55 protein-coding genes, 1 tRNA gene and 1 pseudogene (2 of these 57 running past the window's edge) are annotated in these 55,597 nt (G+C 59.8%); 32 read left to right on the plus strand and 25 right to left on the minus strand.

The features are described from left to right. Both KVY02_RS08455 and ubiG read right to left on the minus strand, forming a co-directional pair. A protein-coding gene (locus KVY02_RS08455; protein ID WP_218314966.1) for an HAD family hydrolase crosses the window boundary here: on the minus strand, positions 1 to 87 show its beginning. The gene continues 585 nt to the left of window position 1, outside the view; 87 of the gene's 672 nt are visible here — the first part of the coding sequence; the start codon lies at positions 85 to 87; the stop codon falls past the left edge of the window. After that, a complete protein-coding gene (ubiG, locus tag KVY02_RS08460) occupies positions 88 to 831 on the minus strand; it encodes a bifunctional 2-polyprenyl-6-hydroxyphenol methylase/3-demethylubiquinol 3-O-methyltransferase UbiG (protein ID WP_218314967.1) in 744 nt (247 codons plus the stop codon). A gap of 181 nt (positions 832 to 1,012) precedes the next feature. Here ubiG and KVY02_RS08465 point away from each other — a divergent pair, with 181 nt between their 5' ends. From KVY02_RS08465 to KVY02_RS08490, 6 genes are read left to right on the plus strand one after another with little or no spacing between them, the layout of a single operon-like run. Beyond that, positions 1,013 to 2,305, plus strand: a complete 1,293-nt coding sequence (locus tag KVY02_RS08465; protein ID WP_100730665.1) for a nucleotide sugar dehydrogenase — start codon at positions 1,013 to 1,015, stop codon at positions 2,303 to 2,305. A gap of 9 nt (positions 2,306 to 2,314) precedes the next feature. After that, a complete protein-coding gene (locus KVY02_RS08470) occupies positions 2,315 to 3,142 on the plus strand; it encodes a hypothetical protein (protein WP_016913827.1) in 828 nt (275 codons plus the stop codon). A 41-nt stretch (positions 3,143 to 3,183) separates the two neighbouring features. After that, positions 3,184 to 5,028 carry an autotransporter assembly complex protein TamA gene (locus KVY02_RS08475; RefSeq protein ID WP_218314968.1) on the plus strand — a complete coding sequence of 615 codons (1,845 nt, stop codon included), beginning with the start codon at positions 3,184 to 3,186 and terminating at the stop codon, positions 5,026 to 5,028. Positions 5,029 to 5,076: 48 nt separating this feature from the next. After that, positions 5,077 to 9,036 (plus strand): autotransporter assembly complex protein TamB, encoded by a 3,960-nt coding sequence (locus KVY02_RS08480; protein WP_218315070.1) that lies wholly within the window; start codon positions 5,077 to 5,079, stop codon positions 9,034 to 9,036. 10 nt (positions 9,037 to 9,046) lie between these two features. After that, positions 9,047 to 9,667, plus strand: a complete 621-nt coding sequence (gene msrA / locus KVY02_RS08485; RefSeq protein WP_016913830.1) for a peptide-methionine (S)-S-oxide reductase MsrA — start codon at positions 9,047 to 9,049, stop codon at positions 9,665 to 9,667. Positions 9,668 to 9,698: 31 nt separating this feature from the next. Next, on the plus strand, positions 9,699 to 10,205 hold the full coding sequence (locus KVY02_RS08490; RefSeq protein WP_100730667.1) for a c-type cytochrome: 507 nt from the start codon (positions 9,699 to 9,701) through the stop codon (positions 10,203 to 10,205). Between the two features lie 15 nt (positions 10,206 to 10,220). Here KVY02_RS08490 and can read toward each other — a convergent pair whose 3' ends face one another. After that, positions 10,221 to 10,868, minus strand: a complete 648-nt coding sequence (can, locus tag KVY02_RS08495) for a carbonate dehydratase (RefSeq protein ID WP_100730668.1) — start codon at positions 10,866 to 10,868, stop codon at positions 10,221 to 10,223. 156 nt (positions 10,869 to 11,024) lie between these two features. Here can and gorA point away from each other — a divergent pair, with 156 nt between their 5' ends. The 10 genes from gorA to yidD all read left to right on the plus strand — a co-directional run bounded on the left by gorA (position 11,025) and on the right by yidD (position 19,970). Beyond that, positions 11,025 to 12,434, plus strand: coding sequence for a glutathione-disulfide reductase (gorA, locus tag KVY02_RS08500; RefSeq protein ID WP_371317409.1), 1,410 nt, complete (start codon positions 11,025 to 11,027; stop codon positions 12,432 to 12,434). Between the two features lie 251 nt (positions 12,435 to 12,685). Further along, positions 12,686 to 13,264: a diaminobutyrate acetyltransferase gene (gene ectA, locus KVY02_RS08505; protein WP_039177953.1), complete on the plus strand. Its 579-nt coding sequence runs from the start codon at positions 12,686 to 12,688 to the stop codon at positions 13,262 to 13,264. Positions 13,265 to 13,360: 96 nt separating this feature from the next. Next, positions 13,361 to 14,629: a diaminobutyrate--2-oxoglutarate transaminase gene (gene ectB / locus KVY02_RS08510; protein WP_218314969.1), complete on the plus strand. Its 1,269-nt coding sequence runs from the start codon at positions 13,361 to 13,363 to the stop codon at positions 14,627 to 14,629. Positions 14,630 to 14,672: 43 nt separating this feature from the next. Beyond that, the gene (locus KVY02_RS08515; RefSeq protein WP_016913836.1) at positions 14,673 to 15,065 is read left to right on the plus strand and encodes an ectoine synthase; all 393 of its coding nucleotides are present in this window, start codon (positions 14,673 to 14,675) and stop codon (positions 15,063 to 15,065) included. 223 nt (positions 15,066 to 15,288) lie between these two features. Further along, complete coding sequence (locus KVY02_RS08520; protein ID WP_218314970.1) at positions 15,289 to 16,125, plus strand: ATP-dependent zinc protease family protein; 837 nt, start codon at positions 15,289 to 15,291, stop codon at positions 16,123 to 16,125. A 38-nt stretch (positions 16,126 to 16,163) separates the two neighbouring features. Further along, the gene (locus KVY02_RS08525; protein WP_218314971.1) at positions 16,164 to 17,687 is read left to right on the plus strand and encodes an inactive transglutaminase family protein; all 1,524 of its coding nucleotides are present in this window, start codon (positions 16,164 to 16,166) and stop codon (positions 17,685 to 17,687) included. Then, positions 17,684 to 18,682, plus strand: a complete 999-nt coding sequence (locus tag KVY02_RS08530) for an alpha-L-glutamate ligase-like protein (protein WP_218314972.1) — start codon at positions 17,684 to 17,686, stop codon at positions 18,680 to 18,682. Before KVY02_RS08525 ends, KVY02_RS08530 begins: the two co-directional genes overlap by 4 nt. 31 nt (positions 18,683 to 18,713) lie before the next feature. Then, positions 18,714 to 19,163 (plus strand): transcriptional repressor, encoded by a 450-nt coding sequence (locus KVY02_RS08535; protein ID WP_016913840.1) that lies wholly within the window; start codon positions 18,714 to 18,716, stop codon positions 19,161 to 19,163. Beyond that, a complete protein-coding gene (gene hisI, locus KVY02_RS08540; RefSeq protein WP_016913841.1) occupies positions 19,163 to 19,633 on the plus strand; it encodes a phosphoribosyl-AMP cyclohydrolase in 471 nt (156 codons plus the stop codon). The genes KVY02_RS08535 and hisI overlap by 1 nt, the downstream gene beginning before the upstream one ends. Positions 19,634 to 19,697: 64 nt before the next feature. Next, on the plus strand, positions 19,698 to 19,970 hold the full coding sequence (gene yidD / locus KVY02_RS08545; RefSeq protein ID WP_237718584.1) for a membrane protein insertion efficiency factor YidD: 273 nt from the start codon (positions 19,698 to 19,700) through the stop codon (positions 19,968 to 19,970). A 12-nt stretch (positions 19,971 to 19,982) separates the two neighbouring features. Here the strand turns inward: yidD and KVY02_RS08550 are convergent, their stop codons facing one another. Together KVY02_RS08550 and KVY02_RS08555 are read right to left on the minus strand one after the other, a co-directional pair. Next, complete coding sequence (locus KVY02_RS08550) at positions 19,983 to 20,399, minus strand: SufE family protein (RefSeq protein ID WP_016913843.1); 417 nt, start codon at positions 20,397 to 20,399, stop codon at positions 19,983 to 19,985. Positions 20,400 to 20,448: 49 nt separating this feature from the next. Continuing rightward, complete coding sequence (locus tag KVY02_RS08555) at positions 20,449 to 21,663, minus strand: tyrosine-type recombinase/integrase (RefSeq protein ID WP_100730679.1); 1,215 nt, start codon at positions 21,661 to 21,663, stop codon at positions 20,449 to 20,451. A gap of 221 nt (positions 21,664 to 21,884) precedes the next feature. Here KVY02_RS08555 and KVY02_RS08560 point away from each other — a divergent pair, with 221 nt between their 5' ends. After that, positions 21,885 to 22,901, plus strand: a complete 1,017-nt coding sequence (locus KVY02_RS08560) for a DNA-binding protein (protein ID WP_218314973.1) — start codon at positions 21,885 to 21,887, stop codon at positions 22,899 to 22,901. 89 nt (positions 22,902 to 22,990) lie between these two features. On the opposite strand, the gene nfuA is transcribed toward KVY02_RS08560, so the two are convergent. Then, positions 22,991 to 23,596 carry a Fe-S biogenesis protein NfuA gene (nfuA, locus tag KVY02_RS08565; RefSeq protein WP_016913846.1) on the minus strand — a complete coding sequence of 202 codons (606 nt, stop codon included), beginning with the start codon at positions 23,594 to 23,596 and terminating at the stop codon, positions 22,991 to 22,993. A gap of 235 nt (positions 23,597 to 23,831) precedes the next feature. Between nfuA and metH the strand changes: the two genes are divergently transcribed. The 4 genes from metH to KVY02_RS08585 all read left to right on the plus strand — a co-directional run bounded on the left by metH (position 23,832) and on the right by KVY02_RS08585 (position 31,172). Continuing rightward, positions 23,832 to 27,527 (plus strand): methionine synthase, encoded by a 3,696-nt coding sequence (metH, locus tag KVY02_RS08570; protein ID WP_218314974.1) that lies wholly within the window; start codon positions 23,832 to 23,834, stop codon positions 27,525 to 27,527. Between the two features lie 29 nt (positions 27,528 to 27,556). After that, the gene (locus KVY02_RS08575) at positions 27,557 to 28,846 is read left to right on the plus strand and encodes an MATE family efflux transporter (protein ID WP_256357596.1); all 1,290 of its coding nucleotides are present in this window, start codon (positions 27,557 to 27,559) and stop codon (positions 28,844 to 28,846) included. A gap of 138 nt (positions 28,847 to 28,984) precedes the next feature. Continuing rightward, on the plus strand, positions 28,985 to 30,643 hold the full coding sequence (locus KVY02_RS08580; RefSeq protein WP_100730683.1) for a nitrite/sulfite reductase: 1,659 nt from the start codon (positions 28,985 to 28,987) through the stop codon (positions 30,641 to 30,643). After that, positions 30,630 to 31,172, plus strand: coding sequence for a DUF934 domain-containing protein (locus tag KVY02_RS08585; RefSeq protein WP_218314976.1), 543 nt, complete (start codon positions 30,630 to 30,632; stop codon positions 31,170 to 31,172). The genes KVY02_RS08580 and KVY02_RS08585 overlap by 14 nt, the downstream gene beginning before the upstream one ends. Before the next feature lie 59 nt (positions 31,173 to 31,231). Here the strand turns inward: KVY02_RS08585 and smrA are convergent, their stop codons facing one another. Beyond that, on the minus strand, positions 31,232 to 31,822 hold the full coding sequence (gene smrA, locus KVY02_RS08590) for a DNA endonuclease SmrA (RefSeq protein WP_016913852.1): 591 nt from the start codon (positions 31,820 to 31,822) through the stop codon (positions 31,232 to 31,234). A 137-nt stretch (positions 31,823 to 31,959) separates the two neighbouring features. On the opposite strand from smrA, the gene KVY02_RS08595 reads away from it, so the two are divergent. From KVY02_RS08595 to KVY02_RS08605, 3 genes are read left to right on the plus strand one after another with little or no spacing between them, the layout of a single operon-like run. Beyond that, the gene (locus KVY02_RS08595) at positions 31,960 to 32,505 is read left to right on the plus strand and encodes a gamma-glutamylcyclotransferase family protein (RefSeq protein ID WP_218314977.1); all 546 of its coding nucleotides are present in this window, start codon (positions 31,960 to 31,962) and stop codon (positions 32,503 to 32,505) included. After that, positions 32,502 to 33,131, plus strand: coding sequence for an NAD(P)H:quinone oxidoreductase (gene wrbA / locus KVY02_RS08600; RefSeq protein ID WP_016913854.1), 630 nt, complete (start codon positions 32,502 to 32,504; stop codon positions 33,129 to 33,131). The genes KVY02_RS08595 and wrbA overlap by 4 nt, the downstream gene beginning before the upstream one ends. Then, positions 33,128 to 33,523 carry a DUF2069 domain-containing protein gene (locus KVY02_RS08605; protein WP_016913855.1) on the plus strand — a complete coding sequence of 132 codons (396 nt, stop codon included), beginning with the start codon at positions 33,128 to 33,130 and terminating at the stop codon, positions 33,521 to 33,523. The genes wrbA and KVY02_RS08605 overlap by 4 nt, the downstream gene beginning before the upstream one ends. Positions 33,524 to 33,525: 2 nt before the next feature. Here KVY02_RS08605 and KVY02_RS08610 read toward each other — a convergent pair whose 3' ends face one another. Then, positions 33,526 to 34,218, minus strand: a complete 693-nt coding sequence (locus KVY02_RS08610; protein ID WP_100730684.1) for a cytochrome b/b6 domain-containing protein — start codon at positions 34,216 to 34,218, stop codon at positions 33,526 to 33,528. 165 nt (positions 34,219 to 34,383) lie between these two features. Here KVY02_RS08610 and pdxH point away from each other — a divergent pair, with 165 nt between their 5' ends. Then, complete coding sequence (gene pdxH, locus KVY02_RS08615) at positions 34,384 to 35,028, plus strand: pyridoxamine 5'-phosphate oxidase (RefSeq protein ID WP_100730726.1); 645 nt, start codon at positions 34,384 to 34,386, stop codon at positions 35,026 to 35,028. Positions 35,029 to 35,084: 56 nt separating this feature from the next. Here the strand turns inward: pdxH and KVY02_RS08620 are convergent, their stop codons facing one another. Beyond that, on the minus strand, positions 35,085 to 37,832 hold the full coding sequence (locus KVY02_RS08620; protein WP_218314978.1) for a bifunctional acetate--CoA ligase family protein/GNAT family N-acetyltransferase: 2,748 nt from the start codon (positions 37,830 to 37,832) through the stop codon (positions 35,085 to 35,087). 107 nt (positions 37,833 to 37,939) lie between these two features. On the opposite strand from KVY02_RS08620, the gene KVY02_RS08625 reads away from it, so the two are divergent. Beyond that, positions 37,940 to 38,881 carry a histone deacetylase family protein gene (locus tag KVY02_RS08625; RefSeq protein ID WP_218314979.1) on the plus strand — a complete coding sequence of 314 codons (942 nt, stop codon included), beginning with the start codon at positions 37,940 to 37,942 and terminating at the stop codon, positions 38,879 to 38,881. Positions 38,882 to 38,966: 85 nt separating this feature from the next. Beyond that, positions 38,967 to 39,599 (plus strand): helix-turn-helix domain-containing protein, encoded by a 633-nt coding sequence (locus tag KVY02_RS08630; protein WP_016913860.1) that lies wholly within the window; start codon positions 38,967 to 38,969, stop codon positions 39,597 to 39,599. Between the two features lie 27 nt (positions 39,600 to 39,626). Here KVY02_RS08630 and KVY02_RS08635 read toward each other — a convergent pair whose 3' ends face one another. From KVY02_RS08635 to KVY02_RS08655, 5 genes are all read right to left on the minus strand, one after another. After that, positions 39,627 to 39,977 carry a TusE/DsrC/DsvC family sulfur relay protein gene (locus KVY02_RS08635; RefSeq protein WP_096922980.1) on the minus strand — a complete coding sequence of 117 codons (351 nt, stop codon included), beginning with the start codon at positions 39,975 to 39,977 and terminating at the stop codon, positions 39,627 to 39,629. Between the two features lies 1 nt (position 39,978). Beyond that, positions 39,979 to 40,260 carry a sulfurtransferase complex subunit TusB gene (gene tusB / locus KVY02_RS08640; protein ID WP_218314980.1) on the minus strand — a complete coding sequence of 94 codons (282 nt, stop codon included), beginning with the start codon at positions 40,258 to 40,260 and terminating at the stop codon, positions 39,979 to 39,981. Between the two features lie 13 nt (positions 40,261 to 40,273). Next, positions 40,274 to 40,636, minus strand: a complete 363-nt coding sequence (gene tusC / locus KVY02_RS08645; protein ID WP_218314981.1) for a sulfurtransferase complex subunit TusC — start codon at positions 40,634 to 40,636, stop codon at positions 40,274 to 40,276. 9 nt (positions 40,637 to 40,645) lie between these two features. Further along, positions 40,646 to 41,035 (minus strand): sulfurtransferase complex subunit TusD, encoded by a 390-nt coding sequence (gene tusD / locus KVY02_RS08650; protein ID WP_218314982.1) that lies wholly within the window; start codon positions 41,033 to 41,035, stop codon positions 40,646 to 40,648. Between the two features lie 101 nt (positions 41,036 to 41,136). Continuing rightward, on the minus strand, positions 41,137 to 41,814 hold the full coding sequence (locus KVY02_RS08655; protein WP_039177898.1) for a Bax inhibitor-1/YccA family protein: 678 nt from the start codon (positions 41,812 to 41,814) through the stop codon (positions 41,137 to 41,139). Between the two features lie 161 nt (positions 41,815 to 41,975). Between KVY02_RS08655 and KVY02_RS18325 the strand changes: the two genes are divergently transcribed. Further along, a complete protein-coding gene (locus KVY02_RS18325) occupies positions 41,976 to 42,149 on the plus strand; it encodes a hypothetical protein (protein WP_249273152.1) in 174 nt (57 codons plus the stop codon). Positions 42,150 to 42,190: 41 nt separating this feature from the next. On the opposite strand, the gene KVY02_RS08665 is transcribed toward KVY02_RS18325, so the two are convergent. The 3 genes from KVY02_RS08665 to KVY02_RS08675 form a co-directional block, all read right to left on the minus strand. Further along, positions 42,191 to 42,355: a hypothetical protein gene (locus KVY02_RS08665; protein ID WP_170919415.1), complete on the minus strand. Its 165-nt coding sequence runs from the start codon at positions 42,353 to 42,355 to the stop codon at positions 42,191 to 42,193. A 103-nt stretch (positions 42,356 to 42,458) separates the two neighbouring features. Beyond that, positions 42,459 to 43,457, minus strand: coding sequence for an aldo/keto reductase (locus tag KVY02_RS08670; RefSeq protein WP_218314983.1), 999 nt, complete (start codon positions 43,455 to 43,457; stop codon positions 42,459 to 42,461). 29 nt (positions 43,458 to 43,486) lie between these two features. Beyond that, positions 43,487 to 44,482, minus strand: coding sequence for a hydrolase (locus KVY02_RS08675; RefSeq protein WP_100730693.1), 996 nt, complete (start codon positions 44,480 to 44,482; stop codon positions 43,487 to 43,489). A 111-nt stretch (positions 44,483 to 44,593) separates the two neighbouring features. Between KVY02_RS08675 and KVY02_RS08680 the strand changes: the two genes are divergently transcribed. Next, entirely contained in the window at positions 44,594 to 44,788 is a 195-nt protein-coding gene (locus KVY02_RS08680; protein ID WP_016913870.1) for a hypothetical protein, read from the plus strand. 2 nt (positions 44,789 to 44,790) lie between these two features. On the opposite strand, the gene KVY02_RS08685 is transcribed toward KVY02_RS08680, so the two are convergent. The 5 genes from KVY02_RS08685 to KVY02_RS08705 all read right to left on the minus strand — a co-directional run bounded on the left by KVY02_RS08685 (position 44,791) and on the right by KVY02_RS08705 (position 48,958). After that, the gene (locus KVY02_RS08685) at positions 44,791 to 44,973 is read right to left on the minus strand and encodes a hypothetical protein (RefSeq protein ID WP_081135673.1); all 183 of its coding nucleotides are present in this window, start codon (positions 44,971 to 44,973) and stop codon (positions 44,791 to 44,793) included. A 76-nt stretch (positions 44,974 to 45,049) separates the two neighbouring features. Further along, on the minus strand, positions 45,050 to 45,769 hold the full coding sequence (locus tag KVY02_RS08690) for a DUF6694 family lipoprotein (RefSeq protein ID WP_157808938.1): 720 nt from the start codon (positions 45,767 to 45,769) through the stop codon (positions 45,050 to 45,052). Between the two features lie 81 nt (positions 45,770 to 45,850). Beyond that, positions 45,851 to 46,786: an Abi family protein gene (locus KVY02_RS08695; protein ID WP_157808939.1), complete on the minus strand. Its 936-nt coding sequence runs from the start codon at positions 46,784 to 46,786 to the stop codon at positions 45,851 to 45,853. A gap of 316 nt (positions 46,787 to 47,102) precedes the next feature. Next, positions 47,103 to 47,193: transfer RNA gene (locus KVY02_RS08700), tRNA-Ser, on the minus strand. A 58-nt stretch (positions 47,194 to 47,251) separates the two neighbouring features. Next, a complete protein-coding gene (locus KVY02_RS08705) occupies positions 47,252 to 48,958 on the minus strand; it encodes a potassium/proton antiporter (RefSeq protein ID WP_100730696.1) in 1,707 nt (568 codons plus the stop codon). A gap of 268 nt (positions 48,959 to 49,226) precedes the next feature. Here KVY02_RS08705 and KVY02_RS08710 point away from each other — a divergent pair, with 268 nt between their 5' ends. After that, positions 49,227 to 50,312 carry an ABC transporter substrate-binding protein gene (locus tag KVY02_RS08710; protein ID WP_371317410.1) on the plus strand — a complete coding sequence of 362 codons (1,086 nt, stop codon included), beginning with the start codon at positions 49,227 to 49,229 and terminating at the stop codon, positions 50,310 to 50,312. A gap of 21 nt (positions 50,313 to 50,333) precedes the next feature. Continuing rightward, a complete protein-coding gene (locus KVY02_RS08715; protein WP_218314985.1) occupies positions 50,334 to 51,722 on the plus strand; it encodes a 3'-5' exonuclease family protein in 1,389 nt (462 codons plus the stop codon). A 36-nt stretch (positions 51,723 to 51,758) separates the two neighbouring features. On the opposite strand, the gene KVY02_RS08720 is transcribed toward KVY02_RS08715, so the two are convergent. From KVY02_RS08720 to KVY02_RS08730, 3 genes and pseudogenes are all read right to left on the minus strand, one after another. Beyond that, positions 51,759 to 52,565 carry an alpha/beta fold hydrolase gene (locus KVY02_RS08720; RefSeq protein ID WP_081135707.1) on the minus strand — a complete coding sequence of 269 codons (807 nt, stop codon included), beginning with the start codon at positions 52,563 to 52,565 and terminating at the stop codon, positions 51,759 to 51,761. A gap of 16 nt (positions 52,566 to 52,581) precedes the next feature. Beyond that, a complete protein-coding gene (locus tag KVY02_RS08725; RefSeq protein ID WP_016913879.1) occupies positions 52,582 to 53,250 on the minus strand; it encodes a 7-cyano-7-deazaguanine/7-aminomethyl-7-deazaguanine transporter in 669 nt (222 codons plus the stop codon). A gap of 138 nt (positions 53,251 to 53,388) precedes the next feature. Then, a pseudogene (locus KVY02_RS08730) lies at positions 53,389 to 55,326 on the minus strand (propionyl-CoA synthetase); the annotation flags it as partial. A gap of 255 nt (positions 55,327 to 55,581) precedes the next feature. Between KVY02_RS08730 and KVY02_RS08735 the strand changes: the two are divergent. Next, positions 55,582 to 55,597, plus strand: partial view of an ArsR/SmtB family transcription factor gene (locus KVY02_RS08735; RefSeq protein ID WP_016913881.1) — the start only. 305 nt of this gene lie beyond the right edge of the window; only the first 16 of its 321 coding nucleotides appear in the window; it begins with the start codon at positions 55,582 to 55,584; its stop codon lies off the right edge, out of view.

Genomic DNA, 55,597 nt, shown 5'->3' on the forward strand with positions numbered 1-55,597 from the left:
ATTAGTGGCGGCGGCCAGGTCCGGCGCTGTGTCCACCAGCGTGCCATCCAGATCGAAGATAACGGCATGGGGGGCTGAACGGCACATCTATTCGCTCACCTTGCGGCAGTGCATCATATAGTTGACCGATACGTCGTGGGCCACCAGGCGGTAGTGGCGTGTCAGCGGGCTATAGGTCAAGCCGCTCTGCTCACGCACTTCCAGCGAGGCGCTACGCGCCCAGTGGGCCATTTCAGACGGGCGAATGAATTTTGCGTAATCGTGGGTGCCGCGGGGAAGCAGCTTGAGCAGATATTCGGCACCGACGATAGCGAAGGCGTAGGATTTGGGCGTGCGATTCAGCGTAGAGAAGAAAACGTGGCCGCCTGGCCGCACCAGTTGGCTACAGGCATGAATGATCGAAGCCGGATCAGGCACGTGCTCCAGCATTTCCATGCAGGTGACCACATCGAACGTCCCCGGCTGTTGGACGGCCAGGGCTTCGACGCTGATGTGTTGGTAGTCGATCTCGACGCCGCTCTCCTCGGCGTGCAACCGGGCCACCCCCAGTGGGGCCTTGCCCATGTCGATGCCGGTCACGCGGGCGCCTCGGTGGGCCATGGCTTCGCTCAGAATGCCCCCACCACAGCCCACGTCCAACACCTGTTTGCCTGCCAGGCCAGAACGGGCATCAATGAAGTCCAGCCGTAACGGGTTGATGTCATGCAGTGGCTTGAACTCACTGTGAGGGTCCCACCAGCGGCTGGCAAGTGCTTCAAATTTGGCAACTTCTGCCGCATCAACGTTGCCCTGTAGGCGGTCAGTGGTGCTATCCTGAAGAGTCGATGGCATGGTATGGCTCCCTGAGCAAGTCGGCAATAAAGCGGGGAGGGCAATGCCTTGCCCATCACCCCTCTATCGTTGAGTATGGACGTATTCTAACCACTCCCGGAGCGGAACGCATGAAAAGGAGCAAGGCATGATGCCCAACCCCCTATTTTATCGACGGTTGTTTGCCATGGAGAGCCTTTGAATGCGGGTATTACTGCACGGCAGTGAACTGAGTGCTGCCACGGCGGCTGCCGCACTCGCTTGGGTAGGACACCAGGTGGACTGGCTGTTGCATGAAAACATGCCATGGTTATCGTTGGCCCAGGTCGACTGGCTGCGCCGCGAGCCTTCGCTCATGGCGCAGTTGGAACAGGCCCTGGCGTCGGGCCAACTGCGTGTCATCGAAACACTTGACACATCTCATACCCCCGATGTGGTCTGGTTGGCACTGTCTCCCAGCCAGCGTGATTCTGCGCGCCAACTGCTCAGTAGCCCGCTGTTTGCCGGTTATCATGGGGGAGTGCTGATCAATAACTCGACCTTCCCTGTGGGTGAAACGGAGCGCCTGCATGCGCTAATGGGCCGTCAACATAGCCGTGTGGCACTGCCTGATACCCTGGAGGAGGGGCGGGCGTGGGCCGCTTTTACACGGCCGATGCGTTGGTTGCTGGGCTGTGACGATGCCCACGGTGAGCAGGTCACCCGTGAGCTATTGCGCGCCTTCAACCGCCGTAGTGAAGTGTTCCAGCGCATGCCCTGTCGAGCGGCTGAACTGACCAAACTGGCGATCAATGGTATGTTGGCGACACGTATCAGCTACATGAACGAAATTGCTGGCCTGGCGGATACGCTAGGCGTGGATGTGGAGCATGTGCGACAGGGGATGGGGGCGGATAGCCGGATCGGTTTCGAGTATCTTTATCCTGGCTGTGGCTTTGGTGGGCCCAATTTTTCCCGTGACCTGATGGGGCTGGCCGATATTCAATCGGCGCATGGTCGTTACTCCGCTTTGCTGGAGCAGGTCATGGATATCAACGAGCAGAAAAAAGAGACCCTGTTCAGAAAGCTATGGACGTTTTTCGACGGCAACCTGGCGGGTAAAACGATTGCCGTGTGGGGGGCCGCCTTCAAGCCGGGAACGGCACGCATCGACCACGCCCCGGTACTCACGCTGTTAGAGGCCCTGTGGGCGCAGGGCGTGACGGTCAAGCTGCATGACCCTGCCGCGTTGCCAGCTTTGCATGAAGTAGTGGGCCAGCGGGATGATCTGATCCCTGTTCAGGGAGACCCTTACCTTGCGTGCCAAGGGGCAGATGCCTTGATGCTGGTGACTGAATGGAAGACTTACTGGAACCCGGATTGGCATCGCCTGGCGACGCTACTGGGAGAAAAGCTGGTACTGGATGGCCGCAATATCTACGACCCTGCTTTTGTCGCCAGCTGTGGCCTACACTACCGGGGAATTGGACGCCGCGCCGACCCGATATTGCCCTAAGGAAAAACCATGTCTGACGCCATCTCATCACCTCGTATCGTGCCGGATGTCGACCAGAGCTTTACTGCTCAGCACTTGCGACATCGCAAGGGGCCCAGGCTCTGGCCTTTATGGTTTTTCTTGATGTTGCTCTTCCTGGCCCTGGCCGGGGCGTCGGTGTTGCTGTGGTACGAGCGCGAAGAGCTACTCCGCCAGGTTAGTCGTGTCAGTGGCGAAGTCTCTAATCTGCATGCGCGATTGGACTCGGGTGACACTGATGCGCAGGATGAGATAACCTTTGTACAAGCTCAGATGGCCACGCTTTTCCAGGAGCAAGAGCAGCTTGCCATCGCGCTCACCACCACTCGTGAAGAGCTGTATGGGCTACTTACGGACCATGAGGCCAGCGCTTCCAGCGATGCGCTGGATTCTGTGTCGCAGCAGTTCGAACGCCTGCAGGAGCAAGCTGCCATGCGAGACAGTCAGCTTGCTGCGATTCGTGCGTCGCTGAATGCGCTGGAACAGGTAGGAACTTCCGGTAGACAAAATTTGCTGGAAGAGGTCTCTTACCTGGAACAGACCTTTGGCCAACGACTCGAGGAACTGGAACGGCAATTGGCCAGTGAGCAAGCCGCACTGGCAGAGCAGCAGCAGTGGCGTGTTACCATGGAGCAGCAGTTGGGCCAGCTGTCTGAAGCGCTGGAGGATGATACCTCTGCCACGTTTGCCAGCCAGTCCGAGCTGGCGTCACTGGAGGCCGAGTGGTCGCAGCGGTTGGCCACCCTCGAAAGCGATGTGCGGCAAGTGCGTCAAGCCCAGCTGGCCTTCAGCGCACAAATGGAGATGCTGCGTAACTAGCATGCCGCAAGCCGATAATTTGGGGTTAGGGATAAAAGCGTATGGGAAGACAACGGCGATGGTCCGGCATGGCGCGCGTGGTTTGCGCACTACCGCTATGGGCGGCTTCGGTATCGGTATGGGGGCTCGAGGCCAATATTAGCGGCGTCAACCAGCAGGTGCGCAACAATATCAGTGCTTACCTCGAAAATATCGATGCAGAGCAGTACACCGATGTACGCTTGGAGGGGGAAATTCGTCAGCGCACCCAGGAAGCCATGCGGGTGTATGGCTATTACCAGCCCGAGGTGCGTGTCTCTCTCGAAGAGACGCCGGTCGCCGTGCGTATCGAGCCGGGGCCACGCGTTACCATTGAAGTCCTGGAGATCAACGTCACTGGCGATGCGGCAGACGATCCGCCTTTTCAGGAAGCCCTGGACGATTTTCCCCTCAACGTCGGCGACCCTTTGCGCCACGCACCCTGGGATCGGCTGCGCAATCAGTTTTCCGGGCTGGCCATCGAGCGCGGCTATTTCGACTGGGGGTTTTCGGACCGGCGTATGGAAGTGCGCCCCTACCTGGAAAGCGCGAGGCTCTACATGGGCTTCGATAGTGGGCCTCGCTACCAGTTCGGCAACACGCTTATCACCGGAAGCCATATCGAGCCTGACCGTCTTCGGCAGATGCAGACGTTCGAAGCAGGCGACCCCTACCTTGCCGAGTCCCTGGCACTCTACAATCAGCGGCTGGCTGAAACCGGTTGGTTCAGCTCGGTCTCCGTGCGTCCCCGCCTGGAAACCGCCCGTGAATTGATCATAGCGCCCCCCAGCGGGGGAGATCCCTGGTGGAGCGAAGTCGCTGCCACTCAGCCAGAGCGGCCACGGATTAGCAGTGCGGCGCTGACCAGTGCATTGAGCCTTCATCGTCGCGACGACACGCGTCTTCCCATTGATGTCAATGTTGAACCCGCCGACCGCCATCAGTACGAGGTGGGGATAGGCTTTGCCACCGATGTGGGCCCCAGGCTGCGCTTTGGCTGGCGTCAGCCGTGGATCAATCAGCTGGGGCATAGCCTGGATCATAATCTTTACCTGTCGGCGCCCGAGCAGCGCTTCACCGGGGTGTATAACATCCCCCTTGAAGACCCGATCCGCGATAACTATCGCCTCCAGTACGGCGTGCGCAATATCGATGACAGCGATACCCGCTCACTGCAAGGCACGGTCGAGATAGCGCGGCGCTGGGAGTTCGAGAACCGCTGGGTGCAAACGCTGTACTTCAGAACTACCTACGAGGACTTTACCCAAGGGGGCCAGGCCGACCAGGTATGGCTTTTCTATCCCGGCATTCAATGGTCGCGCACACGCACTCGCCCCCAGCGCTTTCCCCTCTGGGGGGATCGCCAGCAGCTGTCACTGGAATACTCCGATAGTACCTGGGGCTCGGATGCCGACTTTGCCCGACTCACCGGCGACACCGAATGGATACGCATGCTGGGCAGCGACAACCGCTTCGTGGCGCGCCTGAGCGTTGGCGCCATCGAAACCGACGATTTCGATAAACTACCGCCATCATTGCGCTTTTTTGCCGGTGGGGATCGCAGTGTACGCGGGTACTCCTACGAAAGCCTCTCGCCGCGTAACGAGCAGGGTCGTTTGCGCGGTGGCCAGCAAATGCTGACCTCCACGCTGGAGTATCAGCGCCGCGTGACGGGCGACTGGTGGGGCGCTGCCTTCGTCGACAGCGGTGATGCATTCGATAACTGGGGCCCCGAAGATCTGAAGACCGGGGCGGGGGTAGGTGTGCGTTGGGTATCGCCGGTGGGCCCAATACGCTTCGACGTGGCGCACCCGTTCGACAACGACGATGACTACCGCGTGCACTTTTCGATCGGACCAGAATTCTAGGAGAGCTCTTTGGCCAAGGTTGATGTAACGACACCCCCAAACCGCGAGATGCTCTCTAGTCGGCGTCGCCTATGGCTGACGCTGTGGAGTCTGCTGCGTTTGATGATTCTGTTGCCCCTTTGGGTGCTGGGCCTGGCCGCCCTGTTGCTGGGCGTGGCGCTGTCCCCCTGGGGCACGGCACAGCTGTTCTCACAAGGTGAACAGCGCGGCTGGTTCAGCTATGAACAGCAGGAAGGGGCGCTGCTGGAGAGCTTTCGGCTTCAGGGCTTTCACTTGGCCATGGGCGGCACGCAGGTGACCCTGGATGAGGTGGAGCTTGCCTGGGCCGACGATTGTCTGCTCTCAGGTAGGCTGTGCCTGGAAAGATTGCACCTCTCGGGCGCCGATATCCGCCTGGCTGCCAGCGATGCACCTGAAGAGCCCGACAGCGAATCCACGCCCCTTTCGCGCATTCACCTGCCATTCCCTATCGAGCTGCGTGATATCGATATCAGCGACGTTCAGCTGCACCTGGCCGATGGCACTCATGTGGCCTGGGAGCGCTTTTCTACCTCCCTCTCTGGCGCACAGCAGCAGATCATCATCGAGCCGACGCGCCTTGAACGTCTTGCCGTTCATCTACCGCTTTCACCGGGTGGGCAGCTCACAGAGGATATCGACACGCCGCTCACCGCCGTCGGTATCGATAGTGCCATCCAAGTGAATCAGCCCCACGATGAGGAGCCAATAGCGGGTTCCCCGGCACCGCGTGAACGACTGTCGCTGCCAGCCATCGAGCTACCCATCGATGTGGCGATCACGTCGCTGTTGGTCACCGATGTCAGCGTGGCCGGTGCGTTCACCTATGACGTGGAGCGAGTACTGCTGGCCGGACATGCTGAGCGTGACAACGTGGTGCTTTCTACGCTTGAGGTGGATACCCAGGATGCCACGGCGCGGTTGATGGCGGATGTGACGCTGGCAGACGATTACCCGTTGGAAGCCGAGCTGCACAGCGTGCTTCTGCTGCCGGAACTCTTCCCGGCCTTGAGCGGAGAAACGCTGACGCTTCGGCTTTCTGGCTCGCTGGCGGACCTGTCGGCGGAGCTGGATGTTTCGGGGCAGATCAACGCGACCCTGGCGGCCGACGTCGATGTCCTGGCGCCTGATGTGCCCTTCACCGCGCGGCTGCAGAGCGAACGCGTCGAGTGGCCGCTGGAAAGCATGGAGCGTGACCCCGACACCACCTACGTGGCACAAGATGTGGATTTGACCGTCAACGGTAGCCTGGACGCCTACGCCGTGCGGCTGTTGGTCGACGCGCAGGCGCCTCAGGTACCGGATACGTCGATAGACCTGACCGGCGATGGTGACATGACCTCCTTCCGCTGGGCGCCCCTCAATCTGCGTATCGAAGAGAGCCGCTTGACCAGCGAAGGGCAAGTGAACTGGGCCGAGGCGCTGCGCATCGATGCCAGTGTGCAATTGAGCAGTGTCGACCCCTCGCTATTCGTCGACCAGTTGGAAGGCAACCTGAATGGGCGCCTGACTGCCAACGTTCAGCAGCAGGGAGAGCGTTGGGACATTGCGCTCCCTGAGCTGGCCATCGACGGTGAGTTGCAAGAGTATCCTCTGACGCTGGAGGCCGCGCTGGAGGCCAACAGCGATTTGGAAGTCGCTATCGAACGACTGCTGTTCACGCAGGGGAACAACCGCCTGACGGCTTCCGGCCAGGTGAGTGAACAAGCCATGTCGCTGCAGGCGGATATCGCGCTCACCGAACTGCAAACGCTGCACCCGGAGCTGGCCGGCCGCCTCAGCGGCGACCTCCGCGCTACCGGGAGCTTTAGTGCCCCCGAGTTGGTCGCACGCTTGACCGGCAATCAACTGAGGTTTGCCGAAAACCGTATTGAAACCCTTGGCCTGGCGGCCAATGTTCAGGGGGTCGATGATCCGGTTCTGCGTGTCGAACTCGATGCCCAAAGTGTCAATGCCGGTGGGCAGGCGCTATCCAGCCTGGCCGTCAATCTGAGCGGGCGCTTGTCTCAACACACTCTGAGCGTCAATGTCGACGGTGCGCCAGGCAATGTGCTCAGCGCTGCCTCGTTGGCTTTGGATGGCCGCTTCAATCAGGCTACGGAGCAGTATCAAGCCCGGCTGATGCCGCTGGAGCTGGACAGCGAGGCGGGCAGTATTCGCCTCGAAGCGCCGCTGGATATCGGCTACAACCTGGCCAATGGCCAGGTGAGACTGTCGCCATTCTGCTTGCGGCGACTGGAAGGCGGCCTGGTCTGTTCGGATGAGCCCATGACGGCATCGGCAGAGCAGGGGCAAGCCAGCCTGCGAGTCAGCGAAGTCCCCATGGAGATGCTCGAACCGTTCTTGCCCGAAGAGTGGAGTTTCGAGGGTGCCACGACCGCTGAGCTGGCGGCCAACTGGCGTCAGGGAGGCGCGCGCTGGCAAGCCAACGTGCAAGTACTCAGTGAGCTGGCGATCACCGCCATCAACGATTACGGCCAGCCGGTGGCCCTGCCGGTGTTGAGTCTGGATACCCAAATCGAGGCCAATCAATCACAGGCCGATGCCAACCTGCTGCTCTCGCTGTCCGAAGCCGGAGAAATAACCCTCGATCTTTCCGTCAACGACCCCTTGGGTCAAGGAGCCTTGGCAGGCGAACTGCGTGCCAACAATGTCTCCCTGGAACCCTATCGTCCGATGATGCTGGGCATGGACCGCCTCGAGGGGGCGCTGAACGGCAGCGTCCAAATTGGTGGCAGCACACAGCAGCCCGACCTGCAGGGGCAACTCGCCTTGCGTGGCCTGCGAGTACATGGCCCGGACATCCCGGTGGACGTTCAGGACGGTGAATTCGGCATCATCTTCGATGGTGAGCGGGGGGATATCGACGGCTTCGTCGCTGCCGAAAGAGGCCGATTGAACATCAGCGGCGAAGCTTATTGGCCAGCCAGCGATGCCTGGCGGATCGGGATAGATCTCAATGCCACTCAGGAGCCCCTGCTGGTGGTACTGCCCCAGTTCGGCCGCATGGAAGCCGCACCAGACATTCGTGTACGCATTACTCCAGAGCGTTTGCAGGTCAGGGGCAATGTCGACTTGCCCTGGGCGCGGCTGGAAATAGGCGATCTGCCCTCGTCGGCCACCTCGCCCAGCCCCGATGAGATCATCATTACCGAGCGTGATGATCGAGAAGCCGAACAGGCGCGCCAGCGCGCCATCGCAGCGGGCGAAGACCCCAGCGCTGCCGAGGAACTGACGGCCACGGGAATGGCCATCGATGTCCTGATTACCTTGACCCTGGGTCGCGACATGCAGATTTCCGCCTACGGCCTCGAGTCTGGTTTAGGGGGTAGCCTGGAAATACGCCAGGAGAGCGGGGTGCTGCAGCTGTTTGGTGACGTAAACCTGGTGGATGGCCGCTTCCAGGCCTTTGGGCAGGACTTGCTGATTCGGCGTGGCCAACTGCTGTTCAGCGGTCCGCCCGGCTTGCCAGTGCTGGATTTCGAAGCGATTCGTAATCCGGACATTACCGAAGACGAAGTCATTGCCGGGCTGCGGGTCTCGGGCAACGCCGAAGAGCCGAACGTCATGATCTTTTCCGAACCCTCCATGGACGAGACCCGCGCGCTTTCGTATCTGTTACGTGGTCGTGCCCCTGACGCTTCGGGTGGCGGCATCGATAGTGCCCTGACCACGGCACTGATCGGCATGTCATTGGGTCGTACCGGAGGGGCCGTCGGCTCGCTGGGACAAGCCTTCGGGATCGATGACCTGACGCTGGATACCACCGGTGCGGGCGATGAAAGTCAGGTGGCGGTGAGTGGCCAGCTGACCGATGACTTGCGCATCAGCTACGGGGTGGGCATTTTCTCGCCCATCGCTGAGCTGACGCTGCGCTACACCCTGTGGCGGAACTTGTACCTCCAGGCGGTGTCTGGTGCGAATCAAGCGGTTGACCTGATTTACACCTTTACCCGCTCGGGCGATCCTTACGTCTATCCGCAGCAATAGGAGAACATCGATGTCGTTTTTTACATCTCGCCAGACGGCACCCGAAGGCCGCAGCACGCCTATCGAGACCAGTGAGGTGCATACCGTGACAGGGGCGTCGCTGCATCCGCCATTTCCGGCTGGCTGCGAGGAAATCGTGCTGGGGATGGGCTGCTTCTGGGGCGTGGAGCGCCTTTTCTGGCGTCAGCCCGGTGTGGTCGTCACAGCTGCCGGTTATGCGGGCGGTACCACTCCCAACCCTACTTATCAGGAGACCTGTACCGGGCTTACCGGGCACACGGAAGTCGTGCGGGTCGTTTATGATCCGAGTGTGATTGGTCTGGAAAAGCTGCTGCAGATTTTCTGGGAAGAGCACGACCCTACTCAGGGAGACCGTCAGGGCAACGATATCGGCAGCCAGTACCGTTCAGCGATCTTCACCACCACGGCGCAGCAGTTGGCGCGTGCCCAGCAGAGTGCCGCTGAGTTTCAACAAGCGCTGGAAGCGGCGGGCAAAGGGCGTATCACCACGGAAATCAAACCGCTGGACACGTTCTACTATGCCGAGGCGTACCACCAGCAGTACCTCGATAAAAATCCCGGTGGCTATTGCGGGTTGAAGGGCACGGGCGTGACCTGTGCGATTGGCTAACAACGATGACCGTTTGAACAGGATAACAACGATGTGGCGACGTGGACGTGACTATCCATGGCTGATTAACATGGCGGGGTGTGCGCTGTTGACGCTGGGGTCGACGACTCAGGCCAGCACGCCGGACATGCCGACAACGGTAGAAGATACGCCGTTTGCCAGTGAACGAGAAGCCGTGATATGGCGCCAGGATGAGTTGAAAGACCTGGAGCGGCTGCTGCGCCAGCTGCGTTTCGACCTGGTCAATAATCGGGATGCTCGTGGTGCCGAGCCGCGGCTGGAAGCGCTGCAGCAAAAGGCCACTCAAGCACATTTTTTGCCTGCCTTCATCGAAGGCACCCATGGGCGTGGTTCCGATGCTCGGCCGGAAATATGGCAGGAGTGGGAAGACTTCTCGGCGGGTTTCGTTGACCTGGAAGAAAAAGTAGCCGACCTGGTGGAGGCCGCACAGCAGGAGGATTACCGTGCCGCTACGCGGGCCTTTTCGGACGTGAGTCTCAGCTGCCGGAGCTGCCACCGCGCTTATCGCTACAACTAGCGCGATGGCCTATGCTCAATCGCCCGGCTGAACGCGGTCGATACGGTAGAGGGTCTCGACCTGTTCGAGCCCACTGATGGTGCAATCGAGGTCCTTCACTCGGCCATCGTCCAGGCCATATACCCAACCATGCACCGAGATCTTCTGGCCACGCTGCCAGGCGCGCTGGAGGATCTTGGTGCGACACAGGCTGTTCACTTGCGCCTGTACGTTGAGTTCACACATTCGATCGATTTGCGCGTCGAGAGGCAGGGCTTCCAGCGTTTGGCGGTGCTGGTTGTACTGCTCACGCACCGAGTGCAGCCAGTAGTCCACGACGCCGCACTCGCCTCCGGTGACGGCGGCCTTGATGCCCCCGCAGCCGTAGTGGCCAACGATCATGATATGACTGACCTTGAGGACGTCGACGGCATACTGCACCACCGACAGGGCGTTCATGTCGGTATGGTGCAGCAGATTCGCGACGTTGCGGTGAACGAACACTTCGCCAGGCGGCAACGCGATGATCTGATTGGCCGGTACGCGGCTATCGGAGCAGCCAATCCACAAGTAGTCTGGCTTTTGTTGGCTCGAGAGGCGCTTGAAATAATCAGGGTCTTCCTGACACATCCGCTCGGCCCAGGCGCGGTTGTTTTCCAGCAGCGTGGCAATTTTATCGGACAATTGAGTCTCCCAGGAGCACGAGTTCCATCGTAGAAGCAGCATGCCAATGCTGCCGAGGGCGTACAGAGTAACGAGTTTTATGCGTCTCGTCAGTTCCAGATCAATCGGGGGCTGCCTATCAAGTGCGGCAGCTTCAAGCAAGGAGTAGAAGCAACCATGTCAGAAACGATGTCAGACATTAGGCCAGCCAACACGGCGCATGATTACGATTTACTGGTGATTGGGGCGGGGTCGGGAGGCGTGCGTGCCGCGCGTATGGCCGCCGCGACGGGCGCTCGGGTAGCGGTGGCTGAGGATCGTTACCTGGGTGGCACCTGCGTCAATGTAGGCTGTGTGCCCAAGAAGCTATACTCCTATGCCGCGCATTTTCATGACAGCTTCGACGATGCGGCCGGTTTTGGCTGGCAAATGAGTGTGCCGCCAACCTTTGACTGGTCTACCTTGCGCGACAACAAGACCAGCGAAATCAAGCGCCTCAATGGCATTTACCAGCGTATGCTGGAAGGTGCGGGCGTCACGCTGCTCAATGGCCGTGCACGGTTGGAAGGGCCGCACCAGGTTGTGTTGACCCAAGAGGGTCAGGAAACCACTTACAGTGCCGAGAAGATCCTGCTGGCGACGGGTGGCTGGCCATGGGTGCCCGAGTTCCCGGGCAGCGAACTGGCGCTCACCTCCAATCAGGTATTTGATCTCGAGCGCTTCCCTGAGCGTTTCCTGGTGCTGGGGGGCGGCTATATCGCGGTGGAGTTTGCCAGCATCTTCAATGGACTGGGGAGCGACACCCACCTCATTTATCGCGGTGAGATGTTCCTGAAAGGGTTCGATCAGGAAGTTCGGGAGTTCACCCGCGCGGAAATGGCCAAGAAAGGCGTCAATCTTCATTTTGGTGTCAATATCGCGCGTATCGATACGTTGGAGAGCGGTGCACTCAAGGTCGAGCTGACCAACGGAGACGTATTGGAAGTCGATGCCGTGTTGGCAGCCACGGGTCGGAAAGCCAATACGGCAGGACTAGGGCTCGAGGCGCTGCAGATCGAGCTTGATGCGGACGGCAAGGTGCCGGTAGACGCTCGATTCCAGACCCGCGTGCCCTCCGTTCTGGCGCTGGGAGATTTGACCGCGGGCCCAGAACTGACGCCTGTCGCGCTGGCAGAGGCCATGCAGCTGGTCGACATCCACTTTCATCAGCGGCCCCCGCGGCCACTGGATTACCACACGATACCGACCGCCGTGTTCTGTCATCCCAATATCGGCACGGTAGGGCTCTCCGAAGAAGCCGCCAGAGAGCAGTTCGACGGCATTCGGGTCTATCGCACCGACTTCAAGCCCATGAAGCACACGCTCTCGGGGAGCGATGAGCGTGTATTGATGAAGCTGATCGTCGACGATGCCACTGATGTCGTGGTGGGGGCTCATATGGTAGGCGAAGAAGCGGGGGAGCTGATCCAGGGCATTGCCATTGCCGTGCGCGCAGGGCTGACCAAGGAAGACTTCGATCGTACCGTGGGCATTCACCCCACGGCGGCAGAAGAGTTCGTCACGCTAAGGACTCCATCACGCTACTGAGCGTCGGCTCGGCCAGAGGCATTAGTGTCAAACAGAGAGGCGAGCGGAAGCTTGCCTCTTTTTTGTCTCGCGCATACGCGTGGGTGTTCTAGACTCAGTGAATCATGGTCGTGCAGTGGATCCCAGCGCGCCGGGCAGGCGTTTTGATAATCCTGAATTATGGAAAAGCCACGGATAAATAATATGATTTTTGAATTGCTCATAATCAGCTGTTATAATGAAACTCAAATTCGCTACAGCGAAGCATAACCATGAGTACGCCTATCAAGCCTTTTACGCCCTCTGCGGAACTCGCCAGACCCACCGTGGCCGATGCCGTCGTGGGCCATGCCGAAGCGCCGCTGTTCATTCGCAAGCCCAACGCCGACGACGGTTGGGGCATTTACGAGCTGGTCAAGGCGTGTCCACCGCTAGACGTCAACTCCGCGTATGCCTACCTGCTGTTGGCAACCCAGTTTCGCGATACCTGCGCAGTGGCCACGAACGAAGAGGGCGAAATCGTTGGCTTCGTCTCAGGTTATGTGAAAGACAATGCCCCTGATACCTACTTCCTATGGCAAGTCGCCGTAGGTGAGAAAGCCCGCGGTACAGGGCTTGCACGGCGGCTGGTAGAGGCGATCATGTCGCGCCCTGAACTGGATGACGTGCATCACCTCGAAACCACCATTACGCCAGACAACCAGGCATCCTGGGGGCTGTTTCGCCGCTTGGCTGCCCGCTGGCAGGCCCCGCTGAATAGCCGAGAATACTTTTCGACCGAACAGCTCGGTGGAGAGCACGATCCGGAAAACCTGGTAAGAATCGGCCCGTTTCAAACTGGCAGTCTCTGACAGCTTTCAAGGTTAACGGTTTTCCCGCTTGTGTTGCCCCGGCTGCCACTTTTTGCCGATCAGGCCAACCAGACCCGACTGATAAGGAGGTCGCTTATGCAGACCCAGACGCTCGAACGCATGGAATCCAATGTTCGTACCTATTCACGTTCTTTTCCTGTCGTCTTCAAAAAGGCCCAGAACGCACGCCTGACCGATGAGAATGGGCGTGAGTACATCGATTTTCTTGCCGGTGCAGGCACGCTCAACTACGGCCACAACAACCCCCATCTGAAGCAAGCGATGATCGACTATCTGGCCACGGATGGTGTCGTACATGGCCTGGACATGTGGACCAGCGCCAAGCGTGACTATCTTGAAACGTTGGAAAACGTAATCCTCAAACCACGGGGTCTGGATTACAAGGTGCATCTGCCTGGGCCTACCGGCACCAACGCAGTGGAAGCGGCCATTCGCCTGGCCCGTGTTGCTAAAGGTCGCCATAACATTGTGACCTTCACCAACGGCTTCCACGGTGTCACCATGGGCGCACTGGCCACCACCGGTAATCGCAAGTTCCGCGAAGCCACCGGCGGTATTCCCACTCAGGGTGCCAGCTTCCTGCCGTTCGATGGCTACATGGGCGAGCACGCCGATACGCTGGATTACTTCGAGAAGCTGCTCAACGACAAGTCGGGTGGTCTCGATGTTCCGGCCGGCGTCATCGTCGAGACCGTGCAGGGGGAGGGCGGTATCAACGTGGCGGGCCTGGAGTGGCTCAAGCGCCTGGAACAGATTTGCCGTGCCCATGACATTCTGCTCATCGTGGACGACATTCAGGCAGGCTGTGGCCGTACCGGCAAATTCTTCAGCTTCGAGCATGCAGGCATCACGCCAGACATCGTGACCAACTCCAAGTCGCTGTCAGGTTTTGGCTTGCCGTTCGCCCACGTATTGATGCGCCCGGAGCTGGACAAGTGGAAGCCAGGCCAATACAACGGTACGTTCCGTGGTTTCAATCTCGCCATGGTGACTGCCACGGCGGCGCTGAAAAAATACTGGTCCAACGATACCTTCGAACGCGACGTTCAGCGTAAAGCGTGTATCGTCGAAGAACGTTTCAAGGCCCTGGCAGCGCTGCTCAGCGAGAACGGCATACCTGCTACAGAGCGCGGTCGTGGCCTGATGCGTGGTATCGATGTGGTCTCGGGTGAGATTGCCGACAAGATCACCAGCACGGCTTTCGAGGAGGGTCTGATCATCGAAACCAGTGGCCAGGATGGCGAAGTGGTCAAATGTCTGTGTCCGCTGACCATTCCGGATGCCGACCTGCTCGAAGCGCTGGATATTCTGGAAGCGTCGGTCAAGAAAGTCATCAACGCTTAATGGAACGGCAGCCGCCTTGGCTGCCACGTTATGGAGTACGCCCATGATCGTTCGTAATATCGAAGAAGCTCGCAAGACCGACCGTCTCGTCACGGCCGAAAACGGCAACTGGGATAGCACGCGCCTGGTATTGGCCAATGACGGCGGCAATTTCTCGTTCCATATCACGCGCATCTTTGAAGGGACCGAGACTCATATTCACTACAAGCACCACTACGAATCCGTCTACTGCATCGAAGGCGAAGGTGAAGTGGAAACCCTGGCGGATGGCAAGATCTGGCCCATCAAGCCGGGCGACATCTACATTCTCGACCAGCACGATGAGCACCTGCTGCGTGCCCACAAGACCATGCACTTGGCCTGTGTGTTCACGCCGCCGATTACCGGCAACGAAGTGCACCGTGAAGATGGATCCTACGCACCCGCTGACGACTGATCGTCGGATGCAGGTGTCGGATGCAGGTGTTTGCGGCCTGGCCTGGTGCCAGGCCGCTTTGCGTCAGTCGTCGGCTGGTGCAGATTAGTTCGCATAATATATATTATGTTAAATCGGATGGCGCAATCGCTTCATGCACTCGTGAAAAGCCGCCGTGGCGTTGGACAAGCAGATACCCTCTCCTTATCATTCGTGCTCTTATTGTTTAAGGATATCCCTCGTTATGCGCTCAGGTGTTCTATGGCTAATGGCCGGTTTGTCGATGTCGCTTGCAGGCTGTGCAGTGACGCAGCCCGAATCGAATGAACCCCCGCCACTAAGCGAGGCGTCGTTCAACACGCGTATCCTTGAACTCGAATCCAGCTTGCAGCAACAGTGTCAGGCCTCTTCGGCGCTCAATGAGCAGCAGCTTGCCCAGCAGCGCACGCTGACCGCCGACGTCCGCGAGGTGGGTAGTCTACTGCGCCTGCTGCGTGACGATGTCGCCAATCTCGAAGCGCGTGGCGATGAACCCGTGATCATTCGCGAAGAGTGTCAGGCGGAGGCCGTTGAGGACGGCAAGACGCTGCTTGGGCGCAGCGAATGGGTCGGCTTTCCCAGTATCGGCACGTACCTCAAGGCCCGGGTGGATTCTGGTGCCAATACTTCCTCGCTGTCTGCTTCGGATATCACGCGTTTCGAGCGCGACGGTGAGAACTGGGTGCGTTTCAAGCTGGCACTTAATGAAGACGATGTGGTCGTAGATCGCGTTCGGGACGAATGGATCGAGGCGCCTATTCAGCGTCGCGTCAGAATCGTCCAGGCCTCCGGCGAAGAGTCGCGCCCAGTAATCTCGCTGCTGATGACCCTGGGGCCGATCCGCGAAAACGTCGAGTTCACCCTGAACGATCGTACTCATCTGGATTTTCCGGTGCTGCTGGGCCGTCGCTTCATGATGGATATCGCCACCATCGACGTGGCAGAAACCTATCTTCATGAGCGTCCCGAATTTCCAGGCGGTGAGCCTTCTGAGCAGGCGGCTGACGATGAAGCGGCCGATCAAGACGATACCGAAGAGTAATATCACTCCCCTGCCGCTTTACGCTGAAAGGAATCATCATGTCCCGGTTGCCATTTTATTTTATCGTTGGGTTGCTGCTGCTGGCGGGTATTGCCACCAGCGTGCACAGGCATTTGCAGTTCGAAATACCCTGGTTCCCGGGTGAACAGCGGCAAGTGTGGGAAATCGAAGCTGTCATCAATTTCAATGCCCAGAACGGGCCGGTGCAGGTGGACTTCGCGCTGCCTTCGCATCAGGCGGGTTTTCGCGTATTGACTGAAAATACGGCCTCTTCCGGCTATGGTCTGGCGTACCAGGCCGATGAGCTGGGTCGTCAGGCGCAATGGACCATTCGCAATGCAGCCGGTAGTCAGCAGCTCTACTACTCCGTGCAGATGCTGGTATCGCCGGACGCCCGCTCGCCCATTCAAACGCCGCCAGGAATCCCCAGCATTACCCCTTGGGAAAGCCCCTATGACACGGCCGCCAGCCAGCTCATCGAGCGTGCCTGGGCGCGTAGCGCCAATAACGCGACCTTTGCCCGCGAGCTGATCCTCGATATCACTGGGGATCGCCAGGGGGAAAATGCTCGCTTACTGCTGACCCAGATGCAGCCTTCGGCGCTGATCGTGCGTCTACTCAACCAGGCGGGTGTTCAGGCCCGTGAAGTGAGCGGCCTGCTGCTCGAAGATGGGCGGCGTCGCCAAAACCTGAGTAGCTGGATCCAGGTCTTTGACCAGGCTGCCGAAGAGTGGGCGTTGTTCAACCCCGCCACCGGCGAGCGCGGTCGTCCTGAGAATCTGCTGCTCTGGGAAACCGGCGGACGTGCCGTACTCGAAGTACAGGGCGGTAGCAACTCGCGGGTATCATTCTCCATGCTGACCCACAATCAGCCCGCGTCAGCGGCGGTTCGCAACCACTACTCTGATGATACGCTGCTCAACTTCTCGATTCACAGCCTGCCGCTTGAAGAGCAGGCGCTGTTCCAGACGATTCTGCTGATCCCGATTGGCGCGCTGGTGGTGGTCTTCTTGCGCGTGTTGGTGGGCGTGAAAACGTCGGGCACCTTCATGCCCGTACTGATTGCTCTGGCCTTTATCCAGACCACCCTGCTCACCGGTCTGATCGGTTTCCTGCTGATCGTCAGCGTTGGTCTGATCATCCGCAACTACCTTTCCTACCTCAACCTGCTGCTGGTGGCGAGGGTGTCGGCGGTGATCATCACGGTCATCGCGATCATCTCCATCTTTACGGTACTCGCCTACCGCATGGGCCTGAGTGCGGGTCTGACGGTGACCTTCTTCCCGATGATCATTCTTGCCTGGACCATCGAACGCATGTCGATCCTCTGGGAAGAGGAAGGCCCCAAGCAAGTACTGATTCAGGGCGGCGGCAGCCTGCTCACAGCGGTGCTGGCTTACCTGGCCATGAACAACCCCTGGGTGCGTCACATCACCTTCAACTTCCTTGGCGTACAGCTGATCCTGATGGCGTTCATTCTGCTGCTGGGCAACTACACCGGTTATCGCCTGCTGGAACTGCGTCGCTTCAAACCCATCACCGATGACGAGAAGCCCTCATGAGTTGGTTCGATAACTGGGCCTGGCCGACCAGGCTGAGGGATAAAGGCATCATTGGCATGAACCGGCGCAATATTCGCTATATTGGCCGGTACAATGCGCGCCATCTTTACCCGCTGGTGGATGACAAGCTCAAGACCAAGCTGCTGGCCGAGCAGTACGGCATTACCACGCCCAAACTGATCGGCACCGTGGCCACGCAATTCGGCGTCAAGCACATGAGCGAGATGTTGGAAGGCCACCACGGCTTCGTCATCAAGCCCGCCAAGGGCAGTGGCGGCAAGGGAATCCTGGTGATCGAACGGGTCGAGGATGGCCTGTTCTTCAAGCCTAGTGGGGCTTCCTTGACCATGGAAGATATCGAGCGGCATGTCTCGAACCTGCTCTCTGGGCTCTATTCGCTGGGGGGTTCCCCTGATGTCGCGGTCATCGAAACGCTGATCAACTTCGACGAGAGCCTGCTGGAGTATACCTACGAAGGCGTGCCGGACATTCGCGTCATCGTGTTCAAGGGGTATCCGGTCATGGCCATGATGCGCCTGTCCACGGCGGCATCGGATGGCAAGGCCAACCTCCACCAGGGAGCAGTGGGGGTAGGGCTGAACATCGCCACGGGAGCCGCGCTGCGCGGTGTGCAGTTCGACCGCCCCTGCTTCAGCCACCCGGACACCGGGCATGATCTGGCCAGCCTGGTGGTACCTCAGTGGGAAACGCTGCTGCACCTCGCAGCGGGCTGCTATGAAATGACCGGGCTGGGTTACCTCGGCACCGATATGGTACTGGATCGGGAACATGGCCCGATGCTTCTGGAGCTGAACGCGCGCCCCGGTTTGGCCATCCAGATGACCAATGGTGAAGGCCTGCGCCGCCGTCTGGACCTGATCGAACGGCAGCCAGAGAATGTTCCCGTAGCCAAGCGCGTTGCGTTTGCTCAGCATCACTTTGCGCGGCGAAGCGAGCTGGTGGAAACCCCTGACACCTCTTCGGCAACCGCGTAGACTAGGCCCATGATGTTCAACGAGCTGTCCAATGACTGAAGCCAACACGTTACTGCAACAAGCCGAGTCTCAATGCCACACTCGCGGCGTACGCTTTACCCCTATCCGCCGCCGGGTGCTGGAGCTGATCGCCGAAAATGGCGGCGGTCTGAAAGCCTATGACCTGCTGGATCAGCTCTCCACGGAGCATGCCGCTGCTCGGCCGCCGACGGTGTATCGGGCGCTGGAGTTCCTGATCGACCAAGGCCTGGTGCATCGCATCGAGTCGCAGAACGCATACGTTGCCTGCGCCTGCCCGGAGCATGTCCACGGCTTTCAGCTGTTGATTTGCCGCCAGTGTGGCTATGTGGAAGAGCTTCATCTGGACGAAATCAGCGACCAGCTGGCTGCGCTGGCCAAGCGTCAGGGCTTTCATGTAGAGCGCCAAACCATCGAGCTTCAGGGCTTGTGTCAGGCGTGCCGACCTGCGAGTGATACGTGATGTCCACAGTCAACCAATACGACGGCGACCTGTTCAAGTCGCTGGAGTCCGCCTCCCCTTCAGACACGCTGCCCGATGTGGCGACCATCCTGGCCTCGGTGCGCTTCAATTCGGATGGCCTGCTGCCTGCCATAGCACAGCAGCACGACAGCGGCGAAGTGCTTATGATGGCCTGGATGAACCGTGAAGCGCTGGAAGAAACGCTCACTACCCAGCGAGTATGCTACTACTCTCGCTCTCGTCAGGCGCTCTGGCGCAAGGGCGAGACGTCCGGCCAGCAGCAGCATCTGAAAAGCGCTGCGCTGGATTGCGATGGCGATACGCTGCTGCTGCAGGTAGACCAGACGGGGCCCGCGTGTCACACCGGCAGGCGCAGCTGCTTTTACGTGGCGGTGGATGCCCACAAGGCCGCCATCACCAGCGAACCACTGATCGACCCCGCCACCCTGTATGGCAAAAAAAGTCCTTGAAGGCACCCTCTTGAAAGCGTTGAAGGCGGTAAAAAACGCGCTGATCAAGGGAGTGTCACTATTGATGGTCGGCCTGGTTCGGCTTTATCAATATACGATCAGTCCGCTCCTGGGCCCCCGCTGTCGCTACTGGCCCAGCTGCTCTTCCTATGCCATCGAGGCCATCCAGGTGCACGGGCCTTTCAAAGGGGGCTGGATGGCACTCAAGCGCATCCTGCGCTGCCACCCCGGCAGCGCGGGGGGTATGGATCCGGTACCTGGCGGCCGCAGCGAGCAGCTCTGCAAGGAAGATGATGGCTGCTGCTCAGGCCCCTCCTCCAAACCTTCAGAGCATTAGCAAATTGCTTATCTAATGCTGCTTAGCCACCTGATAGATGCGCTCCAGCATGGCATGCAGGCCGTTGCTCCGGGTGGGTGACAGGTGCTTGTCCAATCCCAGATCCGCCAGAAAATGCGGTTCCGTCTGCTGGATTTCCTCTGCCGTGCGCTCGCTGTAAATGCGCAGCAGCACTGCGATAAGCCCCGAGACGATGGCAGCGTCGGACTTGGCCTTGAAGATCAAGCGGCCGCCCTGCTCTTCATGGCACATCCACACGTTTGACTGGCAGCCTTGAATCTTGAATTCGTCGGTGATTTTGTCAGCGGGAAACGCCGGGAGCTGCTTCCCCATATCGATGATGTACTGGTAGCGATCCATCCAGTTATCGAACATTTCAAACTCTTCGACCAGCTCTTGTTGGGCGAGCTCGGCACCGGAAGTGGTCATGGTGGTTCCTTTTCAGGGTAAGTGCGTTGAGGGCCAACATTATAACGGCTCAAGGCTGCTCTGGGGGTGCTGTTTTCAAGCGATGCCGCTGCTGCTGCTCATGCCACTCATGGGCTTCGGTGTGCAGGTAGCGGCTGGTGGTGTCCAGTCTTGAGTGGCGGGCATTTTCTGCCAGGTAGCGCAGGCTGACACCCGCCTGGGCTTGATGGGTAATCGAAGTGTGGCGTAGCCAGTGGGGGGTGGCCTTGCGTAGCGCATCGATATACTCCCTCTTGCCCCCTTCTGCTTCAAGGGCCAGGGCCGCATGGCCGAAGGTCTCCTTGATCAAACGATAGAGCTGGTTGTCGCTGATCCCGCGCTGCTTGTCCAGCGCGCGGATCAGCGGACCATGTTCGCTAACACCGGGCAGGCCCCCTAAACCCAGCACCTTGCGCCACTGCTGCAGGCACGCCTGCATGTCCTCAGGCAGCGGTATGCGCGCTTGCTTGCCGCCCTTGCCAATCACATGCCACCACCAGCGCCCTTCACTGACCCGAAAATCGTCCATGGTGGCGTTGGCCATCTCATGGATACGCGGCGCCAATAGGTAGGCAAAGCCGAAAATGAAGCGATGCCGCGCATGTTCATAGCGGCCGCGTGCATCCTCGGGCACGGGGCGTGTGTTCAGCCACGTCCATAGCCAGTCCCATAGCGGTCGCTCCAGATAGCGTTCGATACGTTGGGTCTGATTATTGAGGCGGCGCGATTTGTCGCGCATCAGCACGAATGGGTTGTGGCCTACCCACCCTGCTTCCACAAGCCAGCCAAACAGCCCTTGCAGGATGACGAGGGTTTGACGTCGGCTGGCCGGTGACAGTCCGCCGCGAAACGGCCGCCACGCCGGGTGGTGGCGTGGTTTGGAAGGCCCTATCCACATCTCCCTGGGCTGCGGGTTTTCCAGGAATGCCTCGAAGCTCCGCAGCGTTTCACGGTTCACCTCCCTTAGCCCGCGCCCCTGACTGCCCAACCAGAGCAACAGCCGCTCCGCTTCACGGCGATAGCTCTTCAGGGTTTGCGGGCTGTCCTGGTACTCCGCCAGCCATTGCGCAACGGCCTGATAGTCGGTGTCGGCCGCCACATGGGGCGTTGCTGAATCGGTGGTTGTTAGTCTGCTCCCAATATCGGGAAACACGTCGCCACTGCCCTTCCGCTCGGCCATCTCCAGCCCGTTGGCGAAGGTCGCAAGGTGCGTTGAGTCGTAAAGCGGCGCAGGTGGCTGGGTCATGAGGGTGTCTCGCGCTATCAGAGGGCTCAGCATCGCCTTTTTGGCGTATAAATTCAAGATAATATGGGTAATCTTGAATTTATGTTCTTTTAAATAAATAATATTACGTTTTATGTAATACGTAATAATTGAGTTGAATCCGTTTTTACATGACAATGGCGCACAGCAACTATCCATCCTGATCATTTCAGGCGCGGCTTACTTCAAGGATTCAAACAGGCATGGCTCGGAACGGCATTCAGTACGGTGATGTACAGCAGGCAATCGATACCTTGCTGTCACGTGGCGACACGCCAAGCGTGCAGCGCATACGCGATGTGCTGGGGACCGGCAGCTTCACCACCATCAGCGAACACTTCCGCACCTGGCGGGCGGCACGTGAGCAGAATCGTGACGTTCCCCCACCCAAGGGCGTCCCGGAAGTGGTGGTCAATGTGGCCAGTGAGCTATGGCGCGAAGCGCAGGAGCTGGCCAACGAGGCGCTGTCGCACTATCGCGAAGAGGCCAACAGGCAAGTAGAAAGTGCTCAGCAGGCCGCCGCCGAAGCACGCCAGCAGGCCGCCAATGCCGAGCAGCGAGAAAGCGCCCTGGCGGAGCACCTGCGCCACACCGAGCAGCGCCTGGAGCAGCTGCATCGTGAACTGGCAGAGTGTCAGGCCCGCGAGCGGCACTGGCAGCAGCAGACTCAGCAGGCCACAGAGCATGCCGAGCAGCATCTGGCAGACCTGCAAGAAGCCCAGCGGGCGCTGACGGCCGCTCAGCAAGAGTGCGCTGCGCAGCTGGAGGCTCGTCAGCAGGCATGGGAGGAGCGCCTCGCACAGGAAGAGCAGCGTAACGAAGCCGCCGAGGCGCGTTTGATGGCGCTACTGGACACTCTGCGCCAGGAGCGTGCCAACGAAGAGAAAGCGCTGCAGAAACGCCTGCAGCAGCGGGAAAAGCGTAGCCAAACGCTGGAGCAGGAGTTGCGCAATAAAAACGATACGGTCAGCCGTTTGCAGGTGGACAACGGCAAGCTCGAGCAACAGCTGCAAACGCATCAGGCGCATCAGGAAACACTAGAAGTAGCACTGGAAACCGCTCAGCGCAATCTCGATCAGGCAAGGCAGGCGTTAACGGTCGAGCAGCAGCAATCGGCAAGGCGTGAAGAGTGGCAACAACAATTGTGGCAGCGAATGGAGGCTATGCAGGCACAGCTGGCAGCACTGCCGGAGACCATGGCTCCTAAATCGCAGGAGTGAGCAGATACAACAACGCCAAGCAGCATGGCTGCCTGGCGTTGTTCGTGGAAAGTGCTAAATGACAGCGTTGCTGTCAAGCATGGCCGCCATTAGCGATAGTAGGCGTTGCTGGTGTCGGTGTGGTCGGTGACGTCACGAATACCCGCCAGTTCGGGGATGCGCTCCAGCAGCGTTTTTTCGACGCCATCCTTGAGGGTCAGGTCGACCGCGGCACAGCCTTGGCAACCGCCACCAAAGGCCAGGATGGCCATTTTATCTTCGGTCAGCTCGACCAGCTTGATCTCACCGCCATGGGCCGCCAGCCCGGGGTTGATCTCGCTGTACAGGATATAGTTGATGCGGTCTTCCAGCGGACTGTCCGCATTGACCTTGGGCATCTTGGCGTTGGGTGCCTTGATGGTCAGCTGCCCACCCATACGGTCGGCATTGAAGTCCACCACGGCCTCTTCAAGAAACGCCAGGCTGTTCTTGTCGAGAAACACGTTGATCTTGTCAAGCTCGAGCTTGACGTCGGTGGGCTCTTCTTCACCCGGGCGACAGTAGGCCAGGCAGGTTTCTGCATAAGGCGTGCCTGGCTGGGTAATGAAAATACGCACGGCAATGCCTTCGACGTTCTGCTTTTCCAGCAGCTCGGCGAGGTAGCCCTGTGCGCTATCCGTGATGTCAATGCCCGGCGCTTCGATAGTCGTGGTCATAAGGGATGTTATCCTCCCGTGGTAGTGGCGTTGCCACTTCACATGTCATTTGTGCCTATGGTAAGCAAAACCACGTTGCGACACAATCCCGACCGTTTTAGTCGGCTATTGGGCGAGCGGCATGGCTTACTTGCTGCCCTTGCGAGCACCCTTTGGTATGATAAGCGCCGCTCACCCATGACGACGACAACAAGAATATCCTTTTCGACCGAGACGCTGGAGAACTTCCCCTGCCATGGCCGCTAGTGATTTGACTGCATCCCTTACCCAACGCCTGACCCAACGCATCCTGATTCTGGATGGCGGTATGGGTACCATGCTGCAGAATGCCCAGCTCAGTGAAGAGGATTTTCGTGGCGAGCGTTTTCACGACTGGCCTTCCGATCTCAAGGGCAACAACGACCTGCTGGCCCTGACCTGCCCCGACGTGGTGGCGCGTATCCACCGCGACTACCTGCTGGCAGGCGCCGACATTCTCGAAACCAATACCTTCAACAGCACACGACTTTCCCAGGCCGATTATGGCATGGAAGACCTGGTGCCCGAGCTAAACAGAGAGTCTGCCCGGCTGGCCAGAGAAGTGTGTGATGCCGTGGCCGCGGAAACCGACATCCCCCGCTACGTGGCAGGCGTGCTGGGGCCTACCTCGCGTACCGCATCGCTGTCGCCGGACGTCAACGATCCCGCCAAGCGCAACGTGACCTTCGACGAGCTGCGCGAGAATTATTACGAAGCCGCCAACGCGCTGATCGAGGGTGGTGCCGATCTGATCATGATTGAGACCATTTTCGACACGCTCAATGCCAAGGCCGCCATTTACGCCCTTGAAGAGCTTTACGAAGATCTGGGCCGTCGTTTGCCGATCATGATTTCGGGGACCATCACCGATGCCTCCGGGCGCACCCTGTCAGGGCAGACCACCGAAGCCTTCTGGAACTCCATTCGCCATGCCCAGCCCCTCTCGGTGGGTCTCAACTGTGCGCTGGGCGCCGAAGAGCTGCGCCCTTACCTGGAAGAGCTGGCCACCAAGGCCGATACCTTCGTGTCGGCACACCCCAATGCGGGCTTGCCGAACGAGTTCGGCGAGTACGACCAGACGCCAGAAGAGATGGCGGCCATCGTGGGCGAGTTTGCCCAGAGCGGTCTGGTCAACATCATTGGCGGCTGCTGTGGCTCGACGCCGGAACATATCCGCGCCATTGCCGAGGCCGTTCACAGCATGGCGCCCCGTCAGGTGCCCGAGCGCCGTCGCGCCTGCCGCCTGGCGGGCCTGGAGCCTTACAACATCGAGGCCGACTCGCTGTTCGTCAACGTGGGGGAGCGTACCAACGTGACCGGCTCGGCCCGCTTCAAACGCCTGATCGTCGAAGAGGACTTCACCACGGCGCTGGAAGTGGCGCTGGAGCAGGTCGAGAGCGGCGCGCAAATCATCGACATCAACATGGACGAAGGCATGTTGGAGTCGCAGGAAGCCATGGTGCGCTTCCTCAACCTGATTGCCGGGGAGCCTGACATCGCCCGGGTGCCCATCATGATCGACTCCTCCAAGTGGGACATCATCGAGGCGGGCTTGAAGTGCGTGCAAGGCAAGGCGGTGGTCAACTCCATCTCGCTCAAAGAGGGTGAAGCGGCGTTCCGCGAACAGGCCACCAAATGTCGCCGTTTTGGTGCGGCGATCGTCGTGATGGCCTTCGACGAAGAGGGCCAGGCCGATACCTTCGCCCGCAAGGTGGAAATCTGTGAACGCGCCTACCGCCTGCTGGTGGACGAGATCGGCTTCCCGGCGGAAGACATCATCTTCGACCCGAACATCTTCGCCATCGCCACCGGCATCGAGGAGCACAACAACTACGCCGTCGATTTCATCGAGGCCACCCAGTGGATCCGTGAGCACCTGCCCCATGCGATGATTTCCGGCGGCGTCTCCAACGTGTCGTTCTCGTTCCGTGGCAACAACCCGGTGCGGGAAGCCATCCACTCGGTGTTCCTCTACCACGCGATTCGCGCCGGGCTCACCATGGGCATCGTCAACGCCGGCCAGCTGGCGGTTTACGATGACCTGCCCGCCGAACTGCGTGACGCCGTCGAAGACGTGGTGCTCAACCGCCGCGATGATGGCACCGAGCGGTTGCTGGACATTGCCGACAAGTACAAGGGAGATGGCAGCGGCGCAGCCAAGAAGGAAGATCTGGAGTGGCGCAGCTGGCCGGTCAACAAGCGCATCGAGCATGCGCTGGTCAAGGGCGTGACGGCGTTCATCGAGGAAGATACCGAAGAGGCCCGCGCCCAGGCTGAACGCCCCATCGAGGTCATCGAAGGCCCGCTGATGGATGGCATGAACGTGGTCGGCGACCTGTTTGGCGCGGGCAAGATGTTCCTGCCCCAGGTGGTCAAGTCGGCCCGCGTCATGAAGCAGGCGGTGGCCTATCTGATCCCGTTCATCGAAGCCGAGAAAAGCGCCGAGACCCAGGCCAAGGGCAAGATCGTCATGGCCACGGTCAAGGGCGATGTCCACGATATCGGCAAGAACATCGTCGGCGTGGTGCTGCAGTGTAACAATTACGAAGTGATCGACCTGGGCGTCATGGTGCCCACCGAGAAAATTCTCCAGGCCGCCATTGACCACAATGCCGATATCATCGGCCTGTCGGGCCTGATCACACCTTCGCTGGATGAAATGGTTCATGTGGCCAAGGAGATGCAGCGACGCGGCATGAACCTGCCGCTGCTGATCGGCGGTGCGACGACCTCCAAGGCGCATACCGCCGTCAAGATAGAGCCCCAGTACGACCACCCGGTCATCTACGTCACCGACGCCTCCCGCGCCGTGGGCGTGGCCGGCAAGCTGCTGGCGCCCAACCTCAAGGCGGCCTACGTCGCCGAGATTCGTGAAGAGTACGAAAAGGTCCGCGAGCGCAACGCCAAGCGTCGTCCCAAAGCCGCCGACCTGGACTACACCCAGGCCCGCAAGCGGCGCTTCCGCACCGACTGGGCCACGCATACCCCTGTGGCCCCCCGGCAGCCGGGTTTGATGACCTTCGATGATTACGATCTGAACGAGCTGGTGGAGCGCATCGACTGGACGCCCTTCTTCATGAGCTGGCAACTGGCCGGCAAGTACCCGAAGATTCTCGACGACGAGATCGTGGGTGAAGCGGCGCGCAGCCTGTTTGCCGATGCGCAGGTGATGCTGCGCAAGCTGATCGATGAAAAACGCGTGCAGGCGCGGGGGGTAATCGGCCTGTGGCCTGCCAACAGCGTGGACGACGATGTCATCGAAGTCTATGCCGACGAATCCCGCACCCAGGTCGTCGAGCGTCTGCATCATATACGTCAACAGACCACCAAAGGCCGGGACGGCATCTGTTACAGCCTGGCAGATTTCATCGCCCCCAAGGAGAGCGGCAAGGCTGACTGGATCGGGGGCTTTGCGGTCACCACGGGCCATGGTGTGGATGAGCTTTCCAAAGCCTATGAAGCGGCGGGAGATGACTACAATGCCATCCTGGTGCAGGCCCTGACCGACCGTTTGGCGGAGGCCTTTGCCGAGCGTATCCACGAGCGAGTACGCAAGGAGTTCTGGGGCTACGTGCCGGAAGAGACGCTAGACAACGAGGCCTTGATCGCCGAGAAGTACCAGGGCATCCGCCCTGCCCCCGGCTATCCTGCCTGCCCTGATCACACCGAGAAAGCCACGCTGTTCCGGCTGTTGGAAGCCGAAAAGAATACCGGGCTCGTGCTGACCGAGAATTTTGCCATGTGGCCAGCGGCTGCGGTGTCCGGCTGGTACTTTGCCCATCCGCAGTCGAAGTACTTCTCCACCGGCAAGATCACCCGTGACCAGGTCGATGCGCTGGCGCAGCGCAAACAGATGTCGCTGGAAGAAATGGAGCGCTGGTTGGCGCCCGTGCTTTCCTACGATCCGAGCTGATGTCGCCGGTTCGTCGTCAGAGCAAGGTCATGCGCCTTGCTCTCCCGGTCATGCTGGGCATGCTGTCTCAGAGCATGCTCAACCTGGTGGATGCCGCGCTGGTGGGCCACCTCGGCCAGGAGGCTCTGGCGGGCGTGGGGCTGGGTGGCTACGCCATGTTCATGATGACGGCACTGGTGTTCGGCCTCTCGTCCAGCGTGCAATCCCAGACCGCTCACGCTTTCGGAGAAGGCCGCACCGCGCCCACGGCCTTGCAGGCCGGGCTGCTCATCAGCCTGGGGGTAGGGGTTCCCTTGACCGCCTGGGCATGGTGGCAAGCTCCCTGGTGGATACAGCTGATCGCTCCCGCCGATGATGTCTCGCAGGTGGCCGTCGACTACTTTCGCTGGCGGGTGCTGTCGCTTGCGGTGATCGCCATGACCCTCTGCCTGAGGGGCTACTGGAACGGGCTCCAGCACACCCACCTGTATTTGCGTATTGTCGTGGCGGTGCATCTGGTCAACGTGCTGCTCAGCGCGGGGTTGATCTACGGGTTGGCAGGTTTGCCTGCGCTGGGCACCAATGGCGCGGCCATGGGCACCAGCCTTTCACTGCTGCTAGGCCTGCTGGCCTGGGCCTGGGTAACGCTGCGGGCGCGCATTAGATGGCAGCCCTTGCCGTTGGCGGCCCTTTGGCAAACCGCTCGACTGGCCTTCCCCCACTCCCTTCAACAGCTTTGGTTTGCCGCGGGCTATGTGGTGCTGTTCTGGCTGCTGGGGCGGTTGGGTACCTCCAGCGTGGCGGTGGGCCATGTGCTGGTGAACCTCTCTCTGCTGCTGATTCTGCCCGGTGTGGGCATTGGCGTGGCCGCCATGAGCCTGGTGGGCGAAGCCCTGGGGCGTGACGACCAGCGCGAGGCACACCGCTGGGGGCTGGACGCCCTACGTGTCGCGGCCATGATGTTGAGTATACTGGCGCTGCCCATGCTGCTGTTTCCCGCGCAGATTCTGGGGATCTTTTTTACGGATCCGGCGCTGCTCGAACTGGGGACGCTGCCGCTACGCATTACCGCCGTGATGATCGTGCTGGATGCGGCCGCTCTGGTGCTGGCCCAGGCGTTGATGGGGGCGGGCGCGCAACGTACCGTGATGCTGTTGACGCTGGGCATGCAGTGGCTGGTTTTTCTGCCCTTGGCCTGGTGGGTCGGTATCGTCATGGGCTACGGGCTGGTCGGCGTATGGCTGAGCCAGCTATGCTACCGGCTGCTCAATTCCGGCAGTTTTTTATGGGTATGGCAGCGACGACGCTGGCTGGCCCATAGCCTCAAGGCCAATGCCTGAGCGCAAACCCATTAATAGCATTTAACGATAAAAAGATAATTATATATTCTTTTGTAGAATATGACGCCCGCGTTAAGGTGGCGGCACAATACCGTCCGTCCCGACGTGACCATTTCGCTTTTAGCAGGATCGTGCCACATGTACCGTTATGATATTCACGACCAGACGCTGGTCGATGAGCGCGTCGCTCAGTTCCGCGACCAGATGGAACGCTACCGCGCAGGGCGTTTGGGAGAAGAAGAGTTCCGCCCCCTGCGGTTGCAGAACGGGCTCTACATTCAAAAGCATGCCCCGATGCTGCGCATTGCCATTCCCTACGGCATGCTGGCGGGCTATCAGCTGCGCGCGCTGGCGGAGATCACCCGTCGCTACGACCGCGGCTATGGCCACTTCACCACGCGCCAGAATCTCCAGCTGAACTGGCCCGCCCTGGAAGACGTGCCGGACATCCTGGCAGAACTGGCCAAGGTGCAGATGCACGCCATCCAGACCAGCGGCAACTGTATCCGTAATACCACCAGTGACCAGTTTGCGGGTATCGCCAACGATGAAGTGGAAGACCCGCGTCCCTGGTGCGAGCTGATTCGCCAATGGTCGACGCTGCACCCTGAATTCGCTTACCTGCCTCGTAAGTTCAAGATCGCCGTCACCGGCGCCGCTCAGGACCGTGCAGCCATTCAGGTGCACGATATTGGCCTGCGCCTGTGGCGTAACGACGAAGGTGAGCTGCGCATTTCGGTACTGGCAGGCGGCGGCCTGGGACGTACGCCGATGATTGGTGACGTGGTCCGCCATGACCTGCCCTGGCAGCACCTGCTGACCTACCTGGAAGCCTGTGTGCGGGTGTACAACCAGTTTGGCCGCCGCGACAACAAGTTCAAGGCGCGCATCAAGATCCTGGTCAAGGCGCTGGGTATCGAAGAGTTCCGTCGCCGTGTCGATGAAGAGTGGGCCCACCTGAAGGATGGCCCGCAAACGCTGAACCAGGCCGCCGTGGAGGCCGCCAAGGTACACTTCCCGGAGCCCGAGCGCCGCCCTGTCAGCGAGAGCGCCATCGACGCCTACGAACAGCTGCGCAGTGAAAACCGCAGTTTTGCGCGTTTCGTCACCAACAACGTGACCGACCACAAAGTGCCGGGCTACAAGGCCGTGACGCTGTCGCTCAAGCGCCGTGAGCACGCGCCTGGCGACGTGACCGCCGACCAGATGGACGCCGTTGCCGACCTGGCAGACCGTTACAGCTTCGGTGAAGTACGTGTTACCCATGAGCAGAACCTGGTGCTCTCGGACGTGCCCGTCGACGAGATCGAAGCACTCTGGAACGAGCTGGACGCGCTGGGCATGGCCAACCCCACGGTAGGCACGCTCAACGATATCATCTGCTGCCCCGGCGGTGATTACTGCGGCCTTGCCAATGCGGTGTCGATCCCCATCGCCCAGGCGCTCCAGGAGCGTTTCGAGGACCTCGACTTCCTTTACGACCTGGGGCCGCTGGACCTGAACATCTCCGGCTGCATGAACGCCTGTGGTCACCACCACGTGGGCCATATCGGCATTCTGGGCGTCGACAAGAAAGGCGAAGAGTATTACCAGATCTCGATTGGCGGTAACGCCACCGATGATGCTTCGTTAGGCAAGATTCTCGGCCCCTCCTTCTTCCGCGAAGACGTGCCGGGTGTGGTCGAGAAAGTGCTGGAAGTGTACGTGGCCGAGCGCCACGAAGATGAGCGCTTCCTGGATACCTACCGTCGCATTGGCCTGAAACCCTTCAAGGAGCGTGTTTATGCCCAGCAATGACACTCAAGCCGAAGCGCTGCCACAGACGCCGGTGCACGTGGATCACCTGATCGACAACGGTGAATTGGCCGCTGAGAATGCCTGGTGCGTTTCCTACGATGCCGACGCGCTGCCGGAGCAGCGCCCTGCGTTCGTGCCGCTGGCGCTCTGGCAGGCAAACAAGGAAGATGCGGAACTGGCCCCCCTGCTGGCCAGCGATACCGAGCTGAACGCCGAGTTGGCCAAGGCGCTCGTGACAGCGCCTGCCATTGCCGTCGACTTTCCTGCCTTTACCGACGGCCGTGGTTACACCATTGCCCGCCTGCTGCGGGAACGTTACGGCTTTACGGGGGAAATTCGTGCGGTCGGTGACGTGCTGGTCGACCAGCTCGATTACATGCGCCGCTGCGGATTTTCGGCCATGGCCCTGCGGGATGATCAGCACCCCGAAGACGCCCTGCGTGCCCTCAACGCCTTCAGCGTTCGCTACCAGGCGGACGTCGAAGAGCGTCAGGCGCTGTTCGAGAAGCGTTTGACCGCCAGCCACTAGGCGCGGCCATCCGCTAAAACAAACGCCGACCGGGGCAGCCCCTGTCGGCGTTTTTGCGTTCAGCCGCGCCGTTTCTGCTGGCGCTCTCGATTGTGGGCCTTGGCGCGATCGCTCTTGCGCAGCATCACCCAGGTGGCGCCCAACCCACCCTCCGACGGCTGGGCGGAGACATACGCCTGCACTTCGTCGAACTGAGTCAGCCACTTGGCGATATAAGAGCGTAATACGTTGGCTGGGCTATCCAGCTCGCGGCCACGCCCATGCACGATCAGCACCGAGCGCAAGTCGTGGGCATAGGCCTCCTGAATGAACGGAAACAGCATGCGCCGACACTCCGCCAAAGGCCTGCGCAGCAGGTGAAGCTGAGCTTGAACGCTGTAACCGCCGTGCTTCAACTTATCGACCACGCCCTGCTGGGTTCCCTCACGGCGAAACTCGATGGGGTCGAAAGGAGGCAGCAGATCGACAAAATCGTCGGATAGAAAATTGCGCTCATCGAAGCGCTGAGCGGCGCTCTCGCGTCTGGCCAGCTGCGCCTCTGAGGGCGTTTGCCGCCGAGGGCCTGTATCGGCACGGTTTCGCTTGGCCAGCGGCGTTACCTCGCCGACCAGCGAACGGAAATCCAACTCATCCCGAAGTGACTGACTCATATCAGGCTCCTTTCGTCAGCTATAGAGTGCCACGCTACCCTCTACCATCGTAGCAAACCCCGCGATATTGCTTAAGACTTGTCTTGTGTCGTCACGCCGTTCAAGCTGAGAGATTTGCAACCTGAGGAGTGATGCCCATGGTTTGGGTCAAACGCGGGCTGTGGGCCATGGGGCTATTGTTGATCGGCATGGCCGGGTGGCTGTGGCTGACCATGCTGAGCCCCTGGTTTTATGAACGCCCAGATAGCGTGGCCGAGGTCGAACCGCGCACGCACCAGGTGTTCGTCTATGGCACGCTGCGCTACTGGCCGGTGCGCTGGGTGGTCATGGGCGCGTCCGGCGATCCAAGCGAAGCACGGCTACCGGGCTTCGAACGCAGGGGTCTCGACCTGGCGCCTAACCCAGCGGCCCACGTGGAGGGGCTGCTGTTGACCGTGACGGCCGATCAGTTGGAAAGGCTGGACCGCTATGAACGGCTGGGGGTGCGCTATAACCGCATCAAACAGCCGCTGGCCAACGGGCAGCAGGCTTGGGTATACGTGCGCTTGCCAACCCTCGGGCAACGTTGGCTTGCCCCTCCTGTCGACCTGGCCGCTCTGGTAACATACCCCACATCTTTGACGACGCCGCCAACCCCAGGCAGCGTCCTTGCCTATTTCAGGCCCCTTCAGGAGCGACCATGAGCAGCGATGCTACCCCTTATGTATTGATTCTCTACTACTCTCGTTCAGGCGCGACGGCAGAGATGGCACGACAGCTGGCCGCCGGCGTGGAAAGCGTGGCAGGCATCGAAGCACGCCTGCGCACGGTGCCGCCAGTATCAACCACCTGCGAGGCCGTCGATCCCGAGATTCCGCAAGAAGGCGCGGTTTACGCCACGCTGGACGATGTACGCCACTGCAGCGCGCTGGCATTGGGCAGCCCGACCCGCTTTGGCAACATGGCCGCCCCTTTGAAGTACTTCCTGGACAGCACCAGCAACCTCTGGATGAATGGTGCACTGATCGATAAACCCGCCTGTGCCTTCACCTCGACCTCCAGCCTTCACGGTGGCCAGGAGAGCACGCTGCTGAGCATGCTGGTGCCTCTGCTGCACCATGGCATGGTGTACGCAGGCGTGCCTTACAGCGAGACCGAGCTACTGAGCACCCAAACCGGCGGAACTCCCTACGGGGCGAGCCACGTGGCGGGCGCCCGCAGTGACCGCCCGGTGGATGCCGACGAACGCGCGCTGTGCCGAGCACAAGGCAAACGTATTGCCCGGCTGGCCATGGCACTTGAAGCAATGCGCCGCAAGGAGGCTTCATGAGACAGTGGCTGGATGGTCTGGAACAGCGCCACGGGCTGGATACGTTGACCCGCTACTCCCGCCAGCTGGTGCTGGGGAGTTTCGCGCTGCTGATGCTATTGGTCATCTATCGTGGGTTCTTCATTCAAGGGGATGAATTCAACTGGCGGCCGGTGGTGGCGTTCATTTTGCCGCTGCTACTGTTCTTGCCCTCGATCATTGGCCAGCGTGCGCGCGGCCATGCCTGGCTGGCCTTCGTCAGCCTGCTCTACTTCACCCAAGGGGTCATGCTGGCCACGCTGCCAGGGCAAGGCCTGCGCGGCGTGCTGGAAGCCATCGTGGCATTGGCGCTATTCACCGGCTGTATGGGCTACGCGCGTTTCCGTAGCCGTCAGCAGCACCTGAAAGGCTGATCTTACGCAAACCACAGCCAACCACTGACACCCGCCGCCACCAGCAGCGCGCCGACGGCACACAGCCGCTGGGTAGCCGCCGAGTGAACGGCGGGTGCTTCATCCACGGGCGGCCGGGCAAAGCGTTTCACGCCAGTGACCATGGCAGCAAGTAGCCCTTCCCCCTTGGCACCATGTAGCGCCACCCCGGCCACATGCACGCCGATCAATATCAACAGCAAATCACTGTTCAGGGCGTGCAGCCTGGCGAGATCGCGGCTGAGGTCACGTTCGATCCAGCCGTTCAGCGGCCCCTGGAAGAAGATATCGTCACTCAGGAACAGACCGCTGAGGGCTTGAAAGCCAAGACTCAACAGCAGCAGCACGACCATCCAGCCGCCCAACGGGTTGTGGCTGGCATAGCGTGGCTCCTGGCGCTTCATCAGCGCACGAACATAGTCGGTAGTACGCGCCGGAGAGTAGAGAAAGGTAGAGAAACGAGCGTAGCGACTGCCTACCAGCCCCCACAGTACGCGGAAGACGACCAGCCCTAGAATCACATAACCCGCCTGAGCATGTACCTCGATGGGAAACAGAAACGGCGCCCCATCGGTTTTGGTCGTGTAAAAGGCCAGGGCGACCGCGACCAGCAAGGCCAAGTGGCACAGGCGTATCAGTACATCCCATACTGCAATGCGTCTTGTCTCCTTCTGCATTCCCCGTTCCTCTGTCATGGCGCTGGCAAGGGGTCTCATTATCCACGTTGCTATCGCCGTCACAAGCACAGGTAGCAAAGCGAGGCATGATCAATGCTTGAGCTTTACGCACAGACCAGCGAACATAACCCGCATACAATTGATGAAAGCAAGGGAGATCCGCTCATGACACGTAACATTGCCGATGTCAGGCGCGACTACGAAGGTGGACGTCTGGAAGAAGCCGCCGCCCCCAGCGACCCGTTTGTGCTGTTCGATGAGTGGTTCAGCCTTGCCCTGGAAGAGGAAGGCCAGGATGGCAATGCCATGACCCTGGCCACGGTGGATAGCCAGGGGCGCCCTCATGCCCGCGTGGTACTGCTCAAGGGCTTCGATGCTCAGGGCATGGTGTTTTTTACCAACTACCACAGCCACAAAGGCAGCGAGCTCAATAACGTGCCTTACGCGGCACTCACCTTCTGGTGGCCGTCGCTGTCGCGGCAGGTGCGTATCGAAGGGCCTGTCCAGCAGGTTCCGGCGGCAGAGTCAGACGAGTATTTTGCCAGCCGCCCTCGCGGCAGCCAGCTGGGCGCCTGGATCGCTACCCAGAGCGTGGTGATTCCTGACCGCAACTGGATCGAGGAGCGTCAGAAGCGCTTCGAGCAGGCGTATGAAGGTCAAACGATTCCGCGCCCGATTCACTGGGGAGGTTACCGGGTCAATCCTGAAATGATCGAGTTCTGGCAAGGCCAGCCAAGCCGCCTGCACGACCGCCTGCGCTACGAGCGCCGCGACGGTGGCGAGTGGAGCCGCTTCCGCCTGGCGCCCTGACATTACTTTCCATATCACCTTGCCTGAGGAGGCCGCTCCTCAGGCAGTACCCACCTTTAATCCGGTAAACTCTCCAGGCGGTGGCGCTGCCATTCGCTATCTGGCTCGTTGAGTCTCAGCACTGCATCGATCACCTGCTCCTCCATGTTATAGCGGCAGCGGAACCCCAGGTGCTTCATCAGCGCCCGCATGGGGTGGTTGTCCACCATGATCTTGCCGATCATTTCCAGGGTGCCGATGCTGGTGCAGTAATCGATCATCTTTTTCATCAGCAGACTACCGATCCCCAGGCCCTGCAAATCATCGCGAATGATGATCGAGAACTCGGTGCGAATGTTGTCGGGGTCGTTCCACACCCGCACCACCCCCAACATCTCCTTGCTGCCATCGTCGTGCTGATGCTCGGCAATGAAGGCCATCTGCCGATCATAATTGATGTGCGAGAGAATCGAGAGGTCGCGCTGAGTCAGGCTGGACTTGTTGTGAAAATAGCGAAAACGGATGCTCTCCTCCGACAGCTGCCGGTGAAAGGCGGTGATCAGCGGCGCATCTTCTGCTCGAATGGGCCGTACTTCCACCTGCCAACTGTTTTTCAGGGAAACCCATTCCCGCAGCTCTTCCGGGTACGGCATGATGGCGAACCGGGCGGGAGTGCCCAAATCCATGGCAAAATCCACCGCCAGCATGCCGTCACGGTTGAGCAGCAGCGGGGTGAGCTCCAGGCCGCGCAGATCGGTCAGGTCGGAGGCCATCTGTGACAGCTTGACCAGCAGCTGGCAGAGCCGCTGAATGTCCCGCTCGGGGTCGGCAGAGTGTTCTCGGATCAATGAGGCGGCATGGGTGCGGCCGACCACATCCGAGGCCAGGCTCATGTTCAGTGGCGGCAGGGCCACCTGCCGATCCGCCAGCACGTTGACCTTGTAGCCCCCGATGCCAAACACGATCAGCGGGCCGAACACCGGATCTCGGGTGATGCCGGCACAAATCTGCATGGAGTGCTTGCCCCGCTGCATGGGCTGAAGGCAGTACTCACGCACGCTGTGTTCAGGGAATTTCTCGCGGACCTTGTCACCCAGTTGGCGCACGCCATCGGCCACCTGTTGGGCGCTTTCGAGGTCCTGCAGCAGGCCTGCGGACAGCTTGTGAGGATGTTTGCGATAACGATAGGGTCGGCAGTTGCCGTCGTGAATCACTTTCAACGCCTTGGGCCCCGGAAAGCGGTCTGCCACCTGCAAAGCTTCTTCCGGCGACTGGAGGTAGACACTTTCTGCCGTAGGGATGCCGTAGGCTTCCAGCACCTGGGCGGTTTCCGAGTGGGTCAGCGTTTGCCGCCCCTGCTCCTTGGCGTGTTTGATCAGGGCGCGGCACTCGGCGCGAATGGCCGGGCTGGTGGAAAACGGCAGGCTGGGCGGAATCTCATGCAGTAGCGCCTGCACCCGCTGATAGTCGACCATGTGCATGAAGGCCTTGACCGCTTTTTCCGGCGACGTGTAGGTGGGTATCCCCGCCAGGTTACAGACATGGCGGGCGTTCAGAGCTTCCTTGAGCCCCATCCAACTGGTCAGCAGGTTTCGCTTGAAGGTTTTGCGGTGATCGATCAGTGCCTGGGCAGTGGCCACCGACGGCGCAAGACGAGTGGGGGCGTGAACCACCAGTACCGCATCGACATTAGGGTCTGCGGTGACGATTTGCAGCGCCTCGACGAAACGCTCCGGCGTGGCGTTGCCCCCCAGGTCCACCGGGTTTTCCCCCGGTTTGCTCATGTCGACCTGGTTCTTGTGCAGTGCCGCCTGGGTGTCGGCGTCGAACTCGGCCAGCGTGCCTCCGGCACTCATCAGCTTGTCGATGGCCAGCATGGCGGGGCCCAGGCCATTGGACACGATGGCCAGGCGGTCTCCGCGCAGCGGCTTCATGCGCGACAGCGTTTCCAGCGCATCCAGCATCTCGTCCGAGTCATTCACTCGCACTACCCCTGCCCTGGCAAAGGCAGCATCGAACACTACGTCACGATTGGCGATACCCGGCGTCGGCGGCATGCCGGAAATATCCGATTGCGGGGTTCGACCACTCTTGATGGCCACCACCAGCCGGTTGCGCGAGGCATCCCGCACGGAGGTCATGAAGTGCTGGGCGTCGGTGACCCGTTCGAGGTGCAGCAGGATGGCCTGGGCCGGTGAATACTGATTCACGTAGTCGATCAAATCCGGCAGCAGCACATCGACGCTGTCACCCACGGTAATCAGATGGGAAAAGCCCACGTCCCGCCCGGCTGCCCAGTCGATCATCGCATTGGCCAACATGCCGGACTGGCCCAGATACGCGACCCGCCCGGCCTTGATGGGTTGGCTGGCATAAGAGGCGTTGAGCTTTTTGCCAGGCACGATCAGCCCCATGCACTCCGGACCCAGTACTCGGATGCCGGATTCCCGAGCGGCCTGCAGCATGCGTTGACGAATCGACCCCTTGTCGCCCTCCTCGCGGTCCAGATAGGCGCCGCCTGACAGCACCAGCGCGGCCTTGGCGCCAAACTTGCCCAGCTTACGGATCAAACGAGGCACACCCTTGATAGGCGAGCAGATGACACACAGGTCAGGGACTTCCGGCAGCTCGTCGACATTTCTGACGCATTTGACTCCAAACACGCTGTCGTAGCCCCTCAGGTTCACCGCCCATAGCGCACCTTTAAAGCCCGCCTCCTGCACGTTGCCCAACACGAGCCCACCCAGCGATTCAGGCTTTTCAGACGCCCCAAACACGGCAATGGAGCGAGGCTCGAAAAAATGGTGCAGAAAGCGTGTGCTCACGAAGGCATCTCCTCTGGCATGGGTTCCTACATGTGTACGACTTATTGACACTGTTGCGCAAGCCCTCGGGGCGATTAAGGTGGCTTTACTGTCACCGGAGCACTTGCATGATTACCGCCTACCTTACCCACCCCCACTGCGTATTGCACCATATGGGGCCGGAACATCCCGAAAGCCCTGAGCGATTGGAAGCCATTCGTGCACGCCTGTCACTGAGCGGGCTGCTGCAGCAAACCATGCAGGGGGATGCCAAGGAAGCGGATGATGAGGTGCTTGCACGGGTGCACCCCCTACGCCACCTGAAAGCGCTGGGAAAGTGCGTGCCCGATGAGGGAATCGTGACGCTGGACAGCGATACCATGATGAACCCAGATAGCTTGAAAGCGGCCAGAGTGGCGGCCGGAGCGGTGATTCGTGGCGTCGATCAGGTTTACAAACGACAGGCAGACAATGTGTTTTGTGCGGTCCGCCCCCCTGGGCACCATGCGGAAGCTGCCGACGCCATGGGCTTCTGTTTCTACAACAACGTGGCGGTGGGCGCTGCCCATGCCCGCGAAAAATATGGCGCTCGGCGTATCGCCATACTCGATTTCGATGTCCATCAGTGCAACGGCACCATCGATATTTTCAAGAATGACCCCGATGTGCTGGTCTGTACCAGCTTCCAGTATCCCTTCTATCCATGGCGTTACTTGCGTAGCGAGTGGCAGAACGTGGTCAACACCCCGCTGGAGGCCGGTACCGACAGCGCGGCGTTTCGCACTGCCATCGAACGCCAGTGGCTACCAGCGCTGCATGCGTTCAAACCGGACCTGGTGATGCTCTCGGCGGGGTTCGATGCTCACCGCGAGGATCCCATGGGCGACCTATGCCTGGAAGACGAGGACTTTTACTGGGTGACGCACCTGGCCATGGAGATAGCCGCCCTGTATGCCGACAACCGCGTGGTCTCCGTGCTGGAAGGCGGCTATCACCTGACCTCGCTGGCCAGCAGCAGTGAAGCGCATCTCAAGGCCTTGTTGGGATTGCCTTTCACCGATACGCCCTAGGGCGCCACCGCGCCCCTTTCGCCTGTGGTACCATGCGGCTTTCGTTGACGTTCTCACTCATTGACGCTCTCACTACGTGACCTTTATGACCGCGACCTCCGAAGAGCATGCCGCGCTGCGCATTGCCTCAGGGCGAAAACCTTTTGTCGAGCCGCTGCGCCTGGGTGAGCGGCTGAAGCAGATCCGTTTGGCCAACCAATGGACGCTGGAAGATGTGAGCCAACGTACCGGCATTGCTCGTTCGACGCTGTCCAAGATCGAAAATGATCAGGTCTCGCCAACCTTTAGCGTGGTTCAGAAGCTGATCAGCGGTTTGAATATCGACCTGCCGCAGCTGTTTACGCCGCCCAAGCGTGAGCGCTACACCATGGGCCGTCGCGATCTTACCCGCAAAGGCAAAGGGCAGCTGCACCCCACCCCCACCTACGAGCACGAGCTACTGGGACACCAGTTGGCGCAAAAGCGCATGATCCCGTTCAAGACCATCGTGCGCGCCCGTAGCTTTGACGAATATCATCAGTGGGTGCGTCACGACGGCGAAGAGTTTCTGATGGTATTGCACGGCGATATCATGCTGTACACCGAGTTCTATGCCCCGTTGGTACTGGCAGAGGGTGACAGCATCTATTTCGATAGCGACATGGGCCACGCGCTGGTGTCGACCAGCCAGGACGATGCCGTGGTGCTCTCGGTTTGTACGCGAGGAGACCTGGTATAGCGCCTGCCATGATCAGCAGGCGCTCGTTCAAAGACAGTTGGTCGGCTTGGGCAAACCTGCAATCCGCGCAATACGTTTCGGCGGGCTGCCAGGAAAGAGCGTCATCAGATAGATCGAGCGCCCTTTTTCTGCCCCGAGTGCTTGTGTGGTGGCCTTGACCAACGGGCGCATCGCAGGTGCCATCTCGTAACGGGCATAGAAGTCTCGTACCACATGGATGATTTCCCAGTGTTCCGCTGTCAACGACATGCCTTCGTCGTTAGCCAGCCACTCCGCTACTTCTTCTGACCACTGGCCTTGCTCTACCAGATAGCCCTCAGGGTCGAGTTGGATTGTTTTAGCCGAATCAAGATAACGGTATAAATCTTCATTACTCATATCAATACCACGTCAAGATCTGCGGGTGCTGCTCGGTCAAGCTGACAAACATTGGCATATCCGCCAACGGCTTGTCAGATACATATCCACTCAACCCGCGGGCTACCACATCGTCATGCAGCGCCAGCACCTCCACGCCTTCCATGCACCAGCCCTGCCAGGCATCGTGCAGCACGGCCTGAACGGCGTCTTCGATGAGCAGTACCGTGTCACCCGGGGAAACGACCGCCAGCATCTGGTGTGCGGCGCTGTGCTCAGGTGGTTTGTTGACTATATGCAGCATCGTATGTCGCCCATTAAAAGGTGAGTACCTGTTCATGACGTGCCAGCAGCGCAGGTAGCTCCGCTGCTGGCAAGCACTTGACCCCTTCCAGCAGGTGATCAGGCGTCAGGCTCAGCTCGTCCAGCGCTTCTTGGGTCACCCACAGGTCGTTGATGTCGTACATTTCCAGCATGTTCATCGTTGGCAGCGTCGCTTTCTGGCCCGGCGCACCAGCCCTCTGCTCCTTGAGCAGCGCAAACACCCCCTGCCCCATGAATAGTAAACCCACCTCTTCACCAAATGCCGCCGCCACCAGGGCCACATCCAGCCCTTCACGCAAGGCGTTGGACGCATGGGGCCCATGACGAATGATCACCAGACGTTGAGAAGTGCTCATCAATGGCTCCTAGGCAAAGGTGATCAGGCGATCACACTGCTGCTGTAACGTTAAAAGCTGGCCAATCCCGGTCAGCGAGAACGGAGCCTCCAGGTTAGTCACGCTCTTGCCATGGCGTTTCGCCTCGGACTCATCGAGCAACCCCCGACGCAAGGCCGCAGCCACGCATACATCGAGCATCACGCCGTGGGTCTGGTGAAGGTCTATCCACGCCTCGCGCAGGTTGAGCTCATCCTGAGGCGGCGTCATCAACGACGACGCATTATGAACGCCGTCGCGGTAGAAGAACACACCGGCAACCCGATGACCACTCACAATGACCTGATGGGCAAAGCGCAGCGCTGAATGAGGAGCGGCACTTGAATACGGAGCGCCCATCACTAACAGGCCATACTGCATGGCTCACCTCTCGTTTTAGCGAAGCCAAAAAAACAGACCCTACTGGGTAGGGTCTGTTGGTACTTGCATGATGCTCTCATTCAGTGAGCATCCCTGCTACATCAATCGTTGCTCATGATGCCCAGAATGGACAGCAGGCTGATGAACAGGTTGTAGATCGATACGTAGAGAGTGACGGTCGCCAGAATGTAGTTGGTTTCGCCCGCCCGGTGAACGATCTCACTGGTTTGGTAGAGGATTGCCGCCGAAGCGAACAGCACAAAGCCCGCGGACACCATCAAGGAAAGCGCCGGAATGTTGAAGATCAGCCCGGCGACCATGGCCAACACCAGCACGATCGCGCCAGCCAGCAGGAAGTTGCCCAGGAAGCTAAAGTCTTTCTTGGTCGTCAGCGCAACGGCCGACAGACCAATGAACGTCAGCCCCGTCATGGCCAGCGCGTTCATGATCAGCGCGCCACCGTTGGGCAGTGTCAGGTAGGCCGAGATGATGGGGCCCAGCGTAAAGCCCATGAAACCGGTGAACGCGAAGGTTGCCAGCAGGCCCGCGGCTGAATTGGCAGTCTTGTGCACCAGGAACATCAGGCCGTAGGCGCCGATGAAGAACACGAAAATATTCAGCTGCTGAATACCCATGGCCACGGACACCCCTGCCATGACGGCAGAGAACAGTAGCGTCATCGCCAGCAGCGCGTAGGTGTTGCGCAGAACCTTGTTGGCACTGGCACCACTCACCGTGGTGGTCTGTGCTCTCGCCAGGTTGGAATCGTTAAAAGCCATTATCAGTGCTCCCTATATGGTCATACTCACAACGGACAAGAATGCCGTCCTCAGGTTCCAGACGCAAGTTTTTGTCTTTAAACGCAACGAGTGTCTTGCGCTGTCGCCTCGAGTGGCGATTCCACTATGCTGATATTTTCCAACGTACATTGGACACGACAATGCGCCACAAGATCCCAGTTATCATCTCTTCCGTGGGTTGTTTCGCCTTGGCGGCCACACGCTATGAGGTCGATGGTGTGGCCTTCAGCGTATTCGGCAGCGACCGCTATCACGAACGCGCCTACCAGCAGTCCTGGGCCACGTTTCAACAGTGGCTGGCAGAGATGCTTTAATCAGCACCCAAAAAACCACGGTCAACGAACAACCCTGACCCTTACACGGACGATTCGCTATCGCCCTCTTCGTCCCGATGCGGTGTCACCACGATAGAAGCAGACTGGCGGGCATCCTGAGCGCTGTAGAGACGCGCATCGATCACGTTCAGTACCGCCAACTGGGCAAACAGTACAGCGAAGCAGATAATCAGACCTTTCAACATGGCGGTATTCCTTAGGGGCTAACAGCCTGTTAGCATAATTTGGATGTTAGTCAAATGCTGAAAGAATGCAACGGCACCGAAAAAATAAAATGCCCCAGGCGCGTCAGAACTCTTCGGTATCGATATCCGCCTGCTGTGCATCGCTGTAACGGCTGCCTGCTACCGTCTCTGAGCCCATCATCTGGCGGAGGCTGACCAATACATCCGCATCGAGGCGAAGGTTCTCTGCCGCCAGGTTCTCACGCATGTGCTGGGTAGAACAGCTGCCCGGTATCGGTACGACGTTCTCCCCCTGTGCACAGACCCAGGCCAGCGCCAACTGGGCAGGCGTCCACCCTTGGCGTGCGGCCAGCGCCTTGAAATCAGCCAGTGCTTGTACATTCTGCACCAGGTTATCGCCCGTGAAGCGTGGCATGTTGGCCCGCATGTCGCCCTGAGGGAACGTCGTATGCGTGTCCATCGTTCCCGTCAGGAAGCCTCTGCCCAGGGGGCTGAAGGCTACCAACGTCACTCCAAGCGCTTCACAGGCCTGCTTGAGGGCAATTTCGGGGTTGCGGGTCCACAGCGAATACTCGGACTGAACGGCCGCAATGGGGTACTCGGCATGAGCCCTGCGTAACGTCGCTGCTGAAATCTCCGATAGCCCCACCGCGCCCAGCTTGCCCTCCTCTACCAGGCGCCCGAGCGCGCCCACGCTCTCTTCGATCGGCACCTGACGGTCAAGGCGATGCAAATAGTAGATATCGAGATGATCGGTTTTCAGGCGCGCCAAGCTCTCTTCACACTGTCTGCGCAAGGTAGCGGGACGACCGTCGATCACCCGCTGGCCGCGCTCCATGTCCATGGCCATTCCGCCTTTACTGGCCAGCAGCAGCGCGTGACGTTTGTTGGCCAGGGCGCTCCCCAGCAGCCGCTCGTTGGCCGTACCGCCATACAGCGTGGCGGTATCGAAATGGCGATATCCCATCTCGAAGGCTTCTTCCAGGGCACGGATGGCCTCGGCGTCCGATACGCGTTGGCCATACCCATGGGACAGGTTCATGCAGCCCAGGCCAATGCGGGGTGACCCGACCTCGTTCAAACGCTTCAGAAATCCAGACATGAATAACCTCGACTTGCCTATTCAGGTGATCAGGACACGGCGGCGTGTACGGCTATTTGTTCGGCGAGCCAGTGTGGCACGCGGTGTTCGAGATAATAGCGTGGCCGCCATGGCGTGCCTTCGATAAATCCCACATGACCCCCCTGTGCATGCAGCTCCAGCGTGACGCAAGACGCCCACTCACCGCTCGGCGGCACGCTATGAGGATAAACGAAAGGGTCATCCGACGAATGAATCACCAGCGTGGGTCTTGCGATGCGGCCAATGAAGTAAGCACTGCTGCAACGGCGATAATACTCGGCCGCACTGGCAAACCCATGCAAAGGCGCCGTCACGCGACCATCGAAGTCCCAGAAGGTGCGCATCCCCTCCAGACTTTGCAAAGCGCTCAAACGTGCCAACTCTTCCTCGCGGCCCTGGGCTTCGAACGCGTGACGCTTGTTCTCCACGTAGCGGCGCAGGTCACGCAGAAAGCGCGCCTGATACACCCTGGACGCCCCCTGGCTGATACGGTCGGCACAGTGGTCGAGCCGAAAGGGAACCGACACCGCCACAGCGGCCTGTAAAGGGCACTGCTCGCCGGTTTCTCCCAGGTACTTCAGCAACACATTGCCACCCAAGGAGTAACCGACGGCGGCCAGCGGTTTCTGCGGCGCCCGCCCTACCAGTTGGGCCACGATATCGGCCAGGTCTTCGCTGGCCCCGGAGTGATACCCTCGGGCTCGGTGATTCGGCTCACCGGAGCAGCCACGCCAGTTCACCGCAACGCTTTGCCAGCCCATGGCCGCCAAGGCCTGCTGCTGGCCAACGATATAGTGAGAAGAAGCACTGCCCGTCAGACCATGCAGCAACACAGCACAAGGCACCTGCGGCCCTTCAGGCCCATACCAATCCAGGTCGATGAAATCCCCATCCTGCAGGGTCAGGCGTTCACGGTGGCGCGACAGGGCCGCACGGCGACGTAACAGCGGGCTATAAACAGTTTGAAGATGGCCATTGACCAGCCAGCGGGACGGCTGAAACACAGGCAGGGCTCCTGTTACACGCTCAAGTAGCCGATAAGCTTAACAAACTTTCGGCAACCGTTGCCGATATGCGCTAGGGTTAACGTACCCATCATGACCAAGGAGAGGATTATGGAACGTTTTGCCGTCTACCGTGCAGTAAAGGAAGGTGCCGAAATCGACGACCAGCCCGAGTGGTGGGTGGTCGACACGAGGGATGAAAACGAACGCGACGGCGAGCTGGTTCGCCATCGAGGCGCCACCAAGCCCGAAGCCGACGATGTGGCCAATACTCTCAACGAGCAAACACACGACGAGCAGCCATAAGGCTACTCATCCACGTCGACCTTGCGCAAGTCTTTCACGGCCACGCCTTCCGGCAAATCGTCGGGCTGAGCAGCCAGCCACACGGGCGACAGGTCGCTATCCTCTCGCCCATCGTCATGACGATGCCCCGGTATTCGATAGACCACCCGCTCTCGGCGATGGTCCCAGGCAAATACTTTATCCATGGTGCGCTCCTGCGCAAGTGATACCTCGATCAAAACCCGCCTTGGCGGGTTTTGATGCGTCATGTCAGGCGCTTTCTCAAGGCCTTTCCCACAGCATGTCACCGGTGGGGCCATCCAGGCGCAGAACCTCGATACTCAACTGCGCATCGTCGCTGATCGACGGATTCCCCCATGCTCCGGTGCTATCCGGGGCCAGGCTCCACTCCAGCGTTTCACCGGGCTCGATGCCCCCGGAAATGGTATAGAAGAAGGTTTCATCCACCCAGGGCGTCGACCGCCCCGGGCTTTGCAGTACGCCTCGAAAATGGGCCTGTGCCACCGGTTCGCCCGTGTTGTTGGTCACTCGAAGTTCGATCACCGGCGTGCTGCCAGCCCCCCCTTCATCGCTTAACCGATACTCGGCACTTTCCACCACGAACCGGCTCAGCATTTCTTGAGCAATGGGCTCTTCCAGCTCATGGCCTTCCTTGTCTTTCTCGGGCAAGTCCCCTGACAGGGCCAGCACTTGCGGCCCACTCAACCCGTGCAAACTGCGCCGGGCCTCGGTCGCGAGGGCTTCCAGCTCGTCATCACGCAGTTCACTGAGCTGAACGATGGTCAGCCCCTGCTGGGAACGGCGCATCAGCAGCGTATTCACGGCCTCGTCGAAGCGTTCAGCCTCGCTGTCATCCAGTGAAGCGCGAATTTCATCGAGGGACCGGTCAAAGTATCGTGGGTTGGAAGCATCGATGGTCGGGTCTGCAAAAGCAACGCCCACCATCGCCATCGTCATCGCTACCGCTAATATCCGTTTCATAGAGTCACCATCCTGTTGGTCGATTTAACAACATAAGCTATCTGGTGGCGCTTTGGAAATAGCCCTTCGTGGGCGGATTGATCACTTGAAACTGCCCTTCGGGCCAGTGGCAGCCAGTGCTGTCCGCCAGTGATCGGGAAGGTGCATCGCTACGTGGGTGGCTTCGGTCTGCTTTTCCAGAAGGCTATACAACCGCCGCGGCCAGGATGTTCCAGGATTGATTACCACCATCAGGTGGCCAAGCATCACGAAATGGTTATAGATGTAACGGGCCTGTTCACCGGATGTTTCTGGATGCAAGAGAAGCGGCATCCTACGGATGTGGGGATATTTTTTCGAGAAGCGACGGTTCCATAAGCGTGCATGATGGGCACACACATTACGCAGCTGACTGAGGTTATGAAAAATGCCTTGGGCTATTTCGATGGTCGGTAGATCAAGCTGCTGAATCACTACCTTTTTAATTTCTGTAGGCATGGTGAGTTCAACCCACTGCGATAGCGCTCCAAATGTCAGTGTTTCCGCCATGATCCAGATAGGGGGCAATCCAGCCCCACGATACTTCTGGCGATAGTGCTTTACAAACGCCTCTTCATTGTCTTGTAGATCGTTGGCTGCTCTGGCCACCTGCTTGGCGTGTTTGTAAGGACAATGAAAGTACTGAGCATCCAAATACGCATGCGGTCCTTTTTGAAGAGCAAATGCATTCACCCATAACGAGCGCAGGGAGACTTCCACCCGCTCCAAGGCTTCAAGACAAATCAGACGTAACTCACGGTCAAATATATAATGCTGGAGCACATCATCAAACGAGGTACCTGCAACGAAACGGTGGGTACGCCCAACGTCAGCGAGCGCATTAGGCTCTTCAAAAGGCAACCAGTAAGCGCTTAAGCGGTAATAGCCAATATGCGTGAGGTAATGCTCGGCACGAGCGGTATCTGGCACATTCATGCCCCGCTTGCGGAGTAGCGACACTTGCTGCTCAATAGGGATAGGAGGCTTGTCATAGTACATTTTGGAAGCCCCAAAATAGTAACCCCCCGGTTTGAGCATCACCGCAGCGCGCTGCAGGATAGGCTTGGGGGGTGTTGTTGAAATCTATTATAGGCATGTTGCTCATCAGCAGCAAGATAAACCCCGCGTCGACAGGTACTGGTTAATCGACAAGGCCCACCTGATACATATCCATGGTATCAAGCAGGCAGGCGCCCTGACGATAGCGTCCCTTTAAGTAGCGCTGGCAACGAATACAGATGGAGATAAATACATTCTCGGCCAAATCACACGCATAAAAAAAGCCCCTGACGAATCAGGAGCTTTTTCAAATAAGTGGCGGAGGGACAGGGATTCGAACCCTGGATAGGCTATTAACCTATGCCGGTTTTCAAGACCGGTGCATTCAACCGCTCTGCCATCCCTCCGGCTTATGGGTGCGTATAATAACAGCTTTCCCTTGGAAGTCAACGCCTTTTGAATCAATTAGTAGAGTCTTAAGCCTACCCGGGTAATGTCGCCGCCTTCCATCTCGCTGACCACCCAGTGAATGCCGTGCCAGTCCACGTCGTCCCCTACCACTGGGTGGCCGCCTACCCGCAGGGAGACGAACTCGGCCAGGGTCATCTCCTGCTCGCCGGGGCTCAGGGTCAGGCCGTAGGCCTGGGCGATGTCTTGCATCTGAGCGGTGCCGTCCAGGGTAAAGGTACCGAAGAACGCCCGCTCCTGCTTGAGCTTGGCATCGCCATTGAACAAGCGATTCAGGGCCACCAGGTCTTCACTGCGACCAATCACGCAGATCACATCGCCCAGCTTCAGTCGGGTGCTGCCTTTGGGGTGGAGCATGACGTGGTTGCGGAACAGCGACGAGATCAAGGCGCCCGATGGAAACCGCAGCAGCCGGATAGGCACATCGTCCAGGTCCTGGTTTTCCACCGTGTAGACGAACATTTCAAAATCGTTTTCCGGCAGGATGCCCAGCGGGCCGCGCCGATTGGGCGTGGTGCCCACGGGCACCTGCACCTTCAACCAGCGGGCCACCAGGTTGAGCGAACCGCCTTGAATCAGTAGCGACATCAGCACCACGGCGAAGGCCACGTTAAAGTAAAGCGAGGCATTTTCGACGCCGCCAATGACCGGGAAAATGGCCAGCACGATGGGCACGGCACCCCGCAAGCCTACCCAGGCAATAAAGAAGGTCTCGCGCCAGCGGAACTTGAAGAACGGCTTGATGGTGATCAGCACCGCCAGCGGCCGCGCGACAAAGATCAATGCCAACGCCACTAAACTGGCTGGCAGCGCGACTTCCCAGAGCTGGCTGGGTGCTACCAGCAGGCCGAGCACCAGGAACAGGCCAATCTGGCTTAACCAGGCCAGCCCGTCATGCACCGGTAGAATGAAGTTGAGGTGCCTGCCTGGCTGATTGCCGATCATCAACCCGGCCAGGTAAATGGCCAGGAAGCCACTGCCGCCCAGCACGCTGGTAAGACCAAAGACACTGAACCCCAGGGCAAGCGCCAGCATGGAGTAGAGGCCTGGCGCCAGGTCCAGCCAGCGCAACAACTTGGCGCTACCCCAGCCGCCTGCCACGCCCACCAGCAGGCCGATGCCGAACTGAGAAACGAAAAACAGCAGCGTCTCGCTAATGCCGCCAATATCCCCCACCAGCATCTCGACCAGCATCAGCGTCAGGAAAATCGCCATCGGGTCGTTGGTGCCTGATTCGATCTCCAGCGTTGCCCCAACCCGCTCGTTCAGGTTCACCCCACGGCCACTGAGCATCGAGAACACGGCCGCCGCGTCGGTGGAGCCGACGATGGCCCCCACCAGCAGCCCCTGAATCAAGGTGAGGTCGAAGACCCACATGGCGATAACGCCCACGATGGCGCTGGTGATGAACACCCCCAGCGTTGCGAGCGAAAGGGCTGGACGAAACCCCACGCGAAACGTCTTGAGTCGTGTACGTAACCCACCATCCAGCAGAATCATGGCCAGCGCCAGATGGCCGATGGTAAAGGCCATGGAGTAGTCATCGAACTCGAGACCCAATAAGCCCTCCTCTCCGGCCAGCATTCCCAGCCCCAGGAAGATCAGCAGTAGCGGCACGCCCATCATGGAGGACAAGCGGCTCGCCAGAATGCTGAGCGCCATGAGGGAACCGCCTACCAGAAAGAAGGTATAAATTGCGTCCATGAGTCTCCGTCTCTACATCAATGCCGTTCTATTATTGCATGCCCAAGCGGATTTTACTGGGCGAGTTGGCCAGATGGCCCCAGGGCTAGCCAGAGACTTCCCCAGACAGCTAAACTCCGCCGTCGTACCCTCTGGAGTTCAGGTTATGTTGAACGCATTATTGCGTGCCCGTTCCATACTTACCCTAGTCTTAGCGTTTTTTTTATTATTTTCAATTTCAGCCACTTACGCAAATGATACAGAAACACCCGACACTCGCCCCGCCCCCTTGCAGCTTGAAAGTGATCTGGTGCTGCCTGAAGGGCTGTGGCCAAGCACTCCACCCCCCGAGGTAGAAGCGGCGCCCGTCGGAAGCGACAAGCCTGAGACATCTTCCCCGGAACAAGCATCCAGTGAAGACGATGCTCCCAGTATGGCGCTGGTACCACCGCCTCCTCTGGACCCACCGCCCATGAAGCACCTGAGCCTGATGCTCGATTGGTACTTGAGCCCCCAGCACGCCCCCCTGATCGTTGCCAGGGAGCGCGGGCTATTTGCCCTACAAGGGCTGGAGGTGGAACTACAGACGCCCGCCGACCCGGCTATCGCCATCAAGCTGCTGGCGGCCGGCGAGGTAGACCTGGCACTCTCACGCCAGCCGCTGCTGCACCTGAATGTGCATGATGGCGCCCCCATCGTGCGGATTGCCACGCTGGTCGAAACCCCGTTGAATGCCGTGATCGTGGCAGGCACCGCCACTTCGCCCGACCCCCTCCAGGGATTGGGCAGAGTCCACTATGGCTTCTCGACCCGCGAAGGGCGCGACCTACTGGCGGAACCGCTGGTGCCCCTGTCCCTGCGGCAAATCGATGAGTTCTCGCCCGCCGAAAACGTCCACTTCGATGCGGCCGGCGCTCTGCGCGAGGGGCGCGTCGACGCCATTGCCGACGGTTTTTATCTAACTCTGCCGGAAGAGCTGGCTTCAGATGGCATCGTGACCCACACGGTGCGTTACCAGGCGCTCGACATTCCCCGCCATGATGGCCTGATCCTGCTGGCCAACAGCGATTCTGTCGCGCGGCGCGCGGCCACCTGGTCGCGCCTGGTGACGGCCCTGGAAGAGGCCAGCAACTGGATCGTCGACCACCCCGACGAGGCCTGGCAACTGGTGATTAACACTCAGCCAGTGCTCGACAACCCGGTCAACCAGGGCGCCTGGGCAAATATCGTGCGCCGCTTGGCGCTGAGCCCGGCCGCCCTGGATGAGCGTCGTTACAGCGCCTTCGAACGTTACCTGCTGGCCTCCGGCACGATAGAGGCCACGCTGCCTGCCTCGCGGCTGGCACTCAATCCGCATACCCTGGCCGAGCCATAAGCGCGCCCAGGCGGGAGCCGCATGAACGATACGCCACTGATTTTCATCGATATAGAAACCACCGGCACACGCGCTACCCGTGACCGCATCACGGAAATTGCCGCCTTGAAAATGGTGGGCGGTCACGTCGTGGAGCGCTGGGTAAGCCTGATTCAGCCCACAACGGGAGTACCTGTCCATATCAGCCGACTGACAGGGATCGACGATGCAATGCTCAAGGATGCGCCCACCTTTGCTTGCATTGCCGAGGAGCTCAACGGATGGCTGGGGCGTGACACGCTGGTGGCGCACAACGCCCGCTTCGATGCAGGCTTTCTACGCAACGAGTTCAAACGCGCCGGGATTGCTTACCGCCCCAGGGTAATCTGCACTCTACGCCTTGCCCGGCGACTGGCACCGCAGCTGCCCAAGCACAATCTGACGGCATTACTGGCCCATTACGACGTACCCAGAACCAACGCCCACCGAGCCGAAGAGGATGCGCAAGCCCTGTGGGGCCTTTGGCAAACCTGGCAACAGCGGTTCGATACGCCCACCTGGCAGGCGGCGTTGGCTGACGAGCAGCGTTACCGCAGCCTGCCCGCACACCTTCCCAGCGAGCAGCTGGCGGGGCTGCCAGAAGCACCGGGCGTCTACCTGTTTTATGGGCACAACCGCCTGCCACTCTATGTGGGAAAGAGCGTCAACCTGCGCTTGCGGGTGCTCGACCACTTCCAGCGTGATCATCAGGATGACAAGGAGATGCGCTTGGCCCAGCAGATCCAGCACGTGGAATGGGAGGAAACGGCCGGTGACCTGAGCGCCCAACTGCGCGAAGCACAGCTGGTCAAGCAGTTGATGCCCATCATGAACCGCCAGCTACGCCGCCAGGGCAAGCTACACACCTGGTACTGGCCGGACGATGCGGCGCAGCCCACGCTGGCCAATGGCAAGCTGCTGGGGCAACCGCAGCCGGGCAAGCTGTTTGGCCTGTTCCGCAGCGCCAAGGAAGCCAAAGAGGCACTGCGCCACTTGGCCGAAGCGCATCAGCTCTGCCCGCAGGTATTGGGGCTGGAAAAGGGCAAGGGCCGCTGTTTTGCCCACCAGCTGGGGCGATGCCGGGGGGCGTGTTGCGGCGAAGAAACACGCGAGGCACACTCGCTGCGTGCCCAGCAGGCGCTGGCGGGCCTGCAGATCAGCGCCTGGCCGTGGCCAGGCCGTATCATTCTCCGCGAGCAGAGCCGCCCAACGGGCCCGGCGGCCTATCACTTGATCGATCACTGGTGCTATCTGGGCAGCGCCTCATCGCGGCAGGCTGCGCTGGCGTTGAAAACACCTGCCGGGCAGTTCGACATGGATACCTACCGCATTCTCAACCGCTTCATCCGCGACGCCGATCAGCACGGGCTGTCGATCGAGCCGCTGGGTTGAGTGGCTGGATTGGTGGTTGGATTGAGTGGGCTAGCGTCAGGAGTGCGCCGCAATAAAAGCGTCGATCCCCTGTTGAAACGCTTCTGGCTGGTCAACATGCAGCCAATGCCCAGCATTCTTCAGCGTCACCAGGCGGGCCCGTGGCAGCACTTCGCGTAGTTTGGGCAGCATCTCATCCGTCACGTAGTGAGAGTTGGCCCCACGCAGCACCAGCGCTGGCCCCTCATAGGCGGCCTCTCCTTCCGGCTCACCGATGATGTGCTCATAGCCACGCTGAATCTCGTCCAGCCCCACGCGAATGCTCATCCTCCCCTGCTCGTCTCGTACCAGGTTGGTGGCCAGGAACAGGCGCGTGGGCCGCTCGCTGACATGCTCGGCCAATAGCGCATCGGCTTCACGGCGATTGGCAGGCTTGGCGTCTCTGACGCGATTCAGCGCCGCGAACACATCGTCATGACCATGCTGGTAGGCCACCGGGGCGATATCGGCCACCATCAGCGACAAGCAGCGCTCGGGGGCTTGCCGAGCCAGCGTCATGGCCACTTTTCCGCCCATGGAGTGGCCAAGAATATGCGCGTTCTCGATGGAGAGCTTGTCCATCACGGCCAGCACGTCATCACTCATAGCGGTGTAGCGCATGCCTTCGGCATGGGGCGAGCGGCCATGATTGCGCAGATCCACCGCCACCACCCGGCGCTGGCGCTGCCACACCTTGAGATGCGAGCGCCAGTTGTCGGCACTTCCCAACAATCCATGAATGACGATCAGCGGCGCTTGCTCAGGCGCTTCCACCTCGGCGGGCAGATCGATCACGTGCAGGTCGACAGTGGCCTGTTCGGTCATGGGGGCTCCTTGATGATTAAGCGGTGCGTGGTTCGGCGTCTGTCTGGCCGGTCCATACCACCAGCCTGCGCGTCAGCCACGCCAGCAATAGGCCGTACAGCGGCAGGAAGAACAGCAGACTGATCGCCAGTTTGATGACGTAATCCACCGTGGCAATTTCCACCCAGTGGGCGGCCATGAACGGATCGGGGCTGTTGTAAAAGGCGGTCGCAAAAAAGGCAAAGGTATCCGCCAGGTTACCCAGGATGGTGGAGCAGACCGGTGCTACCCACCAGGCCCATTGGCGCAGCCGGTCAAAGACCTGCACATCCAGCAATTGGCCCAGCACGTAGGCCAGGAAGCTGGCCAGGGCAATCCGCGCCACGAACAGGTTCCACTCGCCCAACGCCTCCAGGCCCGCGAAACTGCCACGGGGAAACACCACTGACACTACATAGGATACCAGCAGCGCGGGAAACATGACCCGTAATACGATGGTGCGTGCTGGCCCTTTACCAAACAGGCGTACGGTCAGGTCGGTGGCCAGAAAGATGAACGGAAAGCTGAAGGCTCCCCAAGTGGTGTGAAAGCCGAACAGCGTAAAGGGAAGTTGCACCAAATAGTTGCTGGCGGCAATGATGGCAATATGAAAGAGAACCATTACCGTCAGGCAACGGCGATGCTGAAGATCGGTGAGCGCAAACATGGAGCGAGACCTTTTTTTGGTGGCAAGAGGGGTTAGGGAACCCTCGTGAACAGCGTAATGACGCTACTGGGGCGCGCATTATACGCCTTCTCGCTGGTAATGAAAGCCGCCCAGACGCGCGGGGCGGCCATCGAAGCTTCAGCTCTGCTGAGGTTTCGCTTGCTCTGCGGCACCTACCTGACGCTGACACATGGCGTCATGCACGTCATCGAGGCTAGTGGGGTCATCGATGGTCGATGGAATACCGTAGGACTTGCCATCGGCGATATTGCGCAGCAGCTTGCGCAATATTTTGCCCGAACGGGTTTTCGGTAGCCGATTGACCACCAGCACCTGCTTGAAGCAGGCAATCGGGCCGATATGTTCACGCACCCGCTCGATCAGCTCGGCTTCCAGCGTCGCTTCGTCGCCCTGGAAGCCATCCTTGGGAATGACCAGCCCTATCGGGAGCTGTCCTTTCAACTCGTCATGAATGCCAATCACCGCGCATTCGGCCACTGCGGGGTGGGCACCCACCACTTCCTCCATTTCACCGGTAGAGAGGCGATGCCCCGCCACATTGATCACGTCATCGGTGCGCCCCATGATGAACAGGTAGCCCTCCTCATCGAAATAGCCGCCATCCCCGGTGAGGTAAAAACCTGGGAAAGCCGCCATGTAGGCACTGTGGAAACGCTGCGGGTCACGCCATACGCCGATCAAACAGCCTGGCGGCAGCGGCTGCTTGATCACCACGCTGCCCTGCTGCATGGACTCGGCCTGCTCACCGTCGCGATCCAGAATGCGTACGTCGAAGCCGGGCACGGGATACGTGGCCGAACCGGCCTTGGTGGGCACGGCTTCGATGCCGGGCAAGTTGGCGGCAATCGGCCAGCCGGTTTCGGTTTGCCACCAATGATCGATCACCGGTACGTCCAGCAGGTCATCCAGCCAATGGAACGTGGGTGGATCGAGCCGCTCCCCCGCCACATACAGATGTTTCAGGCTGCTGATATCGTATTGTGAGAGTAGCCTGGCATCCGGATCCTCTTTCTTGATGGCACGGAATGCCGTGGGCGCTGTAAAGAAGCTCTTGACGCGGTACTCCTCGATCAGCCGCCAGAACGCCCCGGCATCCGGCGTGCGCACGGGCTTGCCTTCGTATACCACCGTGGTGCAGCCACGTAGCAGCGGCGCGTAAACGATATAGGAGTGCCCGACGACCCACCCCACATCCGAAGCCGTGAACATCACATCGCCCGGCGCCAGGTCGTAAATGGCCTCCATGGAGTAGTGCAGCGCCACGGCGTAACCACCCGTATCGCGTACCACGCCCTTGGGCTTGCCCGTGGTGCCGGAGGTGTAGAGGATATACAGCGGATCGGTCGCCTTGACGGGCACACAGTCAGCGGCCTGGGCACTGGCTTCGAGCGTTGCCCAATCGTGATCCTCCGGCTGCAGCTCGGCCTGGTGGGCGTCGCGCTGGAACACCACGCACGCTTGGGGTTTGAAGCTACTCAGCTCGATGGCGCGCTCCACGATGGGCTTGTAAGGCAGCACCTTGTCGACCTCCACCCCGCAAGAAGCCGCAATGACTACCCTTGGCTCGGCATCTTCGATGCGTACCGCCAGCTCGTGGGGGGCAAAGCCGCCAAAGACCACGGAGTGCACCGCGCCCAGGCGGGCACAGGCGTACATGGCAATCAGCGCCTCCGGCACCATGGGCATGTAAATGACCACCCGGTCACCCTTGGTGACGCCCAATTGCGCCAGGCCTCCGGCTACCTTGGCGACCCGGTCGCGCAGCTGGCGGTAAGTGAGCGTCTGTTTGCCGCGGGTAACCGGCGAGTCCCAGAAAATGGCCGCCTGTTCGCCGCGGCCCTGTTCTACGTGTACATCGATGGCAGCGTGGCAGATATTGAGCACGCCATCACCAAACCAGCGAGCATGCCGCTGTTCGTCATAGCTGAGGATAGTACTGGGGGGCGTATACCAGGGCAGTTTGCGAGCCTGTGCGGCCCAGAACGCTTCTGGCTGTTCAACCGACTGCTGGTAGATGGAGTGGTAACGGTTCATGGCGGCCTTGTCATTGTTGTGAACTTGATTGTTGACACTCTACAAAGCAAAGCGCGCTTTCACCCTCATACTATGGGCTTAAATTCGACCAAAGCGAATATGGAGAAGAGAGATTGTCGACAAAAAATCGACGCTTACCATTGATAGAACGTTAATCGCGCATTTGGACAAAAAGCGCTAAATTAATGATCATTCAACAACCCAATCCTCGCGACGCGACGATGGCTACATAATCAATAACAACGCTGTCACCACAGTGTAGGCAAGGAGAGTTTCATGTCTGCTTCTACTA

This window comes from Halomonas sp. 18071143 (assembly GCF_019211725.1).
GTDB classification, from domain to species: Bacteria; Pseudomonadota; Gammaproteobacteria; order Pseudomonadales; family Halomonadaceae; genus Vreelandella; species Vreelandella stevensii.

Bases quoted from the DNA above. Each gene is read 5' to 3' on its own strand.
- KVY02_RS08535 (WP_016913840.1), top strand. From the start codon at position 18,714: ATGACTGAAGCCAACACGTTACTGCAACAAGCCGAGTCTCAATGCCAC.
- KVY02_RS08595 (WP_218314977.1), top strand. From the start codon at position 31,960: ATGGTTTGGGTCAAACGCGGGCTGTGGGCCATGGGGCTATTGTTGATC.
- KVY02_RS08490 (WP_100730667.1), top strand. From the start codon at position 9,699: ATGTGGCGACGTGGACGTGACTATCCATGGCTGATTAACATGGCGGGG.
- ectA (WP_039177953.1), top strand. From the start codon at position 12,686: ATGAGTACGCCTATCAAGCCTTTTACGCCCTCTGCGGAACTCGCCAGA.
- tusC (WP_218314981.1), bottom strand. From the start codon at position 40,636: ATGAGCACTTCTCAACGTCTGGTGATCATTCGTCATGGGCCCCATGCG.
- nfuA (WP_016913846.1), bottom strand. From the start codon at position 23,596: ATGACCACGACTATCGAAGCGCCGGGCATTGACATCACGGATAGCGCA.
- wrbA (WP_016913854.1), top strand. From the start codon at position 32,502: ATGAGCAGCGATGCTACCCCTTATGTATTGATTCTCTACTACTCTCGT.
- KVY02_RS08630 (WP_016913860.1), top strand. From the start codon at position 38,967: ATGACCGCGACCTCCGAAGAGCATGCCGCGCTGCGCATTGCCTCAGGG.
- KVY02_RS08520 (WP_218314970.1), top strand. From the start codon at position 15,289: ATGCGCTCAGGTGTTCTATGGCTAATGGCCGGTTTGTCGATGTCGCTT.
- KVY02_RS08680 (WP_016913870.1), top strand. From the start codon at position 44,594: ATGGAACGTTTTGCCGTCTACCGTGCAGTAAAGGAAGGTGCCGAAATC.
- KVY02_RS08530 (WP_218314972.1), top strand. From the start codon at position 17,684: ATGAGTTGGTTCGATAACTGGGCCTGGCCGACCAGGCTGAGGGATAAA.
- yidD (WP_237718584.1), top strand. From the start codon at position 19,698: ATGGTCGGCCTGGTTCGGCTTTATCAATATACGATCAGTCCGCTCCTG.
- KVY02_RS08685 (WP_081135673.1), bottom strand. From the start codon at position 44,973: ATGGATAAAGTATTTGCCTGGGACCATCGCCGAGAGCGGGTGGTCTAT.
- pdxH (WP_100730726.1), top strand. From the start codon at position 34,384: ATGACACGTAACATTGCCGATGTCAGGCGCGACTACGAAGGTGGACGT.
- KVY02_RS08550 (WP_016913843.1), bottom strand. From the start codon at position 20,399: ATGACCACTTCCGGTGCCGAGCTCGCCCAACAAGAGCTGGTCGAAGAG.
- KVY02_RS08690 (WP_157808938.1), bottom strand. From the start codon at position 45,769: ATGAAACGGATATTAGCGGTAGCGATGACGATGGCGATGGTGGGCGTT.
- KVY02_RS08525 (WP_218314971.1), top strand. From the start codon at position 16,164: ATGTCCCGGTTGCCATTTTATTTTATCGTTGGGTTGCTGCTGCTGGCG.
- msrA (WP_016913830.1), top strand. From the start codon at position 9,047: ATGTCGTTTTTTACATCTCGCCAGACGGCACCCGAAGGCCGCAGCACG.
- KVY02_RS08560 (WP_218314973.1), top strand. From the start codon at position 21,885: ATGGCTCGGAACGGCATTCAGTACGGTGATGTACAGCAGGCAATCGAT.
- KVY02_RS08555 (WP_100730679.1), bottom strand. From the start codon at position 21,663: ATGACCCAGCCACCTGCGCCGCTTTACGACTCAACGCACCTTGCGACC.
- KVY02_RS08720 (WP_081135707.1), bottom strand. From the start codon at position 52,565: ATGACCGAACAGGCCACTGTCGACCTGCACGTGATCGATCTGCCCGCC.
- KVY02_RS18325 (WP_249273152.1), top strand. From the start codon at position 41,976: ATGCGCCACAAGATCCCAGTTATCATCTCTTCCGTGGGTTGTTTCGCC.
- gorA (WP_371317409.1), top strand. From the start codon at position 11,025: ATGTCAGAAACGATGTCAGACATTAGGCCAGCCAACACGGCGCATGAT.
- smrA (WP_016913852.1), bottom strand. From the start codon at position 31,822: ATGAGTCAGTCACTTCGGGATGAGTTGGATTTCCGTTCGCTGGTCGGC.
- KVY02_RS08655 (WP_039177898.1), bottom strand. From the start codon at position 41,814: ATGGCTTTTAACGATTCCAACCTGGCGAGAGCACAGACCACCACGGTG.
- KVY02_RS08605 (WP_016913855.1), top strand. From the start codon at position 33,128: ATGAGACAGTGGCTGGATGGTCTGGAACAGCGCCACGGGCTGGATACG.
- metH (WP_218314974.1), top strand. From the start codon at position 23,832: ATGGCCGCTAGTGATTTGACTGCATCCCTTACCCAACGCCTGACCCAA.
- KVY02_RS08705 (WP_100730696.1), bottom strand. From the start codon at position 48,958: ATGGACGCAATTTATACCTTCTTTCTGGTAGGCGGTTCCCTCATGGCG.
- KVY02_RS08480 (WP_218315070.1), top strand. From the start codon at position 5,077: ATGCTCTCTAGTCGGCGTCGCCTATGGCTGACGCTGTGGAGTCTGCTG.
- KVY02_RS08465 (WP_100730665.1), top strand. From the start codon at position 1,013: ATGCGGGTATTACTGCACGGCAGTGAACTGAGTGCTGCCACGGCGGCT.
- KVY02_RS08635 (WP_096922980.1), bottom strand. From the start codon at position 39,977: ATGAGTAATGAAGATTTATACCGTTATCTTGATTCGGCTAAAACAATC.
- KVY02_RS08670 (WP_218314983.1), bottom strand. From the start codon at position 43,457: ATGTCTGGATTTCTGAAGCGTTTGAACGAGGTCGGGTCACCCCGCATT.
- hisI (WP_016913841.1), top strand. From the start codon at position 19,163: ATGTCCACAGTCAACCAATACGACGGCGACCTGTTCAAGTCGCTGGAG.
- KVY02_RS08665 (WP_170919415.1), bottom strand. From the start codon at position 42,355: ATGTTGAAAGGTCTGATTATCTGCTTCGCTGTACTGTTTGCCCAGTTG.
- KVY02_RS08575 (WP_256357596.1), top strand. From the start codon at position 27,557: ATGCGCCTTGCTCTCCCGGTCATGCTGGGCATGCTGTCTCAGAGCATG.
- KVY02_RS08585 (WP_218314976.1), top strand. From the start codon at position 30,630: ATGCCCAGCAATGACACTCAAGCCGAAGCGCTGCCACAGACGCCGGTG.
- KVY02_RS08515 (WP_016913836.1), top strand. From the start codon at position 14,673: ATGATCGTTCGTAATATCGAAGAAGCTCGCAAGACCGACCGTCTCGTC.
- KVY02_RS08580 (WP_100730683.1), top strand. From the start codon at position 28,985: ATGTACCGTTATGATATTCACGACCAGACGCTGGTCGATGAGCGCGTC.
- KVY02_RS08695 (WP_157808939.1), bottom strand. From the start codon at position 46,786: ATGTACTATGACAAGCCTCCTATCCCTATTGAGCAGCAAGTGTCGCTA.
- KVY02_RS08715 (WP_218314985.1), top strand. From the start codon at position 50,334: ATGAACGATACGCCACTGATTTTCATCGATATAGAAACCACCGGCACA.
- tusB (WP_218314980.1), bottom strand. From the start codon at position 40,260: ATGCTGCATATAGTCAACAAACCACCTGAGCACAGCGCCGCACACCAG.
- ectB (WP_218314969.1), top strand. From the start codon at position 13,361: ATGCAGACCCAGACGCTCGAACGCATGGAATCCAATGTTCGTACCTAT.
- tusD (WP_218314982.1), bottom strand. From the start codon at position 41,035: ATGCAGTATGGCCTGTTAGTGATGGGCGCTCCGTATTCAAGTGCCGCT.
- KVY02_RS08610 (WP_100730684.1), bottom strand. From the start codon at position 34,218: ATGCAGAAGGAGACAAGACGCATTGCAGTATGGGATGTACTGATACGC.
- ubiG (WP_218314967.1), bottom strand. From the start codon at position 831: ATGCCATCGACTCTTCAGGATAGCACCACTGACCGCCTACAGGGCAAC.
- KVY02_RS08625 (WP_218314979.1), top strand. From the start codon at position 37,940: ATGATTACCGCCTACCTTACCCACCCCCACTGCGTATTGCACCATATG.
- KVY02_RS08475 (WP_218314968.1), top strand. From the start codon at position 3,184: ATGGGAAGACAACGGCGATGGTCCGGCATGGCGCGCGTGGTTTGCGCA.
- KVY02_RS08725 (WP_016913879.1), bottom strand. From the start codon at position 53,250: ATGTTTGCGCTCACCGATCTTCAGCATCGCCGTTGCCTGACGGTAATG.
- KVY02_RS08470 (WP_016913827.1), top strand. From the start codon at position 2,315: ATGTCTGACGCCATCTCATCACCTCGTATCGTGCCGGATGTCGACCAG.